The sequence below is a fragment of the Wolbachia endosymbiont of Culex quinquefasciatus Pel genome, assembly GCF_000073005.1.
In the GTDB taxonomy this organism is placed as follows: Bacteria; Pseudomonadota; Alphaproteobacteria; order Rickettsiales; family Anaplasmataceae; genus Wolbachia.
This window is the reverse complement of record NC_010981.1, coordinates 1,441,914-1,482,455: the sequence shown is the minus strand read 5'-3', so window position 1 is coordinate 1,482,455 and position 40,542 is coordinate 1,441,914. Positions and strand designations below refer to the sequence as shown.

Genomic DNA, 40,542 nt, shown 5'->3' with positions numbered 1-40,542 from the left:
TTTTTTTGAAATAAAAACAATCAATTTGTAAATGTCGCTTGTACCGAGGATTAGAAGTATGTTATTAAAAAATAGTAATATATTATGTATAAATAAGATATTAAATTTACTGATAAATAAGTAAAGTACTTGTATAAATATAGCTGATTTAGTATAAATTTATTGAAGTAAATTTGTGATTATATTAAGTAATTTGAGTCATAATACTGTATTCGGTATTGAACTGGAGTTTTACACTGAGGGAATAAAAAAAGAATATTTATTTCTGAATAGCATCAAAAATAAAATAGCTTCTCTTGGATTTTTTTGTGAGAAAGAGAGTTCTTTAAACCAATACGAGATAAAAAGTGATTGTTATACGAGTCCTGATAATTTAATTATGCATTTTGAGTTAGTAAAAAAATTACTGATTGGAACAGCACAAGAGTTCGATGGTAATGTTTCTTTTAAAGCAAAACCTTATTTGGATAGAGCAGGCAGCGCACTAAATGTACATGTTAGCCTCATGGATTCAAATAATAATAACTTATTTTATGGCAATAAGCAAAAATATAGTGACCACCTGATTCACAGCATAGGTGGATTATGTGCAATGATGAAAAAACATATGTTGTTTTTTGCTCCAAATGATGATTCATATTTAAGATTTCAGTACCCAGATATTCATACTCCAACTACGATTAGTTGGGGAGTGAATAACAGAACTGCTGCGATAAGAATTCCCTATTTTGGCAACGATTCCAAAAGATGCCGCCTAGAGCACCGTGTTCCTGGAGCAGATTGTAACCTTGAAAAAGTACTCACAGCAATAATTGAAGGTATAGTTTTTGGTATAGAGAACAAAATTGCTCCGCCAAATAGAGTGTATGGCATTGCATCTGATCCTCAATATAAGATGGAGAGTTTGATATAGCAACTACCTGTTAAACCCTAACCCATTAAACTCCTTTGAGGTAATTGGCCATTCTAGCACTTTCCTCACATCATTATTTACATTCCCATACTGTAATAGCAAGTCTGCAGCAGATAGTTTCTGCGTACTTTTAGATGATCCAAGCCCTATATTGGTAAGGTTGCTCGGTGGCTGCTCAGGAAGTGGATTACCAAGTGCATCCATGTGTTTAGGTAAAGGTTCCATAACAATATTTGTAGCACTAGAAACGAAATGACTATCTGTAGTATCAGCACTTTTAGAAAGTGAATTACCTTTGAAATCCATATGTTTAGGTAGTCCATTTTTCATTTCTTCTTCTGCTCTTTTATTTTTTAATTCTTCTTCTAGCTCAGTTTCAGTTCTTTTTGGTTCTTTTACGGTATCTTTTTCTTCACCTTCATCAACACTGCTATACCCTTCATCTTCTGACATATCATCAGTTTTAACAGACTTAGGTCTTGCTTTATTAAGCAATGAAAGTAATGCGTAAGTAACTGCAGCAGCAGTAACTATAATGGCTATCTTTGCAGCAATGTGAATCATTGTTAAAAATACTAAAGTTGATGAAACACCAACCAACCCAGATACGATCGCTTTATTCTTGCCTTCTATCACACTTAAAACTGCTACCACAATAATCCCTCAAATACTATACTAAAGTCATATTATATAGAAATTTTCTTACGCTTGCAAAACTGTAAAAATTTTAATCATTTACATAAAGCTATATGAGGATTAATTAATATATAATTTATCTTAGCTATAATATGATATAAATACGTATAATGTTTGGCATGAAAAGCTTACTTGTAGAGAGGAATAGAACAGTAATATTATTGCTTATCGTGATTTTTACCTTCGGCTCATACACTTATATAAAGATGCCAAGAGAAAGCAATCCTGATATACAGATTCCTATAATTAGTGTATTTGTCGGGTTTCCTGGTATTTCTGTCGAGGATAGTGAAAAGCTATTAGTGCTTCCTATAGAAAATGAACTAAGATCCATCGAAGGTGTAAAAGAATTGAGAGCTTTTGCAACTAATGATGGTGCTCACATGATAATCGAATTTAGAACAGAGTATAATAATAAAGAAGTGCTCGATAATGTCCGTTCAAAGCTTTTAAACATAAAATCAAAATTACCTATTGAAGCAGAATCTCCGATAATCAATGAAATAGACTTGAGCTTATTTCCGATACTAAACGTTGGCTTGATTGGTAATTTGCCGGAAAGAACTTTAACTGAAATAGCACGCAAACTAAAGAAAGAAATAGAATCTCTGCCAAATGTTCTTAAAGTTGAAGTAGCAGGTATGCGTAAAGAAACAGTGGAAGTTATAATTGAGCCCACAGTTCTAACAAAATATAACATTCAATCAAATGAGATATTTCAAGCTATATCAAACAACAACAGATTGGTAGGAGCCGGATCACTAGAAAATGATACCGGTAAATATTCGATTAAAATATCAGGGTTATTAAAAGACATAGAAGATATTATGAATATTCCTATTAGATCTCAAAGTGATGCAGTTTTGAGAATCAAAGATATAGCAAAAGTATACCTTGGGTTTGAGGATCACCAAGGATTTGCTCGTATTAATGGACTACCTAGCATTGTACTAGAAATTTCAAAACGTAATGGAAAAAACATAATAGACACGGTAAATCAAGTAAAATACTTAATGGACAAAGCAAAAGATCAATTACCTGAAAATTTAAAAGTAGTTTATTTGAATGACCAGTCAAAAAATGTACGTGATGTGCTTGACGACTTGGAAAATGGTATAATATTTGCCGTATTACTAATATTAACCATAATAATGCTCTTTATGGGAACAAGGGCTGCTATTCTTGTTGCACTATCAATACCTGGCTCCTTTCTAATAGGAATAATGGCTCTTTACCTCATGGGTATTACTCTAAATATAGTTGTGCTCTTCAGTTTAATTATGGCAGTTGGCATGCTGGTTGATGATGCAATTGTAATCAGCGAATATGCTGATAGAAAGATGATTTGTGGCATGGATAAAGTAGAAGCCTTTTGCACCTCAGTTCATGATATGTTTTATCCAGTTTTATCATCAACATTGACTAAATTAGCAGTGTTTTTCCCTCTGTTACTCTGGCCCGATACAGTCGGTAAATTTATGCAGTACATACCAATTACAATAATTCTAACTTTAACTGGATCGCTAATTATGGCTTTGGTTTTTATACCAACACTTGGTGCAATATTTGGTAAACCTTCAATAACTTCAAAAAAAGAAATAATAAGAATGAGTGCTATAGAAAGTGGTGAGGTAAAAAATACTGGGCTTATAATAAGAACTTATGTACGTATGTTAGAGAAAGTCTTAGATCACCCCAAAAAATTTGTATGTGTTGTTGTGTTTGTTTTATTTTTGTCTAGTATATTATATTTTACTTTTGGTCCTGGATTAAAGTTCTTTCCGAATGTAGATTCAGATAACATTTTAATCAGCGTTAAAGTAAAAGAAAGCTTATCAGCCAAAGAACGAGATTTGATACTTAAGAAAGTAGAAGAACGTATTTTGGGTGTTGAAAAGGAAATTTATGTTTTTTATGCTCGATCAGGAAAATTTTCAGACAACGTTATTGCCAAAATTCAATTGGAACTTGTAGATTGGCGCTGCAGGCGCAAAGCTACGCAAATACTAAATGATATAAGGAGTAGTGTACAAAACATAAAAGGAGTAATAATTGATGTACAGGAACAAAAGTCAGGACCATCAGCTGACAAGCCAATACAAATTAACTTAAGCGGAAGTGCATCCAACTTGAATTCAGTAGCAGAGAAAATCCTAAAAATTATGGACCAACCTTCATCTGGATTTATAAATATTCAAGATAGTAGATCAGCACCTGAAATAGAGTGGAATATGAGTATTGATAAGAGTAAGGCTACAAGCTCTGGAGTAAGTGTTGCAACCATCGGTGATTTTATAAAGATGGTTACAAATGGAGTATTAATTGGAAAATATAGACCAAATAACACAGATGAAGAAATTGATATTGTACTACGCTTTCCCAGAAAGAATCGCAACATGAAAACTATAGATAACCTTTTTATTAATACAGCAAATGGACCATATTCTATGAGTAGCATAGTGAAATACGTTCCCGAAAAAAAGGCAAATAAACTAAGTAGGATTGATGGATCACGCACAGTAACAATCTCTGCTGACGTTGATACTGGCTATCTTGTTGATGAAAGAGTTAAGTTCATTCAAAATTCGATTACTCAAGACTGTAGTAAAGGAGTAAAGATTGATTTCAAAGGTGATAAGGAAGATCAACAAAAATCAGGAGCATTTTTATTAAAGGCTTTTATATTAGCAATTACATTGATGATATTGGTGCTAGTGGCACAGTTTAACAACATATACTATACATTTATCGTAATGACAGCAGTGTTTTTATCAACAACATGTGTATTTTTCATTTTCTTTCTTATTCAGAAAGTTTTTGTAGTTGTCATGTGTGGAGTGGGGATAATTGCTTTAGCAGGAATTATAGTGAATAATAATATACTATTGCTTGATGCCTTTCATCAGCAAATTAAGGTGCGCAAAAATAACATTAAGCAATGTATAATAAACGCTTCAATTTCTCGCATCAGGCCAATACTACTTACCGTTGCAACTACAGTTCTTGGTTTAATACCGATGATTACTAGGTTAAATATCAGTTTTTTTACGCTACAAATCACATATGATGCTCCATCAAGCCAGTGGTGGGTTGATATTTCAGCAACCATAGCAAGTGGAATATTGGCTGCAACGGTCTTAACTTTATTCTTTACTCCGGCATTGCTTATCATACAAAGACATGAAAAAACTTGACTTAAATTAGCAATCATTTAACATTTAAGATAGCGTTCTTTACCTGTTGAAGCTATAATTATAACTAATTAAATTGGATTTATTTATATGATTGCTAATCGTAAAAGCAGTGTTAATCAGAAAGGCAACAAGAATAACATAGTTGGAAGCCTTGATGTAATAAAAACAGCGGGAGAGCTCTCACTTCAAAAAGGTTTGGATTTTAATATTATAATAAATGCACTTAAAAGTGCTATCGAAGCAGTAGCTCAACAAAAGTATGGTAGCAAAAGTAAAATTGTAGTTAATATAGATAGAAACACAGGCAAAGTTACCTCATATAGACAACTAAAAGTCATTAATGATGAATCAAATGAAAATGAGTGTGACTTAATTAAGTTGACACAAGCTAAGTTAATAAAAGAAGATGCAAAAGTTGGAGATACTATTAGTGAATTGATTTCTCTTAACACTGATCTTGTTTCAGCAAGAATTGCCCAGCAAAAGATTTCTGAAATAATCAAAAATGAAGAGTTAAAAAAGCAATATGAGGAATTTAAAGATAAGGTAGGAGAAATGAGGTATGGCATCGTTAAACAAGTAGAATATTCAGATCTTATTATAGACATAAACGGAATTGGAGCATACCTCCCTTTACGAAACTTAATTGGTGGTGAGTCATTTCGTGAAGGCGATAAGGTTAAAGCTTACATACAGGCTGTTAAGCGCTCTGACGATGGACGTCAAATCATTCTTTCTAGGACTCATGAAGGCTTTTTAGAAGCATTGTTGAATCAAGAAGTACCAGAAATTGCTGACGGATTGATAACAATTAAAGGTATAGCTAGAGACGCTGGTTCAAGATCTAAAATTGCTGTTTTTTCATCTGATAGGAATATCGATCCAGTAGGTGCTTGCGTTGGAGTTAAAGGAGATAGAATAAAAACTATTATACACGAATTAAACGGTGAAAAAATCGACGTCATACATTACTCATCAGATTTGGGTCAATTTATTATTAAAGCCATTACTCCTGCAGAAGTATCAAAGGTCATTATTGACGAAAATGAAAATTGTATAGAGTTAATAGTTGCTGAAGATCAATTGAGTTTAGCTATAGGAAAAAAGGGTCAGAATGTAAGATTAGCTTCAGAGCTTGTTGGATGGAAAATTGAGATATTAAGCACTCAGCAAGAATCAGAAAGAAGAAATAAAGAATTTAGTCAATGTTCAGTTTTATTTGCTGAAGCTTTAAACTTAGAAGAGATTATGGGCCAATTATTGGTAACAGAAGGTTTTTCAAGTGTAGAAGATATATCTAACACTTCAATTAAGGAACTTGCTTCAATAGAGGGCTTCAATGAAGATATTGCAAATGAACTTCATAATAGAGCAAATAATTACCTGAAAGCAGAGAATGATAGAAAAATAGAAGAGCTAAAAAATTTAGGTATGGAAGACGATGTAATCAACTTAGCCTTATCAATAGATAATAAAATTGCTCTTAGTAAACATAATATTAAAACTTTAGAGGACATAGCAGATTTATCAAATTATGAGTTTTGTAGCATACTCTCTTCCTCAACTAATAATAAAGACAATCTAAAAGATACAGCAGATTTAATAATCATAGAAGCACGTAAAAAGCTTGGATTAATATAAAAACAATATGAATAATGAAGATATCAGTAATAAAAAATTAACCCTACAAGGCTTAAGCAAGCTTAAATTAGACATTAATTTAAACTCTTTAGATAGTCAAAGTACTGGTACTACAATAGTAAAAAAAAGAAGAAAAATTCATTCTGCAGAAGAATATAGTTTATTTGACGAGAGTAAATTAGGCTCTTTAACTAAAAAAGAACAAATTTCCCGCATTAATGCTGTACAGAATGCTACTTTGCTGAAAGAAAGGAATCAGAGAGAACAAGAAGAGAAAATAAAAAAAGAAGAAAGCAATCAAGAAGTTGAAGATAAAAATGAATCACACTCTGTACCTAAAGAAATAAATAAGGAAGTTTTAAGTAATACTAACTCAGTTGAACAAAAAGAAGATAGTATTGAATATGAGAACAATGATAAAAAGTCTTTTAAAGCTAGCAAAGATATATACTCTAAGCATTCTAAGCTAGTAATTACACAGGCAATAGATGAAAGAAATGAATACCTCCCTGTATTTAAGCAAAAATTTGGTATAAGAAGTAAACAATCAAAGTTTACTAAGGGTAAAAATATATCAAGAGAAGTTATTATACCAGACAAAATAACTATCAGGGAGTTATCTATTCGTATGGCAGAAGATAGCAAGAATGTGCTAAAAATGCTCAAAGAAGAAGTTGGGGAGAGCTATAGAGTAGATGATCTAGTAGATCCAGATATAGCATGCGAAATAGCAAAAAAATTTAGTCATACGGCTAAACGAGTAAGTGATGCTGATAAAGAAAAGAATTTACTCTTCATAAGCAACAGAGAAAACTTACCTAAAAGACCAAAACCACCTATCGTTACTTTTATGGGACATGTGGATCATGGTAAAACATCATTGCTTGATGCATTTCGTGAATCCAATGTTGCAGAAAGAGAGTCAGGTGGCATCACTCAACATATAGGTGCTTATCAATTAACGACAAAAAATAAGCAAAAAATTACTTTCATTGATACACCAGGGCATGAGGCATTTACTGCAATGCGTGCACGTGGTGCCAATATTACTAATATAGTTGTGATAGTAGTTGCAGCTGATGATGGAATCATGAAACAAACAGTTGAAGCAATAAACCATGCAAAAGCAGCAAATGTCTCTATTATAGTTGCCATTAATAAAATTGATAAATCACAACCTGGCGATGTAGAAAGAATAATTAATAGTTTGCCTCAGTATGACCTCATCCCCGAAGAACTTGGTGGTGATGTTATAATTGTGCCAGTATCAGCAAAAAAGAAAATCAACTTAGATAAACTAGAAGAGGCAATTTTATTAATTGCTGAATTAATGACGCTAGAAGGAATAGAGGATTGTCGAGCACTTGGATGGGTAATAGAGTCCAAAATAGATAAAGCTAAAGGAATATCAGCTACATTAATAGTTGAAGAAGGAACATTAAAGATTGGTGACATATTGATAGTTGGTACAACATACAGCAAAGTACGCAGTATGGTTAATCACCTTGGTCAAAGAGAAAAAGCGTCACTACCTTCTACTCCAGTTGAAGTTACTGGTTTAAATGGTGTACCAAATGCTGGAGATAAATTTGTTGTTGTAAACTCTGAAAGGCAGGCTCGTGAAATTGTTGAATACAGGTTAGAATTAATCAAGAAAAAGCAAGAAGATTTAGACGACAGTAATTTAGATATATTCAGTCGTAATGATAGTGAAACAGAAGAACTATCTGTAGTTTTAAAGTGCGATGTCACTGGTTCTATTGAAGCAATATCAAGCTCAATTGATAAGCTTGGTAAAGATCAAGTGAAATTAAATATTCTACACAAAGCAGTAGGAGGAGTAACAGATTCAGATGTGCTGCTTGCAGAAGCATCAAGCGCAGTAATTTTAGCTTTTAATGTAAAAGTGGATTCAAAAATCAGAGAATTAGCAAAACAAAAAGGTATAGAAATACATACTTACAATATAATATATGAGCTTATTGAAGACATGAGGATGTATCTAACTAAAATGTTAAAGCCTGTTACACGAGAGGTTCGTGTTGGTTCTGCATCTGTAAGGCAAATATTTAATTCATCCAAAGCCGGTAATATCATCGGATGTTATGTCACTGATGGAGTTATAAAAAAAGATTCTCTAATTAAGGTAGTACGTGGCAGCAAATTGGTGCATGAAGGAAAGTTAAAAGCACTACGTAGATTTAAAGATGACGTTAAAGAAGTGGGTGTAAATTTTGAATGCGGAATATCGCTAGAGGGTAATATCGATATTAAAGTTGGAGACATTTTGGAAGCTTATCAATTAGTGCAAGAAGAAAGGACGTTATAGTAGTTGAATATGAAAAAGGAAATTAGAAACCTAAAAGTAGCATCGGTATTACATAGGGCAATATCAAAAGTCTTAATGGAAGGTAATGTTCTTAATGAAAAAGTAGTAGTATCTGATGTAAAGCTAAGCAAAGATTTGAAGAAAGCAGATGTATATATTGTGTTATCTTCATTAAACATCCAAAATGATAATGATGATATCAGCACTGTTGTTAATGAAATGAACCAATCTGCATGGTCAATACGTAAATCTATATTGTGTTATGTTGATTTGCGATTTATACCTGAGTTAGTTTTTAAGCCTGATTTAGCATTCGATAATTTTGTCAATGTAAGCAAAATATTACATAATCACACTTAATTAATGTATTTCAACCATTATTTCTCATTAATGAGAATACACAGTTTAACAGGTTTGTGGCTTGTGCTATTTTCTAGCTTAAGCGGCATTCTTTTAGCCTCAACTTCTCTATCGTATCAGGCTCTTTTTCTCCTTGTTTTGTTTACTATAGGTGCATTTTTAATGAGACCCGCAGGGTGCATAATCAATGATATCTTCGATAGAGAAATAGATGCGCACGTTGAACGAACAAAATATAGGCCACTTGCAAGTGGTGCATTAAACATAAAGCAGGCTTTGGCTTTACTTTCACTGTTACTGTCTATTGCCCTGGTAATCTTATTATTAACCAATAAAACTACTCTTATACTTGGAATAATTTCAATGTGCATGATAGTTATCTACCCCTTGCTAAAGCGTTACGTTTGGTGGCCACAATTGTTTTTAGGGTTTACTTTCAACATGGGATCACTCATGGGTTCAGCAGCAATAACAAACCAGATTAGCATAGAATCCTTGCTATTTTATATAGGATGCGTCTTTTGGACGCTTAGTTATGATACTATATACGCTCATCAAGATAAAAAAGATGATGAGAAATTAGGAATGAAATCTACTGCATTATATTTTGGCAATACAACAAAATCTTGGTTGAAAAGATTTTATTTAATATCCTTAATGGCATGGTTGTACGCTGGTATACTATCATCATTAAATAACATCTTTTATATTGCTTTACTTGCCATAGGATTCATATTTCACCACCAACACAAAAATTTCAATCCAGACGATTCTAATCAATGCATGTCCATATTTAAAAATAATTCCCAGATAGGACTCCTGCTCTTTTTCGGTATCCTTTTAGATAGAATTCTAAATTCTACTTTTGTATCCGTTCAGATGCATGGCTAATGTGTAAATATCGAAGCAAAAATGGTGTCATTCCAGTGTCAAGTACTGGGATGACAGGGGATGACACCATTTATTTCTATGGCTGTCTTTTCTATCTTATTTTGTCACCCTGCTGAACGGATTCTACTTTTTAGAACATATCTTGAAAGGAAATCAGGAAGATAATATGATAGGATCAGTAAAAAATATATACCAGGTGATGTAAGTGACAAAGAATGGAAATTTCTTGAGCCAAGAGTTGCACAAGGTGTGGCCAAGAAAGCACAAAATAAGAACAATTATTAATGTTATACAATACATAATGAAAGGTATTTGCCAGTAGAGCAAAAGATTTTCCTCTATGGAAGACAGTGTATGATTATTTTTTTAGGTGGCGTAATAGTCACACATTGGTTGAATGCATACAAAACAAAGGCTAGTGTGCCCATTGATGTTATAAGATCAAATTACCAACCTTTTACTAGATGAAATCAAAAAGCTAAGGTTAAGCCTTACCTTGATTTATTAAACCTCTATCCTGAATTAAATGACCTTGAACAGAAGTATTACTTAAATAACTTTGAGGCTCTAAGTTTATTTGCTGTTCTTCAACTTCTAATGTACTATCTCTATTGTGTAATATCTGCTCTATTGATTGATTTACTATTAAATCTAGTTCCTTATTAAATACAACCATAAATTTGTTAAACTTCTTTGGACTTAACTTACCTGTTTCTCTATCGTGGCATGCTTGCTCTACATATGAGTTTAAAAATCCTGAAATCTCATTAAACTTACCACCCGTGATTTTTGCAGTAACCTCTTTCTGCATTTCTACACAATCAATATTTAACCGATGCATTGATATCCCACTTTTTAATGCAGCTTGTTCTACTACTTTCTCAAATTCCTCTATAATATTTAATGCATAGCCCTGTGCTTCTAATGGTGATATAGACTGAACTACTGTGGAAATATACTTCTGACCTGTGATTTTCCTTATAAATACATCTAATAAAAGAAGTACACCGTTGTTATCAATACCTTGAACTGTAATAGCTTTAGAAGGTTCCATACTTATAGCTGCCTTAAAAGGAGAAGAAACAAACTGAAAAATACCTTTAATAGTATCTACCGTAGTGTAAGCAAAAATATTGATAAATGAAGATGGCTTACTTGTTCCGCTTGTAACTCCTATTTTATCATTTTGCAATGAATTTTCATCTTCTTTTACAATACTACGGCGATTATGGACACCTATTGATAGAGAACTGCCTTCCTCTTGTGAGTATCGATGACGCCTATGTCTTATAAAATGTTGTGTAGTTTCTTCATTTTTCCTTATTCTTTCCTCTAGAAGGTTTAGTATTTCTAAGCTGTTTTCTTCATTAAGCGTATTTGCCATGGCTAAAGCTCCTCTAGCATCAACATAATCACTTTTATCAAGAATGAGCTTAACTATATTTAAATTACCATAAGCAGCTGCAAAGTGCAAAGATGTCCAACCATCTTTATTTTTAGCGTTAACGTCAGCATGATTACTTATAAGAAATTTAGCTACTTCTAAATGACTGCTTTTAACAGCCCAATGCAAAGGAGTATTGCCATTATTGTTCTTAGCATTAATATCAGCTCCTTTCTCTATAAGCTCTTCTACTATACTTAAGCTACCATAACCTGCAGCCCAGTGTAAAGGGATATTACCATATTTGTTTCTTTCATTAACATTAGCTCCTTCCTTTATGAGCTTTTCTAATACATCTAAATGACTATTTTTAGTAGCCAAGTGCAAAGGAGTATCGCCATTACTGGACTTAGCATTAATATCAGCCCCTTTCTCTATAAGCTTTTCTATTACACTTAAGCTACCATAACCTGCAGCATAGTGCAGAGGGACATTGTCATATTTATTCTTCTCATTAACATTAGCCCCTTTCTCTATAAGCTTTTCTACTATATTGACATTCTGATTAAGAGCAGCCCAGTGCAGAGGAGTAGCGCCATGATTATTCTTAGCATTAACATCAGCCCCTCCCTCTATAAGCTTTTCTACTACCTGTAATTTATCTGCAAGAACAGCTAAATGTAGAGGAGTATTGCCTCTATTGTCCCTGGCATTAACATCAGCCCCTTTATTGATAAGATCCGCAACTTGATTGGCATCTCCACTACGTACAGTAGCAAATAATTCATTAATCATTTAACCCTCCATAAAAACAACTCAATTTCAAAGTAAGAAAAAAATCTTTTTCTGAATAAAACAGCTACCTCATAATATAAAGAAAAATATTTTCACTATCATATTTATTATACATAAAAAATTAATAGCTCAATATACTTTCCATAAAATACTCCATCTCTAAAACTTGTCAATCCCTATTTAGAAGTTTTTTTGATAATCTTTAATGAAAGTTCTTAACGAATTAATACTGACTTAATAGTATATATTACTAATAACTTAGACAACACAATCACTTCCGCAACCAAAACCAGCTATTGTAAGAAGATTTTATTTTGAGATCGTATGGTCTACCACTTGTTCTACGCGAATTTATATCAATTTATTACTTTATTTCTCTGTTTTTTTGAAATTCCCCTAATAAAATTAAATAGCTTACTGTAAAATTATAGTCTTAAGTCCTTGTTTGCAGGTTGTACAGAGACGCTGTTAAATGAAGATATAGGTGACCTATGAGTTAAGTTAACCGTGCTTTTATCTTCAAATTGCAATTCTTCACTTATATTTTCTAATTTTCTTTTTTTAGTAGTGTATTCATCAAATGCTTTTTGGTGTCTTTCATGTGATTGCATTTTTAAGTATGGAGCTGAGCACACAGTAGATTGAGGTTGATAGCAACAAATACTACTTGGGTAATAATTGGTAGTATAATGGTACAAATCATCGTTGAGTTCAAGTTTCACATTAACTCCTTGTTCTAAAGAAAAAAGGTACCTAGCGCTTTCGTAGCGAGGAACATTATTACTAATATCCTCTGGATTCGTATTAACGTTATTCACTACAAGGTAGCGAACAATGCTTGAGTGACCATATATAGCAGCAAAATGCAAAGGAGTCATACCCTTTTTATTCTGTAAATTTATGTCAGCTCCATGACCTACAAGGCAGCGAACAATGCTTGAGTGACCATATATAGCAGCAAAATGCAAAGGAGTCATAACATCTTTGTTCGGTACCTCTATTACAGCTTTTTTCTTTATAAGGGATTTAACCATGTATAAGCTACCATTTTTAGCAGCAAAATGCAAAGGAGTCATACCCTTTTTATCCTGTAAATCTACTGTAGCCCCGTACTCTAAAAGGTACTCAAAAATCTTTAAGGAACTATGTTCAACAGCATAGTGCAAATAACTTTTACCTTCTCCATCTTGTAAATTTATACAAATCTCTTCTTCCTCTATAAAGTATCTAACGACCTCTAAGCAATTATTTTCAATAGCATAGTATAAAACAGTACTATCAAACTGAAAATGTTCGTTATCAATAAAATACCTAACTATTTCTAGTCGATTATGGAGAGCAGCATAGTCTAAAAGGGTAAAGCTCTGGTCACTATTTATCTTAGAATCAGCCCCTTTTTCTATAAAGTATTTAACTAACGCTAAGTGATCATATATAACAGCATATTCTAAAGGAGTAGATCCATATTTATCACCGATATTAACAATTTTACTTAATTTACTTAGATCTACATTCTTGAATATAAGCTTAATAACTTCTTCATTATCATCTCTGGCCAGAAAATGTAAGATATTCATTCCATCATAATCAGATTCAATAAATTCATTAACTAACTTTTATATTCACTTGCATAATTCCAAATGGATATGATATGGCTTACATTTTTACAGTTATTATTCATCAATGATGTCATTATTTTTCTTAAAAATTCTTCTTCTCTTTTTTCTTTTCTTTGCTCTAACCTTATAATTTTTTGTACTTCTTGATGAATTTTTGCTATCCCTTTCTCTAATCCAATCAATGAGAACTGATTAAGTAGATCAAGTGCATTCAAAACCCTTTGTTGATTTTCTTTTGATTCCCTCTTGAAAAAAATTTCTTTTGTATTAATTTGATTAGGGTCCAGGTAAGCCATGAATACTAAAATAACATATGCTTGCTGTCCAACATTTTTTTCTTCTTTTATTTTATCAATGTTAACCTTCAAAGCTTTAAAAGATTTTTTATTAACAACTTGTGTCTCCAAAAAATCAGTTTTTGATTGCTGAGCTACTCTATATTCCTCCAGATATTCTCTAATACTAAGACCTTTTTGTTTAATGCATGATGTTGCTGCTTTCAAATCTAATGGAAAACAATTAAACTCTTCTATTAACTCTGATATAGATTTACCTTGTGATTCATCTTCCCCTAAGGCTTTTCGAGTAAATTCCTCGGCTTCTTCTTTTTTTAAATTACCCAACTTTATTTCTTCTATATCTTCTATTTCTTCTTTCCAATTCTTGTTAGGAGAAGTAATTAAAACGTAAGGTTTTTCTCTATTAGAAAAAACAGGAAAGCTTGATGGCAAAAAATTTTCAATCTCCTTATAACTACTAGCATCATCGAAAACAAACAAACTTTTTGTGTCTTGAAGATACTCATATACATCCTCGACAATAGATTTAATGTTTCTCTCTCTCCTTTGCTCACTTTTTCTAGAAATCCCTAACCTTTCAGCCAACCCATGAAATGAATTTGAAAGCTTGTTATATGACGAGGCATCTATCCACATAATCCTTGCCCAAGTACCCTTACGCCTTTCACTAAACCCATAGCCTCTAGCAAGTTCGCTTTTCCCTATTCCAGACTTCCCACTAATTAAGACTACTCGTGACATTTTTACTTCTTGACTACTACTGTGTAACCTTAGGTTCAAATTTTTTACCACCTCTTTTCTTTCAATGAAATTTTCTGGTGTCTTGCCAAAACTATAGGAAAATTGACGCCTATCTTCATCTTGTTTTCTAAGATGTTCTTTTACATCTTCTATATCTTTCCTTTTCACAGGATCTTGTCCATTAATCTCCTTTAATATAAAACGAGCTAATTCTTCTTTTTTTTCATCATTTAAAATATACACATATCCTTCTATGGGTGCTTTAATGGATACATACTTTTGTTTTACCTCTTCCCACTTTCTTAACTCCCATTCAAAGGGAAGCCGATAGCCGTATTTTTCAGCACATCTATATTCCTCTAGATTATGTTCCTCAGAATTATATTGATAATAATTAACAGTTTCATCTTCTTCTTTTTTCTTTATTCCTACCCATTCATACAATTCTGAGGTTACTAAACTTTCACCACCTTGCTCATCTTTTATTTCATATCCAGGACGCGTAAAATATCCTTTCTTTTTTGACTTATCTAGAACAACACCTTGTGTTATAAGATCAACAGAAAAGTCTTGTTCCTCAGAAGTTAAAAGGTAATTCATTGTTCTATGTACAGCATCTATTGCTAACTTCTTAACTCTCCTATGATAAAAAGAGGGATTGATATCTACAACCTTTATGAATGGTTCCTCAAACCTGTGAAAAATTTCTAAGCCAGCTTTTACTAAAATCTCTCTCATTTCAGCTTTGTAGCAAGGTATAATTATTGTAAAAATATTTTTCGCTCTTTTCTTATGCTGTTTTCCTATAACACAATAATTGATACTCTCATTAACTTTAACACTAAATAATTTTAGTGGACTTGCTGGAATAGTATTATTCAAAATAGAATTAAAGCTGGCTGAAACTTTACTTATTTTTTGTATATTTGAATCTGGTTCTGCCTCCTCAAAATATTTAGATAATTTTTCCTCGAATTCTTTAACAAAAGTCTTAACAAAAAAAGTTGCTTTTTCCACTACTTCATTATCTGTAAGACTTATAACATTGGCTGTATCATTCGATGCGCTATACCATACACTACCGCTGCTTATAGATGAAGATCTTGTTACTCCAAGACTCTCTTGACTTGGTCCACACTGAAGTTCTCCACTAGATAATCTATCTTCATGATCAAGACCTCCTTTTGCTCCTATTGTTGACTCATCATCTACATAATCAATTCGATCATCTGCTACTTGTTCTCCTTTATTTCCTTTACCTAACATAAAACCCCCTATATTTTAATATTCATACTTGATTATTTTACCGTAAATCTCTTTTCTGAAGATTGGTTTTAATATCTAATTCATTTGATTCTTATACAGCTGTACTAAACTGCTCTACAAATTTACTGTAGAAACCTTACGGTAATCCTAGGTAACTTTAATTGCTGAGTAACAGTGTGCTTTTCTTTTGACTTCTGACTAAATTAGATATATTCTTAAAAAATCGAGAATTGCTTTCTGAGTGATATACATAATACAATGCATCTAACTCACACCTCATGTTTTCATTACGTTAGACTGCATTGTAGCTAAAAAGATCTAGCAAAGCAAGAATTTTTTTGCATACTTTAGCATCTTATTTTAGTTTTTATTTTAAAACTAAAGCAGCTCAGTTTCATGTACTTTTACTTCTTTATCGACTGTTATTTTTCTTCTTCAATGCACCTGTGAGTAATGATAACGTGGCAGTTAAAGCTTGTAAAGCAATTTTTATATAGCAAGATTCAGCTATTTAATAAAAAGATCGTGGCTAGACCAAAAAATATAAGAGCTGAGAGAATATCAGTTGTTGCTGATGTTAAGATTGAAGACGAAACAGCAGGATCGGATCTTAAACGATGAAGCATTATAGGAATAAAAGTGCCGATAAATGTTGCAATGATCGACATTGCAATCATGGAAACTACGAAAATGATCTCTACTTTTAAACTATGGAACCTTATTGCTAATACTACGAGCGAAATTGTAGATAAAATCACTCCATTTATAAGACCTATTAAAAATTCTTTCATCAGTATTCTTTTTGCATTTTGCTCAGTTAGATATTTTGTTGCGATTGCCCGGATAGTTAGTGTTACTGTTTGGGATCCTGCATTTCCGCTCATCGATGCAATGATTGGCATAATTATTGGCAGTACTATAAAACTTTGTATTACGTTATCGAAAAAGCCAACTACTATAGAACATATTGTTGCAGCTAAGAGGTTAAACAGTAACCAAGGTAGTCTTTTAATTATAGTTTTATGTATAGGGGCATTTATATCAGATTTAGAAGATACACCGCTTATTTTAAGCACATCCTCTTCTGCTTCTTGTTGAACAATTTTGATTACATCTTCAATAAGGATTACACCTATAATTTTACCATTCTTATTTACTACTGGAGCTGATAATAGAGAGTAATCTTTAAATATTCTTGCTACTTCTTCTTGGTCCATTCCAGTTTTAATTATTTTTATATCTTGACTCATTATCTCTTTTATTATTGTTTCTCCTGAGTGAGATATTACCTTATTTAAGTTGAAAATGCCTATGGGTTCTAATTTTGAGTTAATGATGAAAATTTGATAAAATGTTTCTGGTATTTTTTTATAGTTGCGCAAGAATTCCATTAGCTGATTTATCGTCCAATAATATGGAGCTATAACCATATTTTTATGTATCAACCTTCCTGCACTTTCTTCTGGGTATGATAACAATTCCTCTACTAATTTTTGAGTTGCATTGGGTAAGTAGTTAAGTATATTTTCTATAGACTTTCTATCTAAATCTTTCACTATAGCTACTATGTCTTCTATATCAAGAAGCATTAGTAACTTTGCTGTATTTTCTATTCCCAATATTTCTATGATCTCTACTTGTAAATCTGGTACTACATGTACTAAGGCATCACTTAACAAATGTTGATCGAGGATATTAACTAATTTCTCCCTGTGATCATTGATCGAAGTAGATAAAAAATAAGCTAACTGAACGCTATCTATCGTTTTTACAATATTACGAACATTCTCTAATTCTTGATTATCGAGAGACTCTATTAAATCATCAATAGCCTTTTTGTCTAAACCATAATGAGAACTTGTTTTAATATTCATTACTTTACCTTATTTTTTTAATAAATATACACACTTGATTTTATTGAACATTCAAGTATAATAAAATTATTTTGAATTAACTATTATATGGTTAAATTTCTATTTTGTTTGCTGTTATTGTTAGTGATAATAAATATATTAAAGTCTAAAGTATAATGAAAACCCATCCAGAAATCCTTGAATACTTTCAAGGCTTAAATAAAAGTATTTCTCTTATCAGGAGGTGTCTTTGACATAGAAAAATTGAAGTTGCGTCTTGAAGAGCTGGATTCTCAAGCGTCGAATGATAATCTGTGGCAAGATAATCAAAAAGCACAAGAGATTTTAAAAGAACGCTCTAAAATTAAGCATGAAATAGAATCGTTTTCAAAGCTAGAAAGCGATTACAACGATTCTATCAGCTTGATGAGATCTGCTATTGATGAGAATGATGAAGAATTTTTTTCTGAAGTTAAAGGTGAGTTAGTAAAGCTAGAGAAATTAATCAAACTTAAAGAGACAGAATCCTTATTTACTGGTGAAGCAGATAACAATAACTGCTTTTTAGAAATCCACTCAGGAGCCGGTGGAACAGAGAGCAATGATTGGACTGAGATGCTCATGCGCATGTATACAAGATGGGCAGAAATTTATCACAATTTTAAAGTTGAAGTTGTAGAAAAATTAGATGGTGATGCAGTTGGTATAAAATCTACAACAATAAAGATCATCGGAGAAAAAGCTTACGGGTGGGCAAAAAGCGAAAGTGGAGTTCATAGATTGGTTAGAATATCACCATTTGATGCAAATGGTAAACGTCATACCAGTTTTGCAAGTGTAGGAGTAACTCCAGTGATTGAAGATTCAATAGATATTGTTGTGGATGAAAAGGATTTAAAGATCGACACTTACCGTGCTTCTGGAGCAGGTGGTCAGCATGTCAATAAGACTGAAAGCGCGGTACGTATTACGCATATTCCAACAGGCGTTGTAGCTCAATGCCAAAATGGTCGTTCTCAACATAAAAATAAAGATGAAGCACTTAAACTACTTAAAGGACGTTTATATCAAATTGAATTGGAAAAAAAAGAACAGAAAATGGCCGAAGAATATGGCAAGAAATGCGATATAGGTTGGGGCAGTCAGATCAGATCGTATGTTATGCATCCATATCAAATGGTAAAGGATTTAAGGACTGGACATGAAGTTGGCAATATAAATTCCGTTTTTGATGGCAATATAGATTGTTTCATAGTTAGTGTATTGGAGTTAAAATGAGATTTATTAAAAAGCTAAGTTTTATGCTCTGCTAATAAGGGGAAAAGAAAACCAAAATCTATTGAGAAAAATGGAACAATTTTGTGAATATATCTATTATCCAAGTAGCTGATGAAAATGGCAACTCGTTTCTTATGGGCACAAAAATGTAATATGAAGAGAAATCTTCGTACATTAAGTTGTAGCGGTTCTGTCGCATCTATAAATTGTGGTACAAGAAGATCGTTAAACTGGGATTATGGGAGTTATAGAGCAATTAGCATAGCAAAATTCTCAAAAGTAGAAACATTATCATTAGCCCCGATAATTTGTCTTTTTTGAATCATACGAATATTTTCTATGCCGGTAATGGTAATCTTTGCGGAGTGGAAGCTCTTAAAACCAAGCATTGGCTTTATTCGTTTTTTGATAAATCTATGATCTTGTTCGACAATATTATTTAGATATTTTATTTGAAAAACCATGATTCTACAATCTTCAGAAATTTCTGTATTCAAATCATCAAGAGCAGCAGTATTACTGCCGCTTTTATCAATTACTACTTTCTCAGGAAGGTTATTCTCTCTAAAGGCTTTACGAAAGAACGCAAGTGCCGCAGACTTGTCTCTACGAGCACACAACAGAAAGTCTACAGTATTACCAATAGTGCTCTGTATAGATAAACCCATTTGCCGTTTAATTTAACGTAGGTCTCTCCAGCTACTGCCAACCTGCTTCTTCCTTTTCCTTACCGCTTCATCTATCAGTGGTGATAACCCACCTTTGTAACGTAGCATTTTGCTCCCCTTATACTCAGCATTTCTTCCAAATCTCGATAGCTCAAAGAGAATCTACATTTCATATATACAGATAACATTATTATCTCTGCTGAAAAGCTAAATCCTTTGAAATATGGCAATAATTTTGAACTAATACGAAACATCTTTGCTTTTTTTTAGATGATCATATCACTTCTTTTCTACTTTCCTACAAATGTTACATACCAGGATTTATAGATGCGACAGAACCAATAGAACTACCGGATTAGTAGACTATAAAGAACTAGAATCAAATATTTTATCATCTATAGCTAACCCAAGAAAGGTTTAGCTATATGGCAAAATTGGTTATAATGGTATAATAAGTAATGAGAAAGAAGAAGATGCCAAGTCCATATAGTGAGGATCTGAAAGAACGTGTTTTCAAAGTAGTCGATAAAAAAACAATGACGATAAAAAAATCAGTCAAATATTCAAAGTGAGCATAAAAACAATATATTTGTGGAGGAAAAGGAAAGAAGAAACAGAAACCATCTTCAGGCTATCACAAAGGATATGGCCATAAGATTAAAGATATGGATAGATTTATCAAATTTCTGGATGGATATTAGAATTGAAAAGATAATTGAAGAATTTTGTAATATGTGTAGAAGCACAGTATATAACTACCTTAGCAAAGTAAACTATACATATAAAAAAACTTTTCTTTATCGAGAAAGAGAAACGCAAAGAGTTCATAAAAAAAGTAGAAGAAAGAAAACTTGATATACATAGATGAGTCTGGAATAGAGGACAATGAATTTTATGAATATGGGTAGTCTCAAAGAGTCAAGAGGTTATTTGCCCAGGGTTTAAAAGAAAGAGGTAAGCATGATTGGAGCACTGAATGAAGGAAAAGTTAAAGCACCATGGATAATGGTTCTGTCGCATCTATAAATCCTGGTATGTAACATTTGTAGGAAAGTAGAAAAGAAGTGATATGATCATCTAAAAAAAAAGCAAAGATGTTTCGTATTAGTTCAAAATTATTGCCATATTTCAAAGGATTTAGCTTTTCAGCAGAGATAATAATGTTATCTGTATATATGAAATGTAGATTCTCTTTGAGCTATCGAGATTTGGAAGAAATGCTGAGTATAAGGGGAGCAAAATGCTACGTTACAAAGGTGGGTTATCACCACTGATAGATGAAGCGGTAAGGAAAAGGAAGAAGCAGGTTGGCAGTAGCTGGAGAGACCTACGTTAAATTAAACGGCAAATGGGTTTATCTATACAGAGCACTATTGGTAATACTGTAGACTTTCTGTTGTGTGCTCGTAGAGACAAGTCTGCGGCACTTGCGTTCTTTCGTAAAGCCTTTAGAGAGAATAACCTTCCTGAGAAAGTAGTAATTGATAAAAGCGGCAGTAATACTGCTGCTCTTGATGATTTGAATACAGAAATTTCTGAAGATTGTAGAATCATGGTTTTTCAAATAAAATATCTAAATAATATTGTCGAACAAGATCATAGATTTATCAAAAAACGAATAAAGCCAATGCTTGGTTTTAAGAGCTTCCACTCCGCAAAGATACCATTACCGGCATAGAAAATATTCGTATGAGGGAGTGTTAAATAAACTGTGTCAAACCGCATTTTTAGTTCAACTCAATTTTCAATCTGCCAGGAAAGAAAACATCAAGTTGAGAGATAGTTAATGCCCAATCATGTACAGGCATCGTCGACTTTTCCTCTACCTTCTTTATAGCACAATATACCTGCTTATACAAGGCATTTATGCTGGTAAATGAGCCTTTGGTCTTAGTGAATTTCCTAATTTGCCTATGTAGCCCCTCTATGGGATTGGTGGTGTAGATTATCCTCCTAACTGGACCAGAATACTTAAAATAACCAGACAAGTTTTCCCAATTATTCTGCCAAGATTTTATAACCATAGGGTACTTTGTGCCCCATTTTTCATCCAATTCCAACAGATAATTCTCGGCAATTTCCTTGCTTGAAGCTTGATATACCTTCTTTAAATCGCTCAAAAAACTCTTCGCATCTTTACTGGCCACATACTTCAGTGAGTTGCGTATCTGATGCACTATACACATCTGCACTTCCGCATTAGGAAAGACACTGTTTATAGCTGCAGGAAAGCTTTTCAGCCCATCAACGCAGGCAATAAGGATATCTTCTACTCCTCTTTCTTTGAGGTCATTTAGCACTCCCAACCAGAACTTCACTTTCAGCCAAATAAAAACCTAATACTTCTTTTTTGCCATTTTGATCTATGCCTAATATGTTATACATGCATTTACTTACGCAATGCCCGTCCTCTTTGACTTTAAAAAACATGCCATCCATGAAAACTATCGGATATACAGACTGCAGCGGGCGACTACGCCATTCGTTGATTACTGGTAGCAATTTGTCAGTAATACTTGATATCTCTGCCGCCGATATTTTGTGATCATAAATTTCCTCAACATGTGACACTATATCTCTATAGCCCATACCACTGGCAAATGTGCTCAAAATCTTCGTTTCAAGCTCTGGATGTAAGTTTGTTTGCCTTTTTTTGACTATTTGTGGTTCGAAACTTCCTTCCCTATCTCTTGGCGTCAAAAGCTCAAATGACCCTGCGCTTGTACGTAAAGTCTTTGCATTCCTCCCATTTCTTCGATTATTCTCTTCGCTTTCGGCCGACAAGTGGTTTTCTATTTCACCTTCCAGGCTTACCTCCAGCAACTTTTTTATAAACGGTGTTAATGCTCCATCTCTTCCTGTCAACGGTCTTCCTTCTCGTATAGACGACAGGATATTTGTTTCTAATTCTTTATAATCTACCAAACCGGTAGTTCTGTTTACTACTTTCTGACTCATTGTCAAACCTCCATTTTTTTATATCAATTTATTACTTTTTTTTCGGTTTGACACAGTTTATTTAACACTCCCCAAAGATTACCATTACCGGCATAGAAAATATTCGTATGATTCAAAAAAGACAAATTATCGGGGCTAATGATAATGTTTCTACTTTTGAGAATTTTGCTATGCTAATTGCTCTATAACTCCCATAATCCCAGTTTAACGATCTTCTTGTACCACAATTTATAGATGCGACAGAACCGTTCTATTTGCTTGACTCATTTCAAACCTTCATTTTTTATATCAATTTATTACTTTTCTTTTCGGCTTGACACACTTTTTTGAACGTTCCCCACTTTTTCTATCAACTTTTCAAATTCTTCTACAGTTAAGCCTGTTATATTACGAAAATTTCTTGGGTGTTTCTTTATATTGTAGTAACTAAAGCTCATTTTTTTACCTTACTCTATCTGCTTATTCCTCTTCTACCTCTCTCCCATCATTTTATCATTACCTTTTGCAGCAGGTCTATTGATGCATGAGTCTGGAATCTAGGAATTCTGATTATATATTAAGTTAGTAAGTATAAAAGTTATGTAAAAATACAACGTTTTTAGTGAGATTACGGAAAGCCAGCGTCACACGCTGGAATGACATCTTTCTTGGTGGACTCAAACCATAATGTTTGTACGGTTGTGGACTTATAACTAAAGCAATCTAGAAAATTAATGATATTTTATTCCCCGGAGAACGCTCTATTTTGTTTTCCAACTCTAGTTCTAAAAGAGCCATTAGAGCTATGTTGGCAGAAAGTCCGCTTGCTAATATAAGTTCATCTATATCAACAGGTACAGAGTTAATATGATCAACTATAACATATTTTGCCTGTTGCAATTTTTCTTGTTTTTGGTTAACAGCATAGTGCTCAACATTAAATAGGTTTTTTTGCTGCGGAGGTAAACTAAACCTAATACTCTCTATTATGTCATCAGCGGATTCGATAAGCTTAGCACCGTTTTTAATTAAATAATTACTACCACTACAGCGTGAATCTAGAGGGAAACCAGAAACTGCAAATACCTCTCTCCCTTGATTTAAAGCAAAATCTGCTGTTATTAGAGAGCCAGAACGTTTCGATGCTTCAATCACTACAACACCCAGCGATAGACCAGATATAATTCGATTCCTTTGAGGAAAATACTGAGGTTTTGGTTTAGTAGCAAATGGAAGCTCAGTCATTACTAATCCGCCATTTTCAGTAATTTTTTTGTATAGATCAAAATTTTCTCTTGGGTATACTACGTCAATTCCGCTTGCTGTAACAGCAATAGTGGGGTAATTTTTGTATATTACACTGTTTGCTGCAGTATCAATCCCTCTTGCAAGCCCAGAAATTATGATGAAACCAGCTTGGCTTAAATCGAGTGCCAACTTATTGGCAAAATTTCTTCCATTCATTGAAGAATTACGTCCACCGATTATTGCAATTATCTCACGACTTAATAATGATACATCACCAAGTGTAGTTATTACAGGAGGAAAACCAGAGATATTCCTTAAAATGTCAGGGTAATCTGGATCACATGCTGGTGTTATTTTAGCTCCAATTTTTTCTGCATTCTTAATTTCTTCTCGTGCATTTTGAATTCCATAATCCTTGTTAGTCAACTTATTAAGATATTTAAGCACTTCATATAGCGACCCACATGCTCTAAGTATACTAAAGAACTTTACTGGTCCCACAGTTCTAGCCAAGCTTAGCCATATTTCTAATTCTTCGTTATTTAATTTATTTATCTTCATAAAAGGCTTGAATTTCTTATCAATTTAGTGTACCCAAGATAATGTAAATATACAGTGTTTTATGACGCATTTTGTTACAGATAAATGCATAAAATGTAAATATACAGACTGTGTGGAAGTATGTCCAGTTGACTGCTTTTATGAAGGTAAAAATATGCTCGTGATTAACCCAGATGAGTGTATTGATTGTGGAGTGTGTATACCTGAATGTCCAGTAGATGCAATTGTAACTGATGATTCCATAAAAGATATTCTAGAGCTAGATGAAGGCTTACTGAATAATGAACAAAAAATCTTTAAATCATTTTACAATATAAACGTAGAATATTCGCAAAAATGGCCAAACATTACAGCTAAAAAGCAATCCCTAGATACAGCAGAAGAGTATAAAGAAAAAAAGGATAAGACAGCTTATTTTGATGAAAATTTAGGGTCATAGAGTACAAAAATAGACTTACATTTTTTTGATTAAATAGACATTGAATTGTAAGCGTCTATTTCATCTGCCATAGACGATAATTGTGCACTCTCAAAACGGAGATTGTTTGCAATATCTATTAATTTCTCACTAATTTGTGAACGAGGTTCAGGCACTGGAAAGAAAACGTCACATCTAGCCTTGCATAGAGGTTTGTCTGTTTCATTGAACGCCTCTTCACAGTTTTTGTGGCAAATATGAGATAGGTTACGTGCCTGAAACGTTAATGAATTCGAGTTTTGTGTAGGTATAACCATAATATACTCCTAAATTAAAAAACTAACGCCACGGTAGCATTTATGTGTTAATAAAATTGTAATATTTATATCAGCATAATTACTTTCCAGATAAGTTTACTTTATTGAAAATTTCAGGAAAATATTGTACAATTACTCATGAACTTTGGTAAAACTTACGGCAAACGCTAATGTATCTTTCAGTAAAAAAACCGGTTCTGTCGCATCTATAAATCCTGGTATGTAACATTTGTAGGAAAGTAGAAAAGAAGTGATATGATCATCTAAAAAAAAGCAAAGATGTTTCGTATTAGTTCAAAATTATTGCCATATTTCAAAGGATTTAGCTTTTCAGCAGAGATAATAATGTTATCTGTATATATGAAATGTAGATTCTCTTTGAGCTATCGAGATTTGGAAGAAATGCTGAGTATAAGGGGAGCAAAATGCTACGTTACAAAGGTGGGTTATCACCACTGATAGATGAAGCGGTAAGGAAAAGGAAGAAGCAGGTTGGCAGTAGCTGGAGAGACCTACGTTAAATTAAACGGCAAATGGGTTTATCTATACAGAGCACTATTGGTAATACTGTAGACTTTCTGTTGTGTGCTCGTAGAGACAAGTCTGCGGCACTTGCGTTCTTTCGTAAAGCCTTTAGAGAGAATAACCTTCCTGAGAAAGTAGTAATTGATAAAAGCGGCAGTAATACTGCTGCTCTTGATGATTTGAATACAGAAATTTCTGAAGATTGTAGAATCATGGTTTTTCAAATAAAATATCTAAATAATATTGTCGAACAAGATCATAGATTTATCAAAAAACGAATAAAGCCAATGCTTGGTTTTAAGAGCTTCCACTCCGCAAAGATTACCATTACCGGCATAGAAAATATTCGTATGATTCAAAAAAGACAAATTATCGGGGCTAATGACCTCAGTTATGGATTAGCCGATAAAGAAAGGCATAGAAATAGAAGGCTTTTTGGACTGCATGGAGTAGGAAATCAGAACAGAAAAAACATGAATTAGGAAATTTGTTGGCGATCTATGTCTTGTATGCTCAATCTCAAATTTGTTTTTCAAGGAATCAAAAACAGTCTCAATAATCGACCTTTTCCTTAATAAAATCTTCTCTTTAAGTGAAATTAGTGCGTTTTTCATACCTTTTTTTACTTTAGTGACTAACTTTAGGCCTCTATCGAAGAGTTTCTCAAAAAGCTCTTTCTTTATATAGCCCTTATCTCCAAACAAAAGTCCGGTCAGTCTTTTAGTGAGAGTTGGTAAAGGTTTTCTGTCATCAACGTTACCTTTGGTTAGGGTAAGTGCTTGAATTTCACCAATTTCGTTAATCACTAAGTGCAACTTGAAGCCAAAAAACCAACCATACGTACTCTTACTAATTTCTGCTAGATGATTAAAAACTTTATTCCTAGAGATCCTTTTTTTGTGGCAAACGGCAATCGTAGAGGTGTCGATGTAGGAAGTGCCGGTCATTTTCGCTTGTTCACAGAACCATTGCAAAAGTAATGCTAAATACCACAAAACTCGCGGCTTTAAGGCAATAAATCTGTGATATGAAGGCAGCTTTGAAAACTCTGATCTATAGAATAACTGAAGATAACAAAGATAAAAAGCCTTGAAGTTTTTACATGGTGATTTATGGTATAACAGGATTATGGTTAGAATTTCTGAGTGCGCTATTTCTGGTACTCTGGTTGGTTTTTTGCCGTTTGATAAGAACCTATTTGCAAAATTATCATCTACCGCACGACAAAAATCCTCGACGCAACAGTACAGTTCTGTAATATCTTTCTTCATGGGTAACCTCTTATTATTACTAAAATACTCGAGTTTACCCTGTTTCCCTCTTCTTAGTTATACTTTTATCTATTTTCTAATCCATAACTGAGGTTGGAAGAGTAATGGCAGTCAAAGGTGTAAATAAAGCACTAGTGCCACTTAGCAGCCCAAGTAGAGTAGATATAACAGTTGGTGGTCAAAAGCTAAAAAGAGGAATAAAGCTCTGGCCAGTAGGAGTATCGATATTAAAGTCAGAGCTTTTTCAATTACTTAATATTTTAAAAGAAGAAGAAGGAAAAGCTCTACCTGGATATTGTCATTTTCCTGAGTATGCACCTGAATATTTTAAGCAGCTAACGGCAGAGCAATTAGTCAGCAAAGTGGTGAAAGGATACACCAAACAAGAGTGGCAAAAGGTAAGAGAAAGAAATGAAGTACTAGATTGCCGAATTTACGCAAGAGCAGCATCAATAGCACTTGGGATTGATCGTTGGCCAGAGAGTAAATGGAATAGTTTAAGTGGAAAAATAGAAAGTAAAAAACCTAAGAAAGTAAGACAGAGTAAGTGGCTGGAAAATGTATAACGAAGAGTATTTAGTTCAAGTCGAAGAAGCGATAAAGAAGCTGCAAAACGGAGAGCGAGTAGTATCAATTGCATATGGTGACCATGTAGTGAGATATGCTGAAGTTCAGATAAATGATTTACTAAACTTAAGACAACGTATTAAAGCTGAGCTAAAGATTGTTGGAATGAAACCGAAGAGAAAGATTGTTTTTTCAACGAGTAAAGGGATCATATAATGATAAAAATCGTTAAAAGGACCCATATGACAAAAATTATAGCAAAAGAATATACAGAATTTTTAGAGCAGCTCAAAGAACAGATTGCTACTAGTCGTTATAAAGCAGCACTAGCAGTAAATAGCAAACTCATTGTGCTTTATCACTATATTGGTACAGAGATCTTAAGGCGCCAAAAAGAACATGGTTGGGGTGCTAAAATCATAGATCAGCTAAGTAAGGATTTGAGAAGCGCATTTCCAGAAATGAAGGGATTTAGTGCTAGGAATCTTACTTATATGCGTCAATTTGCTGCAGAATATCAAGATACTGAATTTACGCAGCAGGTTGCTGCACAATTGCCTTGGTTTCATATTGTAGTTATTTTAGATAAAGTAAAAGATCCAAAAGAAAGACTATTTTATTTTCAAAAAGCTATAGAGCACGGTTGGTCACGTAGTATAATGGTGATGCAAATCGAACGTGAATTGCACAAACGTCAAGGAAAAGCTGTTACTAACTTCAAAGATAAGTTACCTTCTCCCCAGTCAGATTTAGCACATTATACATTAAAAGATCCATATATTTTTGATTTTTTGAGTATAGGAGATGACGCTCATGAAAGAGAAGTAGAAAAAGGTCTTGTAGGCCATGTAGAGAAGTTTTTGCTTGAGCTAGGGGAAGGCTTTGCATTTGTAGGTAGACAATTTCATTTAGATGTTGGTGATGAAGACTTCTTTGTCGATCTATTATTCTACCATCTAAAATTACGTTGTTTTATAGTAATTGAATTGAAAGATAATAAGTTTAAACCAGAATACGCCGGTAAAATGAATTTCTACCTTTCAGCAGTAGATGACTTGCTAAAACACGAGACAGATCAACCATCTGTAGGGTTGATTTTATGTAAATCTAAAAATGATGTACTAGCAAAATACACTCTAAAAGATATGACAAAACCAATAGGACTAGCAGAATATCGAATAACTGAAAGTCTACCAGAGAATATAAAGACAGCTTTACCAACGATAGAGGAATTAGAAGCTGAGTTATCTAAAGTTTCAGATAAAGAGAAGTAATGCTACTCAAATCATTCAAACAACTATTTAGTAAGCCAAAAATCAAAAGCTCAGCCTGGGATGCAGCAGGATCAGGAAGAAGATTTTTTCACTTTCAACCAGAGTTAGGAAGTATAAACAATTTGCTGTCTCAAAACCTTGAAACTTTACGTAGTAGATCACGTGATATGGTGAGAAAAAATCCTTACGCTGCAAATATAATTGATACGATAGTAAGTAACTCTATTGACCTCAGTTATGGATTAGCCGATAAAGAAAGGCATAGAAATAGAAGGCTTTTTGGACTGCATGGAGTAGGAAATCAGAACAGAAAAAGGGAGTGTTAAATAAACTGTGTCAAACCGCATTTTTAGTTCAACTCAATTTTCAATCTGCCAGGAAAGAAAACATCAAGTTGAGAGATAGTTAATGCCCAATCATGTACAGGCATCGTCGACTTTTCCTCTACCTTCTTTATAGCACAATATACCTGCTTATACAAGGCATTTATGCTGGTAAATGAGCCTTTGGTCTTAGTGAATTTCCTAATTTGCCTATGTAGCCCCTCTATGGGATTGGTGGTGTAGATTATCCTCCTAACTGGACCAGAATACTTAAAATAACCAGACAAGTTTTCCCAATTATTCTGCCAAGATTTTATAACCATAGGGTACTTTGTGCCCCATTTTTCATCCAATTCCAACAGATAATTCTCGGCAATTTCCTTGCTTGAAGCTTGATATACCTTCTTTAAATCGCTCAAAAAACTCTTCGCATCTTTACTGGCCACATACTTCAGTGAGTTGCGTATCTGATGCACTATACACATCTGCACTTCCGCATTAGGAAAGACACTGTTTATAGCTGCAGGAAAGCTTTTCAGCCCATCAACGCAGGCAATAAGGATATCTTCTACTCCTCTTTCTTTGAGGTCATTTAGCACTCCCAACCAGAACTTCACTTTCAGCCAAATAAAAACCTAATACTTCTTTTTTGCCATTTTGATCTATGCCTAATATGTTATACATGCATTTACTTACGCAATGCCCGTCCTCTTTGACTTTAAAAAACATGCCATCCATGAAAACTATCGGATATACAGACTGCAGCGGGCGACTACGCCATTCGTTGATTACTGGTAGCAATTTGTCAGTAATACTTGATATCTCTGCCGCCGATATTTTGTGATCATAAATTTCCTCAACATGTGACACTATATCTCTATAGCCCATACCACTGGCAAATGTGCTCAAAATCTTCGTTTCAAGCTCTGGATGTAAGTTTGTTTGCCTTTTTTGACTATTTGTGGTTCGAAACTTCCTTCCCTATCTCTTGGCGTCAAAAGCTCAAATGACCCTGCGCTTGTACGTAAAGTCTTTGCATTCCTCCCATTTCTTCGATTATTCTCTTCGCTTTCGGCCGACAAGTGGTTTTCTATTTCACCTTCCAGGCTTACCTCCAGCAACTTTTTTATAAACGGTGTTAATGCTCCATCTCTTCCTGTCAACGGTCTTCCTTCTCGTATAGACGACAGGATATTTGTTTCTAATTCTTTATAATCTACCAAACCGGTAGTTCTGTTTACTACTTTCTGACTCATTGTCAAACCTCCATTTTTTTATATCAATTTATTACTTTTTTTCGGTTTGACACAGTTTATTTAACACTCCCTGTTTCACACAAAAGATAGCAGATATGGCTGCATTATTAACTCCTTCAATATTTTGCAGTGCTTCTAAATCGGCATTAAAAACTTTATTTAAACTGCCCAAATTTTCTATCAAACTCTTTGCTACTGGCTTTACATCGATTCTACTATATGCTGAATATAAAATGTGTTCTAAAATCTCATAATCAAGCAATGATTGTCCGTTATCTAAAATAATTCTCTCTCTTAGGCGCTTTCTATGACCTTTTTTGTAATCTTTCATTATTCATGAATTGCTTATCTCTTATAATAAGAAATTGAATTTTTAAGTAAAATATTTAATAAAACACATGAAGCATAATTGTAAATTTTTGAAGACAGCAAATGAAAGTAGCCCCTCTCTTGTCATCCCCTGCTCCCTCCTTCTTGTCATTCAAGTAGCCTCATCCCAGTGTCCCTTCTATATATCATCCCAGTGCTCCTTCTATGTCATCCCAGTGCTTGACACTGGTTTCTTACCAACAAAAACCTAGCATAACTTTTGTGCTCAAAAAATTTCCAGTATCAAGTGCTGGCCTGAAGCTTTAGCTGTAAATGTTAAGAAATTTACCAAGCGAAAAAAAAAGGCAAAAAAATCCCCGTGTAACGAGTTTTGACCCTATAATAATGTAAATTGGCGCTGTAATAATGTGCTAACGCTTAAAATAAGCGCGTTTTGGCTGAATGTAGAAAAAATAAAAAAGACATGCAGCCGCTATAATTTTTATGTAATTTGCCAATAAATATCTGAGTTTTTTACTGAATTTTTGTTGTTGAACCCGCGCGGATCGAAAACAAGGATAAATACTCTTATTGTCATAATAAGGGGGCTGGCGCAGTTTGTCAAGGAAGTTTTATGCGAGAGATCTATTGAAATGCTCGTGCAAAATCATACTATTAATTAGTACACTATAAATTTAAAATTATAAATATGTTAAGCAAATTAGTAACTTTGCTATTAATTTTTATATTTCCTTTTTACTCATACTCATATCAGTTTAGAACCAAAGCAAAGCAAGCAATTGTCTTAGATTTAGCTTCAGACTCGTTCATTTTTGAACACAATTCCAGGGAAAAAATGGCCCCATCTTCAATGAGTAAGTTAATGACTTTATATGTAGCTTTTGACTATCTAAAAGCTGGAATAATAAAAATGGAAGATAAATTTCGAGTAAGTAGAAAAGCATGGGAAAGGAAAGGCTCTTCTATGTTTTTGAAAGAAGGTCAATTTGTTACGGTAAAAGAACTACTTGAAGGAATTACAATTGCCTCAGGTAATGATGCATGCATAGCGCTAGCCGAGGGTATCGCAGGATCAGAAGAGAATTTTGTTGCTGAAATGAATGAAGTTGCACAAGATTTAAATCTTAATGATAGTCATTTTGTTAACTCAAGCGGGTGGCCAGATGAAAACCATTTTATGAGCGCAAAAGACTTGGTAACACTGGCAAAAAGGATTTTTACTGATTTTCCTGAATACTATGATCTATTCTCTGAACAATATTTGACATATAACGATATTGTACAAAAAAATAAAAATCTTTTACTTTTCCATGATATTGGAGTTGATGGTCTAAAGACAGGTCATACAAGTGCTGGTGGTTATGGAATTATAGTATCTGCAAAACGGAACGATAGGAGAATTTTTGCTGTTGTGAATGGTTTGGATACCGAGAAAGAGCGAATAGAGGAAGCAAAAAGACTAATACAATATTCCTTAAATCATTTTAATACCAAGAAAATATTTGCTAAGGATAGCGTAGTTGAAGAAATAAATATTGTTTATGGAAAAGATAAAAAGGTGCCCGTTACAGTTGCAAACGATGTTACCATAACTTATAACCGCAGATTACATGATAAAATTAAAGTGCGTATTGAGTATAAAGATATGGTACCCGCACCAATTAAAAAAGGTCAAGAAGTGGGCAAAATTTTTGTAGAAATACCTGGTACTGAGCAACAAACTATACCTGTTTATACAGCAAATGATGTGCAGAAATTGAGCTATATAAAAAAAATTTTTAGAAAGTTGTTTTAATCAGCAAATGTAAGTTAAGGAGACCTGAAATACTAATCTACTTTCAACCTCTCAGCATGTAAACTGCGTGGTAAAGATTCCAACTCTTTTGCAGCAGTGAGTTCTTTATTTTTTGCATGTATACCAAGCTTATTGAATTCTCGGGCAGCAGGAAACACTCTTGCCTCAAGCGAACCAGCAGTTTTATTGTAATGATCAACAGCACTTTTTAAGCTTCTGCGTAAATTATCAAAATTTTCGCCCATTGTGCAGATTCGCTCATATAAAATATGGCCTAGTTCACTTATTTTCTTTGCATTTTCAGCTATCATCTCTTGCTTCCATCCATAGGCTACTGCCCTAAGTAGCGCGATTAAAGTGATTGGTGTTGCAATAATTACTTTTTTTTCTATTCCAATTTCTATCAAAGCTGGTTCACATTCTAGTGCTGCACTGAAAACCCCTTCTCCTGTTAAAAAAAGTACCACAAGCTCTGGCGTATTTTCAAATTGGTTCCAATATTCCTTTCTGCCTAGATCATTTATATGTTTTTTTATTGCCAGAGAATGATTCTTCAATTTTTCCTTTTGTATCTGTAAATCATTTTGCGACATAGCATCCATGTAAGAATCAAGTGGTACTTTAGCATCTATTATTATTTGCTTTCCTGATGGCATTTTTATTATCAAATCAGGACGCAACAAATTGTCCTCATTTTTATCAATTACTGAAGCTTGAGTCAAAAAATCGCAATATTCAATCATTCCCGCCATTTCTACTACTCTTTTTAGCTGCATTTCACCCCATTTTCCCCTAATGTGAGGCTTCCTCAGGGCGTTAGCAAGGCTAGAAGTTTGACTCATTAATGCTCCAATTTGCTCCCTTAAACCTTCATAGGCCCCTACCCTCTCCTTCTCTAGGTCACGTATTTCACTATCGAATTTTTCTAACTTTTCTTTTATTGGAGTGACAACTTCGTTGATCGTTGCTTGCCTTTTTTTGAAATCACTTTCTGTTTCTTTTAGCTTACTATCGATTACTTCCTTCGCTAAATTCAGAAAATTATTGTTGTTTACCTGCAAAGCATCAAGAGAGAGAGCTTTAAAAGTGTTTGTAAGCCTCTCCTCTGCTTTTGTTAGTAATTCTATTTCCTTTTTCTTTTCCTCACGCTCTTTTTGTAGAATTACTTCAAGCTCTGCTTTTTTGACTTTCAACCCAACTATCTCTTCATCCTTATTCAGTAAAGTTCGCTTTGCCTCTTGAAGCTCACGCTCTAATTTAAGTTCAAGATTTGCTTTCTCCTCACTTAGCTTTCTATTCTTTTTTACGACGAAAAAGAGAAATAACAGTAAAAAAAGAAAATTTAACCCGAGAACTATAGAATTGAGAAGCATCAGAATACAGAAAAAACCGCACTCACAATACTATCTAATTTTTCTATATATAAAAAAGAAAAAAGAGAATCAAATGAGGTACTCTTTTGTGAAGGATTTGGTTTACTAATTAATAATCGCCTACACTTGGATTAGTGACATAATGTCTTTTTATTAAAAATCTTATATAATAGTTATTTTTATCATATCAAATAGCACATATATTAACAACTCGATTTTACTCTCATTGCTTACTATTTACCACATTACAACACTTACAAACCGGTTATTTCATTAAAAACTTAGCTTCAGCCCAGCCAAAAGCACATACCCGGAGTTATTACTTTCGATTTCAGGTTCTTTGGTACTAAATTTTACAATATCGAAGTAGTATGAAGTGCCAAGAGCTAATGGATATTCAAGACTGAAAGCCTGTGATGTTAATTCGTTTGTACCTTTGCCTACAATATCCCTGCTACTACTAAAATATGTTAAGCTCACTTTACGAGAATCAGAATGATAAGCAACACCTGCATTTATATAATTCATATTACTTGTTTCAGGACTACGTTTCTCACCAGATTTACCGCCATTACCGTACGAAAAAATGCAATCAAGTTCAAAAAGTTTTAGCTTCAAGCCAAAATTCCAGTGTAGCAATTGATTACGGCATTTATAATTTTCAGAAGTACCATCCGAGCAATCAGTTAAATTTTCTCTTGCAAACTCACCAGTAAAAGCAGTAGTAAAATTTATTTCATCTGATAAGCCATTTTTATAGGAAAGACCAGCGGCTATTAGATTGTTATATTGCAAATTATTTTTTCCTGGAACATAACTGAGTCCAAGTTGAAAGTTATAGATTTCAGGAGAAATATAGTTTATCGTTGGTTGTTTTAACTTCAGCTCTAGTCCATTATAGTCGCTGTAAATATTGGGTTTTACCCAAAATACCTCATCTTTATCATACCCAGGATCATTATCTTTTTTTTCATTACCGCGCAAATTTGAGTAATTTGTCCAATGACCATTTATTCCTCCGGCAGCTGTGTAAATTTTTGAAGTGTTAATTAACATACTCTGACTAACTAAACTTCCTTTACCATATTCAATTGATCCAAATTCCTGGTTCTTTATGATAAAATACCACTTCTCCATTTCTAACTTTTCTATGTCTAGTGCCTTTAAGTTTGCAATACCAGAAACTCCTACCTTAACATTAAACCCCAGTTGTGTATTTGGATAAACTTGCTGCAAATAAAGAAAGCGCAGGTCTGAATAGCTTGAGGTCTTGTCTTTTGTAGAGCTAAAAGAATCTTTATTGAAAGCGTAGCCAAATCTTAAATCTACTTTTCCATCTAGTTCTACATAAAACATCTCCTTATCCAGAATTACCCTAGCGTTAGCACTTCCTCCCACAAGTAATGATAAAAATAGTGTGATTAGTAACCTCATAGGTAAGCTTAAATTCTTAATATAAGCTTAACAGAAATAAAAAACAATCCTTATATTGTGTAGAACTTAGATACTACAAACCAATTAATGACAAAAGCGTTTAAGCATTCTTCACACTATGTTTTTGAATTATATTTCCATAAATAATTGATATGCTTGATAGTTTTCGCTTTAATAACTGCTTGTTAATGGAAGAATGTATACGATTAACTATTTTAGATGTGTTATTTGCATCACAGTTCATCAAAATAAAAAGTACCTTATTCTCATCAATACATCCTAAAAAATCATCACTACGGCAATTTTTATAAAAATGTTCTATGATAATTTTTAGTGTATCATTTTCCTTATTACAACTGCTGTTTAAACCTATTATTCCTATAACTGCATTAATTTGATATTCAAAGGCAAAATTCAATATGACATATAACTCCAAAATCGTTGAATCATTGTCTGGTATATCAAACAAGTTGTGTTTTCTATATTTCTTACCCATCAGATATTTATCCCTAAACATTGCTAGCTTATGAAACAGGCTAATGTCACGTATCAATAGCTCATAATTAATCTTGCTATTAGTAAATTGCGTTGTGCGAAAAACTTTTACCTTTGTTTTTATATCTTCTCCTTTAGCGTCGATTAAAGAAAAGCCTATCACTTTTGGCAATATATCGGGCAAATCGCGCCCATCTTCAGTATACTCCAAATAGCTTTTCATATCTTCAGCTGCTCTTGCACTTAAAATATTGATTAACGGCTTATTAAGTAAATTCCCTTCTTCACATTTTAATAAATTCCTTGCTGCTTGATTGAGTCCCAAGATTAACACGTTTTTTTTCTCATTATCCTGAGAAACAGATATCACAGCATCATCTTTCCTTCTTGCCGTTATAAAATCTTCCATGCTTTCATTCTATAAAATGTATTTACCAGTATAATAAAGTTGTATTAAGATTTATTTACCTATTGATATACTTAATCAAGTATAGGCAAGCATAACATAACCAGCTATTTCTAAGTGATGATAAAGGAAGCAAAATTACAAATGTAATTTTGCTTGTTTTCTTTAATACCTTCATCACAACAACTGATTTTGCTGTATTGGATTAGATGGTTGAATATAACCTAAACTACTGTGACACGATTCTTCGTATGACGGTGGTGATGAACACGATTCCTCGTATGAAGGGGTTCTGTCGCATCTATAAATCCTGGTATGTAACATTTGTAGGAAAGTAGAAAAGAAGTGATATGATCATCTAAAAAAAAGCAAAGATGTTTCGTATTAGTTCAAAATTATTGCCATATTTCAAAGGATTTAGCTTTTCAGCAGAGATAATAATGTTATCTGTATATATGAAATGTAGATTCTCTTTGAGCTATCGAGATTTGGAAGAAATGCTGAGTATAAGGGGAGCAAAATGCTACGTTACAAAGGTGGGTTATCACCACTGATAGATGAAGCGGTAAGGAAAAGGAAGAAGCAGGTTGGCAGTAGCTGGAGAGACCTACGTTAAATTAAACGGCAAATGGGTTTATCTATACAGAGCACTATTGGTAATACTGTAGACTTTCTGTTGTGTGCTCGTAGAGACAAGTCTGCGGCACTTGCGTTCTTTCGTAAAGCCTTTAGAGAGAATAACCTTCCTGAGAAAGTAGTAATTGATAAAAGCGGCAGTAATACTGCTGCTCTTGATGATTTGAATACAGAAATTTCTGAAGATTGTAGAATCATGGTTTTTCAAATAAAATATCTAAATAATATTGTCGAACAAGATCATAGATTTATCAAAAAACGAATAAAGCCAATGCTTGGTTTTAAGAGCTTCCACTCCGCAAAGATTACCATTACCGGCATAGAAAATATTCGTATGATTCAAAAAAGACAAATTATCGGGGCTAATGATAATGTTTCTACTTTTGAGAATTTTGCTATGCTAATTGCTCTATAACTCCCATAATCCCAGTTTAACGATCTTCTTGTACCACAATTTATAGATGCGACAGAACCGTGGCCAACTGGAGAAGTTTTATAGGTTTAAGCAAGCTGTCTGCTAGTAAAAAATAAGATAATTTCTTTAGAAGAATCTTGAATTATTAAACTTCTCTATAATTCTTTTATGGAAAGATTAGTAAATTTAATACTCCCACTAAATTGGATAAATTGATTGCAAAAAAATAAGATTTTCAATAAGTTGTTTGTATAGCTGATCTTTCATAAATAGCGATGCAACAAAGCTCCATATGGAGAACGTATAAAGAAAAAAAGCACCTATGTAGATGCTCTTTTTTAAGGGCTTACTGCAATTATTGTGCATCAACTGATTGACCATTAATAGCTAGTCTTTCTTCTCTTGATTGAAAAAGCAACGAATTTGGTATCACCTTGCAAAACAATTTTTCTATTTCCAAGCTTCTTGCTCTTGACAAAAAGTCAGATAGATCTTGAGAAAACTCTAATTTTGCTCCTTCTGGAATAAACAATGTGTCTAATGAATCATGAAAATCACTATCTAATTCTGCATCATAAAACTTCTCTTGTTCATTATCCTCATTATCAACAACCTCTTGTTGTACTATCTTGTTACTAGCATCAGTATTATGCTCACCTTTTTTCTTATGTGTATTAACTAATAGATCATTACAGTAAGCGTGTTTTGCCTCCAGATTAGTAGTTTCTGAGTTTGGCACGCCACGCGCTTTAAAACTTTCAATAGAATCTATTACAACAAATGTTGACCCTTTCTTGAAGCGCAAGGACTTTTTCATTTTCGCTACCTGACAAAGTTCGCGTTTATCTTTTTGTAGCATATTAATAATTAGAGATACGGAACCATCATCATTATCTCTCTTACTAAAATTAATATAAAAATCACTTTGATTGCAGTGTATTTTCATACGATATTTACCCTCCTTTTTGGGATGCTTATAATCCTCTAGATTTTGTTGAATATCATCTGCAAGACGTAGTTCTAAGTTTCCATTAAAAACGTTAATAGTAGAGGATTCTCTCTTAGATTTCTCAGAGTTTGGTTTTTCTTCATGTGTATTAACTAAAGCTTCTTTATATTCATTTGTTACTGCCGATGATGTTGCTTGATCAATGGTTGTATTGTTAACCATCTGTGGGTTACTAGTAGTATGAGATTGTTTCATCTTTGGAGTTATTAATGACTTATCAGATATTTCAGTTACTTCAAGAAATTTTCCGATCTCATATAATTCCAATTTATTCATCATTTCTAATCGGCTTCTTGGGTCCCCCGAAAGGCCCATATTATTATACTTCTTTACTGAAGTTATGGACACAGACTTCTTTTCATCACCTACACTTTGCTGTGAATTGTAAGAACCGGTAATAATAAACTTTCCACTCTTACACTCTACAAATACACGAAACTCTTCAGGTATATCTTTATTTTTACATTGTGCTTCAAGAAATGTATAATTTTTGTTTGTTATAACAAATAGTAATTCGTTATCGGTAAACTCAAAATAATTCCCTATCTTTGTGCTTTGTTGAACAACATTAGGTTTAAGAGAGTTTTCTGTTAGCTTAACGTTTGTATCTGCTTTAGATTCAGATTCCTTAAGATTTTCTTCAGCTAGATGTTGCGGTATAGTGATCTTAGGTTCCTGATCACTGATTTGAGAATGAACTTTATTTTGACTCTTAGGTGAGTTAACTACAGATTTTTGAGATTTATCTAGACATTCATTATCACTGGGTCTTAATACTCCACACGCAATACTACCAGCAACATCCTTGGTACGCTTGTAGGGAACTAGTGCGTTATTAAGCAGTTCTTGAATATTATTATCTTCAAATGCACTGACCTGTCCATTGAGACGGTATGCAATCCCTGCAACAACTGAACAAAAAACTCCAACTGCTATTCCTACCGCTAACATTTCTAAGTGAACTGCAATAGCTATTCCTAAAGCAACTCCAACTATTACTAATGTAGAAGCAACTACGATAGAAGTATTACGACACTTAATACGAAGCTCATTTAGTTTATCTAATGCAGAAGTACCATCCTTGTATTTTAGCTCTCTTAGTATATCTTTATTTTCGCATTTGTTGAGCAAATTCCAAGCATCATTTAACCTTCGTGCTTGACCATAAAACTTTTTCACAATATATTCAATCAAGAGATCAAACGTAGTTTCACCTTTGTTATTTTTAATATCAAATCTTGCACCTTTACTTGCAAGTAATTCAACAACTTTATAAAGCTCTAAATCACAGCGGCTGTCCATGAAGTGTCTTAAAGCATAATGTAAAACTGTATTTCCACTTTTATCTTGATAATCAATTCTATTTTTATGTAAAAAGCAACTAAAAATCTTTTTATTGCAATCGCGTATAACAATATTCTTTAAAGTAATACTTGAAATCTTTATGTTATTTTCAACTAGGAGATCTAGAGCTTCTTTATGATCACAATCAACAACAATGCGTACTAGTTTATTCAACCACAAAGTATCATTTAGACCCTCCAGTATATCTTTATCTGTATGGTTGCTAAGTAGCCTAACAACTAAATCTAATGCCAAAACTGTACGGTTGCTTATCACTTGAGAAGGATTAAAAGTATCATCCCAATTAAAACACTTATTGACATACTTAACCAAGAGATCAAATGGAGTGTTACCTTCTTTATTTTTAGCATCAAGCCTTACACCTTTACTTAGAAGGAATTTAGCAAAACTTTCGTATTCATGTTCGTATTCATGATTGCCACTAGTAAGCTTGTCTAATACATAATGTAAGGCTGTGTTACCGTTTTCATCACTTAAAGTTGAAATTTGTATGTCATTTTTGGCTAAGAGATTGAAAATTCCTTTGTGACGATACGAAGAAGCAAGTTTTACCAGTTTATTTAATGCAGGAGTACCTTCTAGTTTTTTCAGCTCATAAATTTTACAACAACTAAGCAACGCTGAAACATTATTCAATCTTTCTATTTTTTCTGCTTCAGA

Annotated in this window: 25 protein-coding genes and 8 pseudogenes (1 of these 33 cut by a window edge); 16 read left to right on the top strand and 17 right to left on the bottom strand. The window is 33.3% G+C overall.

Annotated features, from left to right (window positions below; translation table 11 throughout):
* Window positions 1-175: 175 nt before the first annotated feature.
* A complete protein-coding gene (locus WP_RS06895; RefSeq protein ID WP_007302792.1) occupies window positions 176-913 on the top strand; it encodes a type I glutamate--ammonia ligase in 738 nt (245 codons plus the stop codon).
* Between the two features lie 3 nt (window positions 914-916).
* Here WP_RS06895 and WP_RS06890 read toward each other — a convergent pair whose 3' ends face one another.
* Window positions 917-1,567 (bottom strand): hypothetical protein, encoded by a 651-nt coding sequence (locus tag WP_RS06890; RefSeq protein WP_007302791.1) that lies wholly within the window; start codon window positions 1,565-1,567, stop codon window positions 917-919.
* A 161-nt stretch (window positions 1,568-1,728) separates the two neighbouring features.
* Here WP_RS06890 and WP_RS06885 point away from each other — a divergent pair, with 161 nt between their 5' ends.
* The 5 genes from WP_RS06885 (at window position 1,729) to ubiA (ending at window position 10,024) form a co-directional block, all read left to right on the top strand.
* Window positions 1,729-4,803, top strand: coding sequence for an efflux RND transporter permease subunit (locus tag WP_RS06885; RefSeq protein WP_179943645.1), 3,075 nt, complete (start codon window positions 1,729-1,731; stop codon window positions 4,801-4,803).
* Window positions 4,804-4,890: 87 nt separating this feature from the next.
* Window positions 4,891-6,444: a transcription termination factor NusA gene (gene nusA, locus WP_RS06880; protein ID WP_007302789.1), complete on the top strand. Its 1,554-nt coding sequence runs from the start codon at window positions 4,891-4,893 to the stop codon at window positions 6,442-6,444.
* A 7-nt stretch (window positions 6,445-6,451) separates the two neighbouring features.
* Window positions 6,452-8,773 (top strand): translation initiation factor IF-2, encoded by a 2,322-nt coding sequence (gene infB, locus WP_RS06875; protein ID WP_007302788.1) that lies wholly within the window; start codon window positions 6,452-6,454, stop codon window positions 8,771-8,773.
* A 9-nt stretch (window positions 8,774-8,782) separates the two neighbouring features.
* Window positions 8,783-9,133: a ribosome-binding factor A gene (locus WP_RS06870; protein ID WP_006015187.1), complete on the top strand. Its 351-nt coding sequence runs from the start codon at window positions 8,783-8,785 to the stop codon at window positions 9,131-9,133.
* A gap of 3 nt (window positions 9,134-9,136) precedes the next feature.
* Window positions 9,137-10,024 (top strand): 4-hydroxybenzoate octaprenyltransferase, encoded by an 888-nt coding sequence (gene ubiA, locus WP_RS06865; protein WP_007302787.1) that lies wholly within the window; start codon window positions 9,137-9,139, stop codon window positions 10,022-10,024.
* 484 nt (window positions 10,025-10,508) lie between these two features.
* Here the strand turns inward: ubiA and WP_RS06860 are convergent, their stop codons facing one another.
* The 4 genes from WP_RS06860 to mgtE all read right to left on the bottom strand — a co-directional run bounded on the left by WP_RS06860 (window position 10,509) and on the right by mgtE (window position 18,002).
* Window positions 10,509-12,203: an ankyrin repeat domain-containing protein gene (locus WP_RS06860; protein ID WP_007302786.1), complete on the bottom strand. Its 1,695-nt coding sequence runs from the start codon at window positions 12,201-12,203 to the stop codon at window positions 10,509-10,511.
* 425 nt (window positions 12,204-12,628) lie between these two features.
* Window positions 12,629-13,780: an ankyrin repeat domain-containing protein gene (locus WP_RS06855; protein WP_007302785.1), complete on the bottom strand. Its 1,152-nt coding sequence runs from the start codon at window positions 13,778-13,780 to the stop codon at window positions 12,629-12,631.
* Between the two features lie 32 nt (window positions 13,781-13,812).
* Window positions 13,813-16,128: an NB-ARC domain-containing protein gene (locus tag WP_RS06850; RefSeq protein ID WP_007302784.1), complete on the bottom strand. Its 2,316-nt coding sequence runs from the start codon at window positions 16,126-16,128 to the stop codon at window positions 13,813-13,815.
* A gap of 503 nt (window positions 16,129-16,631) precedes the next feature.
* Complete coding sequence (mgtE, locus tag WP_RS06845) at window positions 16,632-18,002, bottom strand: magnesium transporter (protein ID WP_007302783.1); 1,371 nt, start codon at window positions 18,000-18,002, stop codon at window positions 16,632-16,634.
* Window positions 18,003-18,157: 155 nt separating this feature from the next.
* Between mgtE and prfB the strand changes: the two genes are divergently transcribed.
* A protein-coding gene (gene prfB, locus WP_RS06840; RefSeq protein ID WP_231834412.1) for a peptide chain release factor 2 occupies window positions 18,158-19,259 on the top strand; the annotation gives its coding sequence in 2 pieces (ribosomal slippage) (window positions 18,158-18,223 and window positions 18,225-19,259; 1,101 coding nt in all).
* A 245-nt stretch (window positions 19,260-19,504) separates the two neighbouring features.
* Here prfB and WP_RS07285 read toward each other — a convergent pair.
* Window positions 19,505-20,181 (bottom strand): annotated as a pseudogene (locus tag WP_RS07285) (IS6 family transposase).
* 840 nt (window positions 20,182-21,021) lie between these two features.
* Between WP_RS07285 and WP_RS07280 the strand changes: the two are divergent.
* A pseudogene (locus tag WP_RS07280) lies at window positions 21,022-21,619 on the top strand (IS6 family transposase); the annotation flags it as partial.
* Window positions 21,620-21,654: 35 nt separating this feature from the next.
* On the opposite strand, the pseudogene WP_RS06820 reads toward WP_RS07280, so the two are convergent.
* The 3 genes and pseudogenes from WP_RS06820 to dprA all read right to left on the bottom strand — a co-directional run bounded on the left by WP_RS06820 (window position 21,655) and on the right by dprA (window position 24,673).
* Window positions 21,655-22,885, bottom strand: a pseudogene (locus WP_RS06820) (IS256-like element ISWpi15 family transposase).
* Between the two features lie 296 nt (window positions 22,886-23,181).
* Window positions 23,182-23,322: a hypothetical protein gene (locus tag WP_RS07585; RefSeq protein ID WP_019078789.1), complete on the bottom strand. Its 141-nt coding sequence runs from the start codon at window positions 23,320-23,322 to the stop codon at window positions 23,182-23,184.
* Between the two features lie 265 nt (window positions 23,323-23,587).
* Entirely contained in the window at window positions 23,588-24,673 is a 1,086-nt protein-coding gene (dprA, locus tag WP_RS06815; RefSeq protein WP_007302781.1) for a DNA-processing protein DprA, read from the bottom strand.
* A 61-nt stretch (window positions 24,674-24,734) separates the two neighbouring features.
* On the opposite strand from dprA, the gene WP_RS06810 reads away from it, so the two are divergent.
* Entirely contained in the window at window positions 24,735-25,112 is a 378-nt protein-coding gene (locus WP_RS06810; protein ID WP_007302780.1) for a ferredoxin family protein, read from the top strand.
* Window positions 25,113-25,141: 29 nt separating this feature from the next.
* Here WP_RS06810 and WP_RS06805 read toward each other — a convergent pair whose 3' ends face one another.
* Entirely contained in the window at window positions 25,142-25,408 is a 267-nt protein-coding gene (locus tag WP_RS06805) for a hypothetical protein (protein ID WP_007302779.1), read from the bottom strand.
* 279 nt (window positions 25,409-25,687) lie between these two features.
* Between WP_RS06805 and WP_RS07275 the strand changes: the two are divergent.
* Window positions 25,688-26,415: pseudogene (locus WP_RS07275) on the top strand (IS6 family transposase).
* Here the strand turns inward: WP_RS07275 and WP_RS06800 are convergent.
* Window positions 26,332-27,204 carry an IS982-like element ISWpi16 family transposase gene (locus tag WP_RS06800; RefSeq protein ID WP_007301954.1) on the bottom strand — a complete coding sequence of 291 codons (873 nt, stop codon included), beginning with the start codon at window positions 27,202-27,204 and terminating at the stop codon, window positions 26,332-26,334. The pseudogene WP_RS07275 and the gene WP_RS06800 overlap by 84 nt on opposite strands.
* 95 nt (window positions 27,205-27,299) lie before the next feature.
* Here WP_RS06800 and WP_RS06795 point away from each other — a divergent pair.
* From WP_RS06795 to WP_RS06780, 4 genes and pseudogenes are all read left to right on the top strand, one after another.
* A pseudogene (locus WP_RS06795) lies at window positions 27,300-27,770 on the top strand (terminase gpA endonuclease subunit); the annotation flags it as partial.
* Window positions 27,763-27,987, top strand: coding sequence for a gpW family head-tail joining protein (locus tag WP_RS06790; RefSeq protein ID WP_007302777.1), 225 nt, complete (start codon window positions 27,763-27,765; stop codon window positions 27,985-27,987). The pseudogene WP_RS06795 and the gene WP_RS06790, both read left to right, overlap by 8 nt.
* A 26-nt stretch (window positions 27,988-28,013) precedes the next feature.
* A complete protein-coding gene (locus WP_RS06785; RefSeq protein WP_007302776.1) occupies window positions 28,014-29,045 on the top strand; it encodes a PDDEXK nuclease domain-containing protein in 1,032 nt (343 codons plus the stop codon).
* Window positions 29,045-29,272, top strand: a pseudogene (locus tag WP_RS06780) (phage portal protein); the annotation flags it as partial. The gene WP_RS06785 and the pseudogene WP_RS06780, both read left to right, overlap by 1 nt.
* Before the next feature lie 122 nt (window positions 29,273-29,394).
* Here WP_RS06780 and WP_RS07270 read toward each other — a convergent pair.
* Window positions 29,395-30,624, bottom strand: a pseudogene (locus WP_RS07270) (IS256-like element ISWpi15 family transposase).
* 31 nt (window positions 30,625-30,655) lie between these two features.
* Window positions 30,656-30,955 carry a UPF0758 domain-containing protein gene (locus WP_RS06770; protein WP_231834411.1) on the bottom strand — a complete coding sequence of 100 codons (300 nt, stop codon included), beginning with the start codon at window positions 30,953-30,955 and terminating at the stop codon, window positions 30,656-30,658.
* A gap of 687 nt (window positions 30,956-31,642) precedes the next feature.
* Here WP_RS06770 and WP_RS06765 point away from each other — a divergent pair.
* The gene (locus WP_RS06765) at window positions 31,643-32,749 is read left to right on the top strand and encodes a D-alanyl-D-alanine carboxypeptidase family protein (RefSeq protein ID WP_012482049.1); all 1,107 of its coding nucleotides are present in this window, start codon (window positions 31,643-31,645) and stop codon (window positions 32,747-32,749) included.
* Between the two features lie 32 nt (window positions 32,750-32,781).
* Here the strand turns inward: WP_RS06765 and WP_RS06760 are convergent, their stop codons facing one another.
* The 3 genes from WP_RS06760 to WP_RS06750 all read right to left on the bottom strand — a co-directional run bounded on the left by WP_RS06760 (window position 32,782) and on the right by WP_RS06750 (window position 36,460).
* The gene (locus tag WP_RS06760; RefSeq protein ID WP_007302846.1) at window positions 32,782-34,122 is read right to left on the bottom strand and encodes a DNA recombination protein RmuC; all 1,341 of its coding nucleotides are present in this window, start codon (window positions 34,120-34,122) and stop codon (window positions 32,782-32,784) included.
* Window positions 34,123-34,395: 273 nt separating this feature from the next.
* Window positions 34,396-35,556 carry a porin gene (locus WP_RS06755; RefSeq protein WP_007302847.1) on the bottom strand — a complete coding sequence of 387 codons (1,161 nt, stop codon included), beginning with the start codon at window positions 35,554-35,556 and terminating at the stop codon, window positions 34,396-34,398.
* 100 nt (window positions 35,557-35,656) lie between these two features.
* On the bottom strand, window positions 35,657-36,460 hold the full coding sequence (locus tag WP_RS06750; RefSeq protein WP_007302848.1) for a hypothetical protein: 804 nt from the start codon (window positions 36,458-36,460) through the stop codon (window positions 35,657-35,659).
* 371 nt (window positions 36,461-36,831) lie between these two features.
* Between WP_RS06750 and WP_RS07265 the strand changes: the two are divergent.
* Window positions 36,832-37,508 (top strand): annotated as a pseudogene (locus WP_RS07265) (IS6 family transposase).
* Between the two features lie 355 nt (window positions 37,509-37,863).
* On the opposite strand, the gene WP_RS06740 reads toward WP_RS07265, so the two are convergent.
* A protein-coding gene (locus tag WP_RS06740; RefSeq protein ID WP_007302849.1) for a TomO hydrophobic C-terminal domain-containing protein crosses the window boundary here: on the bottom strand, window positions 37,864-40,542 show its 3' portion. 1,008 nt of this gene lie beyond the right edge of the window; the window shows 2,679 of its 3,687 coding nt (coding positions 1,009-3,687); the start codon falls outside the window, past its right edge — the gene reads right to left on this strand; it ends in the stop codon at window positions 37,864-37,866.

Coding starts and splice junctions, on each gene's coding strand:
- WP_RS06810 (WP_007302780.1), top strand. CDS start 24,735: ATGACGCATTTTGTTACAGATAAATGCATAAAATGTAAATATACAGAC.
- infB (WP_007302788.1), top strand. CDS start 6,452: ATGAATAATGAAGATATCAGTAATAAAAAATTAACCCTACAAGGCTTA.
- WP_RS06770 (WP_231834411.1), bottom strand. CDS start 30,955: ATGAAAGATTACAAAAAAGGTCATAGAAAGCGCCTAAGAGAGAGAATT.
- ubiA (WP_007302787.1), top strand. CDS start 9,137: ATGTATTTCAACCATTATTTCTCATTAATGAGAATACACAGTTTAACA.
- WP_RS06750 (WP_007302848.1), bottom strand. CDS start 36,460: ATGGAAGATTTTATAACGGCAAGAAGGAAAGATGATGCTGTGATATCT.
- WP_RS06765 (WP_012482049.1), top strand. CDS start 31,643: ATGTTAAGCAAATTAGTAACTTTGCTATTAATTTTTATATTTCCTTTT.
- WP_RS06790 (WP_007302777.1), top strand. CDS start 27,763: ATGTATAACGAAGAGTATTTAGTTCAAGTCGAAGAAGCGATAAAGAAG.
- WP_RS06785 (WP_007302776.1), top strand. CDS start 28,014: ATGACAAAAATTATAGCAAAAGAATATACAGAATTTTTAGAGCAGCTC.
- WP_RS06760 (WP_007302846.1), bottom strand. CDS start 34,122: ATGCTTCTCAATTCTATAGTTCTCGGGTTAAATTTTCTTTTTTTACTG.
- WP_RS06755 (WP_007302847.1), bottom strand. CDS start 35,556: ATGAGGTTACTAATCACACTATTTTTATCATTACTTGTGGGAGGAAGT.
- nusA (WP_007302789.1), top strand. CDS start 4,891: ATGATTGCTAATCGTAAAAGCAGTGTTAATCAGAAAGGCAACAAGAAT.
- WP_RS06855 (WP_007302785.1), bottom strand. CDS start 13,780: ATGAATATCTTACATTTTCTGGCCAGAGATGATAATGAAGAAGTTATT.
- WP_RS06885 (WP_179943645.1), top strand. CDS start 1,729: ATGAAAAGCTTACTTGTAGAGAGGAATAGAACAGTAATATTATTGCTT.
- WP_RS06805 (WP_007302779.1), bottom strand. CDS start 25,408: ATGGTTATACCTACACAAAACTCGAATTCATTAACGTTTCAGGCACGT.
- WP_RS06850 (WP_007302784.1), bottom strand. CDS start 16,128: ATGTTAGGTAAAGGAAATAAAGGAGAACAAGTAGCAGATGATCGAATT.
- WP_RS06800 (WP_007301954.1), bottom strand. CDS start 27,204: ATGAAGAAAGATATTACAGAACTGTACTGTTGCGTCGAGGATTTTTGT.
- WP_RS07585 (WP_019078789.1), bottom strand. CDS start 23,322: ATGAGCTTTAGTTACTACAATATAAAGAAACACCCAAGAAATTTTCGT.
- dprA (WP_007302781.1), bottom strand. CDS start 24,673: ATGAAGATAAATAAATTAAATAACGAAGAATTAGAAATATGGCTAAGC.
- WP_RS06870 (WP_006015187.1), top strand. CDS start 8,783: ATGAAAAAGGAAATTAGAAACCTAAAAGTAGCATCGGTATTACATAGG.
- mgtE (WP_007302783.1), bottom strand. CDS start 18,002: ATGAATATTAAAACAAGTTCTCATTATGGTTTAGACAAAAAGGCTATT.
- WP_RS06860 (WP_007302786.1), bottom strand. CDS start 12,203: ATGATTAATGAATTATTTGCTACTGTACGTAGTGGAGATGCCAATCAA.